The 56085-nt window shown below is 62.6% G+C and carries 53 protein-coding genes and 1 pseudogene (1 of these 54 only partly in view); 29 read left to right on the top strand and 25 right to left on the bottom strand.

Annotation, left to right across the window (positions count from 1 at the left end; genetic code table 11):
* Together V3C40_RS10475 and V3C40_RS10470 are read right to left on the bottom strand one after the other, a co-directional pair.
* Window positions 1-447, bottom strand: partial view of a S8 family serine peptidase gene (locus V3C40_RS10475; protein ID WP_331777374.1) — the start only. 2706 nt of this gene lie to the left of the window's left edge; only the first 447 of its 3153 coding nucleotides appear in the window; it begins with the start codon at window positions 445-447; its stop codon lies beyond the left edge, outside the window.
* A gap of 44 nt (window positions 448-491) precedes the next feature.
* On the bottom strand, window positions 492-1253 hold the full coding sequence (locus V3C40_RS10470; RefSeq protein WP_219329166.1) for an NF038120 family PEP-CTERM protein: 762 nt from the start codon (window positions 1251-1253) through the stop codon (window positions 492-494).
* 465 nt (window positions 1254-1718) lie between these two features.
* On the opposite strand from V3C40_RS10470, the gene gspG reads away from it, so the two are divergent.
* From gspG to V3C40_RS10410, 12 genes are all read left to right on the top strand, one after another.
* The gene (gene gspG, locus V3C40_RS10465) at window positions 1719-2162 is read left to right on the top strand and encodes a type II secretion system major pseudopilin GspG (protein ID WP_034751618.1); all 444 of its coding nucleotides are present in this window, start codon (window positions 1719-1721) and stop codon (window positions 2160-2162) included.
* A gap of 36 nt (window positions 2163-2198) precedes the next feature.
* Window positions 2199-3404, top strand: a complete 1206-nt coding sequence (locus V3C40_RS10460) for a type II secretion system F family protein (protein WP_219329165.1) — start codon at window positions 2199-2201, stop codon at window positions 3402-3404.
* Window positions 3401-5095: a GspE/PulE family protein gene (locus tag V3C40_RS10455; protein WP_331777373.1), complete on the top strand. Its 1695-nt coding sequence runs from the start codon at window positions 3401-3403 to the stop codon at window positions 5093-5095. The genes V3C40_RS10460 and V3C40_RS10455 overlap by 4 nt, the downstream gene beginning before the upstream one ends.
* A complete protein-coding gene (locus V3C40_RS10450) occupies window positions 5088-5906 on the top strand; it encodes a hypothetical protein (RefSeq protein ID WP_331777372.1) in 819 nt (272 codons plus the stop codon). Before V3C40_RS10455 ends, V3C40_RS10450 begins: the two co-directional genes overlap by 8 nt.
* Entirely contained in the window at window positions 5903-6451 is a 549-nt protein-coding gene (locus V3C40_RS10445) for a hypothetical protein (RefSeq protein WP_331777371.1), read from the top strand. The genes V3C40_RS10450 and V3C40_RS10445 overlap by 4 nt, the downstream gene beginning before the upstream one ends.
* On the top strand, window positions 6448-7020 hold the full coding sequence (locus V3C40_RS10440) for a hypothetical protein (protein WP_331777370.1): 573 nt from the start codon (window positions 6448-6450) through the stop codon (window positions 7018-7020). The genes V3C40_RS10445 and V3C40_RS10440 overlap by 4 nt, the downstream gene beginning before the upstream one ends.
* A complete protein-coding gene (locus V3C40_RS10435) occupies window positions 7017-7538 on the top strand; it encodes a hypothetical protein (protein WP_331777369.1) in 522 nt (173 codons plus the stop codon). Before V3C40_RS10440 ends, V3C40_RS10435 begins: the two co-directional genes overlap by 4 nt.
* A complete protein-coding gene (locus V3C40_RS10430) occupies window positions 7538-9568 on the top strand; it encodes a secretin N-terminal domain-containing protein (protein ID WP_331777613.1) in 2031 nt (676 codons plus the stop codon). The genes V3C40_RS10435 and V3C40_RS10430 overlap by 1 nt, the downstream gene beginning before the upstream one ends.
* Window positions 9565-10056: a type II secretion system protein gene (locus V3C40_RS10425; RefSeq protein ID WP_034751600.1), complete on the top strand. Its 492-nt coding sequence runs from the start codon at window positions 9565-9567 to the stop codon at window positions 10054-10056. Before V3C40_RS10430 ends, V3C40_RS10425 begins: the two co-directional genes overlap by 4 nt.
* A gap of 3 nt (window positions 10057-10059) precedes the next feature.
* Window positions 10060-10452 carry a type II secretion system protein gene (locus V3C40_RS10420; RefSeq protein WP_070303853.1) on the top strand — a complete coding sequence of 131 codons (393 nt, stop codon included), beginning with the start codon at window positions 10060-10062 and terminating at the stop codon, window positions 10450-10452.
* A 5-nt stretch (window positions 10453-10457) separates the two neighbouring features.
* Window positions 10458-11108, top strand: coding sequence for a type II secretion system protein (locus V3C40_RS10415; RefSeq protein WP_070303851.1), 651 nt, complete (start codon window positions 10458-10460; stop codon window positions 11106-11108).
* A gap of 240 nt (window positions 11109-11348) precedes the next feature.
* Window positions 11349-11846: an FxDxF family PEP-CTERM protein gene (locus V3C40_RS10410; RefSeq protein ID WP_051991193.1), complete on the top strand. Its 498-nt coding sequence runs from the start codon at window positions 11349-11351 to the stop codon at window positions 11844-11846.
* Between the two features lie 95 nt (window positions 11847-11941).
* Here the strand turns inward: V3C40_RS10410 and murJ are convergent, their stop codons facing one another.
* Window positions 11942-13489, bottom strand: a complete 1548-nt coding sequence (gene murJ / locus V3C40_RS10405; RefSeq protein WP_331777368.1) for a murein biosynthesis integral membrane protein MurJ — start codon at window positions 13487-13489, stop codon at window positions 11942-11944.
* A 297-nt stretch (window positions 13490-13786) separates the two neighbouring features.
* Between murJ and rpsT the strand changes: the two genes are divergently transcribed.
* Window positions 13787-14053 carry a 30S ribosomal protein S20 gene (gene rpsT, locus V3C40_RS10400; RefSeq protein WP_010395935.1) on the top strand — a complete coding sequence of 89 codons (267 nt, stop codon included), beginning with the start codon at window positions 13787-13789 and terminating at the stop codon, window positions 14051-14053.
* A 156-nt stretch (window positions 14054-14209) separates the two neighbouring features.
* On the opposite strand, the gene V3C40_RS10395 is transcribed toward rpsT, so the two are convergent.
* From V3C40_RS10395 to V3C40_RS10385, 3 genes are all read right to left on the bottom strand, one after another.
* Window positions 14210-14653 carry a DUF192 domain-containing protein gene (locus V3C40_RS10395; protein ID WP_331777367.1) on the bottom strand — a complete coding sequence of 148 codons (444 nt, stop codon included), beginning with the start codon at window positions 14651-14653 and terminating at the stop codon, window positions 14210-14212.
* 130 nt (window positions 14654-14783) lie between these two features.
* Entirely contained in the window at window positions 14784-15062 is a 279-nt protein-coding gene (locus V3C40_RS10390; protein ID WP_070303846.1) for a hypothetical protein, read from the bottom strand.
* 110 nt (window positions 15063-15172) lie between these two features.
* Entirely contained in the window at window positions 15173-15736 is a 564-nt protein-coding gene (locus V3C40_RS10385) for a pseudouridine synthase (protein ID WP_046682580.1), read from the bottom strand.
* Between the two features lie 280 nt (window positions 15737-16016).
* On the opposite strand from V3C40_RS10385, the gene icd reads away from it, so the two are divergent.
* Entirely contained in the window at window positions 16017-17270 is a 1254-nt protein-coding gene (icd, locus tag V3C40_RS10380; RefSeq protein WP_331777366.1) for an NADP-dependent isocitrate dehydrogenase, read from the top strand.
* An 86-nt stretch (window positions 17271-17356) separates the two neighbouring features.
* Here icd and cspE read toward each other — a convergent pair whose 3' ends face one another.
* The gene (cspE, locus tag V3C40_RS10375; RefSeq protein WP_010395943.1) at window positions 17357-17560 is read right to left on the bottom strand and encodes a transcription antiterminator/RNA stability regulator CspE; all 204 of its coding nucleotides are present in this window, start codon (window positions 17558-17560) and stop codon (window positions 17357-17359) included.
* Window positions 17561-17881: 321 nt separating this feature from the next.
* On the opposite strand from cspE, the gene clpS reads away from it, so the two are divergent.
* The 3 genes from clpS to V3C40_RS10360 all read left to right on the top strand — a co-directional run bounded on the left by clpS (window position 17882) and on the right by V3C40_RS10360 (window position 24001).
* Window positions 17882-18184 (top strand): ATP-dependent Clp protease adapter ClpS, encoded by a 303-nt coding sequence (gene clpS / locus V3C40_RS10370; RefSeq protein ID WP_034751577.1) that lies wholly within the window; start codon window positions 17882-17884, stop codon window positions 18182-18184.
* Window positions 18181-20481, top strand: coding sequence for an ATP-dependent Clp protease ATP-binding subunit ClpA (gene clpA, locus V3C40_RS10365; RefSeq protein WP_034751575.1), 2301 nt, complete (start codon window positions 18181-18183; stop codon window positions 20479-20481). The genes clpS and clpA overlap by 4 nt, the downstream gene beginning before the upstream one ends.
* A 178-nt stretch (window positions 20482-20659) precedes the next feature.
* Window positions 20660-24001 (top strand): S41 family peptidase, encoded by a 3342-nt coding sequence (locus tag V3C40_RS10360; RefSeq protein WP_331777365.1) that lies wholly within the window; start codon window positions 20660-20662, stop codon window positions 23999-24001.
* Between the two features lie 5 nt (window positions 24002-24006).
* Here the strand turns inward: V3C40_RS10360 and V3C40_RS10355 are convergent, their stop codons facing one another.
* The 5 genes from V3C40_RS10355 to prpR all read right to left on the bottom strand — a co-directional run bounded on the left by V3C40_RS10355 (window position 24007) and on the right by prpR (window position 29333).
* On the bottom strand, window positions 24007-24726 hold the full coding sequence (locus V3C40_RS10355; protein WP_331777364.1) for a LytR/AlgR family response regulator transcription factor: 720 nt from the start codon (window positions 24724-24726) through the stop codon (window positions 24007-24009).
* Complete coding sequence (locus V3C40_RS10350) at window positions 24723-25781, bottom strand: sensor histidine kinase (protein ID WP_331777363.1); 1059 nt, start codon at window positions 25779-25781, stop codon at window positions 24723-24725. Before V3C40_RS10350 ends, V3C40_RS10355 begins: the two co-directional genes overlap by 4 nt.
* A gap of 3 nt (window positions 25782-25784) precedes the next feature.
* On the bottom strand, window positions 25785-26657 hold the full coding sequence (locus V3C40_RS10345; RefSeq protein ID WP_331777362.1) for an alpha/beta fold hydrolase: 873 nt from the start codon (window positions 26655-26657) through the stop codon (window positions 25785-25787).
* Window positions 26658-26747: 90 nt separating this feature from the next.
* Window positions 26748-27686: a phytanoyl-CoA dioxygenase family protein gene (locus V3C40_RS10340; protein WP_331777361.1), complete on the bottom strand. Its 939-nt coding sequence runs from the start codon at window positions 27684-27686 to the stop codon at window positions 26748-26750.
* 24 nt (window positions 27687-27710) lie between these two features.
* Window positions 27711-29333, bottom strand: a complete 1623-nt coding sequence (gene prpR / locus V3C40_RS10335; RefSeq protein ID WP_331777360.1) for a propionate catabolism operon regulatory protein PrpR — start codon at window positions 29331-29333, stop codon at window positions 27711-27713.
* A 210-nt stretch (window positions 29334-29543) separates the two neighbouring features.
* Here prpR and V3C40_RS10330 point away from each other — a divergent pair, with 210 nt between their 5' ends.
* Window positions 29544-33203, top strand: coding sequence for a sensor domain-containing protein (locus V3C40_RS10330; RefSeq protein WP_331777359.1), 3660 nt, complete (start codon window positions 29544-29546; stop codon window positions 33201-33203).
* 81 nt (window positions 33204-33284) lie between these two features.
* On the opposite strand, the gene xth is transcribed toward V3C40_RS10330, so the two are convergent.
* The gene (xth, locus tag V3C40_RS10325; protein ID WP_034751561.1) at window positions 33285-34049 is read right to left on the bottom strand and encodes an exodeoxyribonuclease III; all 765 of its coding nucleotides are present in this window, start codon (window positions 34047-34049) and stop codon (window positions 33285-33287) included.
* A 570-nt stretch (window positions 34050-34619) separates the two neighbouring features.
* Between xth and V3C40_RS10320 the strand changes: the two genes are divergently transcribed.
* The 4 genes from V3C40_RS10320 to V3C40_RS10305 are packed head-to-tail and all read left to right on the top strand — an operon-like array spanning window position 34620 to window position 36230.
* Complete coding sequence (locus V3C40_RS10320) at window positions 34620-34991, top strand: hypothetical protein (protein WP_034751548.1); 372 nt, start codon at window positions 34620-34622, stop codon at window positions 34989-34991.
* A gap of 10 nt (window positions 34992-35001) precedes the next feature.
* Complete coding sequence (locus V3C40_RS10315; RefSeq protein ID WP_034751545.1) at window positions 35002-35190, top strand: DUF1653 domain-containing protein; 189 nt, start codon at window positions 35002-35004, stop codon at window positions 35188-35190.
* Between the two features lie 33 nt (window positions 35191-35223).
* On the top strand, window positions 35224-35694 hold the full coding sequence (locus tag V3C40_RS10310; RefSeq protein ID WP_034751542.1) for a CreA family protein: 471 nt from the start codon (window positions 35224-35226) through the stop codon (window positions 35692-35694).
* Between the two features lie 11 nt (window positions 35695-35705).
* Window positions 35706-36230, top strand: coding sequence for a hypothetical protein (locus tag V3C40_RS10305; protein ID WP_331777358.1), 525 nt, complete (start codon window positions 35706-35708; stop codon window positions 36228-36230).
* A 102-nt stretch (window positions 36231-36332) separates the two neighbouring features.
* Here V3C40_RS10305 and V3C40_RS10300 read toward each other — a convergent pair whose 3' ends face one another.
* The gene (locus V3C40_RS10300) at window positions 36333-37826 is read right to left on the bottom strand and encodes a leucyl aminopeptidase (RefSeq protein ID WP_331777357.1); all 1494 of its coding nucleotides are present in this window, start codon (window positions 37824-37826) and stop codon (window positions 36333-36335) included.
* Between the two features lie 67 nt (window positions 37827-37893).
* Between V3C40_RS10300 and lptF the strand changes: the two genes are divergently transcribed.
* Genes lptF through V3C40_RS10280 form a run of 4 tightly spaced genes read left to right on the top strand, consistent with a single transcriptional unit; the run spans window position 37894 to window position 41577 of the window.
* Window positions 37894-39039 carry an LPS export ABC transporter permease LptF gene (lptF, locus tag V3C40_RS10295; protein ID WP_034751537.1) on the top strand — a complete coding sequence of 382 codons (1146 nt, stop codon included), beginning with the start codon at window positions 37894-37896 and terminating at the stop codon, window positions 39037-39039.
* The gene (lptG, locus tag V3C40_RS10290; protein WP_034751534.1) at window positions 39036-40205 is read left to right on the top strand and encodes an LPS export ABC transporter permease LptG; all 1170 of its coding nucleotides are present in this window, start codon (window positions 39036-39038) and stop codon (window positions 40203-40205) included. Before lptF ends, lptG begins: the two co-directional genes overlap by 4 nt.
* The gene (locus tag V3C40_RS10285) at window positions 40205-40612 is read left to right on the top strand and encodes a sirohydrochlorin chelatase (protein WP_331777356.1); all 408 of its coding nucleotides are present in this window, start codon (window positions 40205-40207) and stop codon (window positions 40610-40612) included. Before lptG ends, V3C40_RS10285 begins: the two co-directional genes overlap by 1 nt.
* Window positions 40609-41577: a Stealth CR1 domain-containing protein gene (locus V3C40_RS10280; RefSeq protein ID WP_331777355.1), complete on the top strand. Its 969-nt coding sequence runs from the start codon at window positions 40609-40611 to the stop codon at window positions 41575-41577. Before V3C40_RS10285 ends, V3C40_RS10280 begins: the two co-directional genes overlap by 4 nt.
* On the opposite strand, the gene V3C40_RS10275 is transcribed toward V3C40_RS10280, so the two are convergent.
* The 8 genes and pseudogenes from V3C40_RS10275 to V3C40_RS10240 form a co-directional block, all read right to left on the bottom strand.
* Window positions 41574-42224, bottom strand: coding sequence for a hypothetical protein (locus V3C40_RS10275; protein WP_331777354.1), 651 nt, complete (start codon window positions 42222-42224; stop codon window positions 41574-41576). The genes V3C40_RS10280 and V3C40_RS10275 overlap by 4 nt on opposite strands.
* A 245-nt stretch (window positions 42225-42469) precedes the next feature.
* Entirely contained in the window at window positions 42470-43234 is a 765-nt protein-coding gene (cobA, locus tag V3C40_RS10270; protein ID WP_034751524.1) for a uroporphyrinogen-III C-methyltransferase, read from the bottom strand.
* Between the two features lie 28 nt (window positions 43235-43262).
* Complete coding sequence (locus V3C40_RS10265; protein ID WP_331777353.1) at window positions 43263-44579, bottom strand: sulfate adenylyltransferase subunit 1; 1317 nt, start codon at window positions 44577-44579, stop codon at window positions 43263-43265.
* Window positions 44579-45496, bottom strand: a pseudogene (cysD, locus tag V3C40_RS10260) (sulfate adenylyltransferase subunit CysD); the annotation flags it as partial. The gene V3C40_RS10265 and the pseudogene cysD, both read right to left, overlap by 1 nt.
* Before the next feature lie 33 nt (window positions 45497-45529).
* A complete protein-coding gene (locus V3C40_RS10255) occupies window positions 45530-46246 on the bottom strand; it encodes a phosphoadenylyl-sulfate reductase (protein WP_034751515.1) in 717 nt (238 codons plus the stop codon).
* 11 nt (window positions 46247-46257) lie between these two features.
* Window positions 46258-46818, bottom strand: a complete 561-nt coding sequence (locus V3C40_RS10250; protein WP_034751513.1) for a DUF934 domain-containing protein — start codon at window positions 46816-46818, stop codon at window positions 46258-46260.
* Window positions 46811-48499 (bottom strand): nitrite/sulfite reductase, encoded by a 1689-nt coding sequence (locus V3C40_RS10245; protein WP_331777352.1) that lies wholly within the window; start codon window positions 48497-48499, stop codon window positions 46811-46813. Before V3C40_RS10245 ends, V3C40_RS10250 begins: the two co-directional genes overlap by 8 nt.
* Before the next feature lie 81 nt (window positions 48500-48580).
* Window positions 48581-49354 carry a sulfite exporter TauE/SafE family protein gene (locus tag V3C40_RS10240; RefSeq protein ID WP_034751508.1) on the bottom strand — a complete coding sequence of 258 codons (774 nt, stop codon included), beginning with the start codon at window positions 49352-49354 and terminating at the stop codon, window positions 48581-48583.
* 160 nt (window positions 49355-49514) lie between these two features.
* Here V3C40_RS10240 and V3C40_RS10235 point away from each other — a divergent pair, with 160 nt between their 5' ends.
* From V3C40_RS10235 to V3C40_RS10225, 3 genes are all read left to right on the top strand, one after another.
* Window positions 49515-50456 carry a CysB family HTH-type transcriptional regulator gene (locus tag V3C40_RS10235; protein WP_034751505.1) on the top strand — a complete coding sequence of 314 codons (942 nt, stop codon included), beginning with the start codon at window positions 49515-49517 and terminating at the stop codon, window positions 50454-50456.
* Window positions 50457-50518: 62 nt separating this feature from the next.
* The gene (locus tag V3C40_RS10230) at window positions 50519-51169 is read left to right on the top strand and encodes a class I SAM-dependent methyltransferase (RefSeq protein ID WP_331777351.1); all 651 of its coding nucleotides are present in this window, start codon (window positions 50519-50521) and stop codon (window positions 51167-51169) included.
* Between the two features lie 181 nt (window positions 51170-51350).
* A complete protein-coding gene (locus V3C40_RS10225) occupies window positions 51351-52298 on the top strand; it encodes a porin (RefSeq protein ID WP_051991189.1) in 948 nt (315 codons plus the stop codon).
* Window positions 52299-52343: 45 nt separating this feature from the next.
* On the opposite strand, the gene V3C40_RS10220 is transcribed toward V3C40_RS10225, so the two are convergent.
* The 3 genes from V3C40_RS10220 to V3C40_RS10210 all read right to left on the bottom strand — a co-directional run bounded on the left by V3C40_RS10220 (window position 52344) and on the right by V3C40_RS10210 (window position 55814).
* Entirely contained in the window at window positions 52344-53534 is a 1191-nt protein-coding gene (locus V3C40_RS10220; protein ID WP_034751500.1) for a PAS domain-containing sensor histidine kinase, read from the bottom strand.
* A 160-nt stretch (window positions 53535-53694) separates the two neighbouring features.
* Window positions 53695-54453, bottom strand: coding sequence for a LytR/AlgR family response regulator transcription factor (locus tag V3C40_RS10215; protein WP_034751497.1), 759 nt, complete (start codon window positions 54451-54453; stop codon window positions 53695-53697).
* Between the two features lie 68 nt (window positions 54454-54521).
* Window positions 54522-55814, bottom strand: a complete 1293-nt coding sequence (locus V3C40_RS10210; RefSeq protein ID WP_072454519.1) for a sensor histidine kinase — start codon at window positions 55812-55814, stop codon at window positions 54522-54524.
* Window positions 55815-56085 lie beyond the last annotated feature (271 nt).

The raw sequence follows: 56085 nt of genomic DNA, 5'->3' as shown, positions 1-56085 counted from the left end.
GCCCGGCTGGTCCAGGCCCAGGAAAGTGGGCGTGTAGTTCGTTTGCAGGGCGCGCGGTTCGTCGGGGGCGATGCTGGCCACTTCGCCGCTCGCTTGCAGCTGGCGCACTTCGGCGTCGGTCAGCAGGGCGGAAAAACCGTTGAGGACGATCTTGTACTGGTATTGCACGGGCGCGGCGGCGATGAGCGCTTGTACCCGGGCCTGTTTCTGTTCAAGGTAGTCGCCGTACAGCTGCACTTGCGTGCTGGCCAGGTCGAGGCGGCCGCCGGCGGCAGGCTGGGTGGCGCCCAGGCCTTCCACCGAGCCGGTGTAGGAAGCGATCGGTTTGTCGGTCAGTTGCACGATGTAAGGGCGGCGCAGGTCGTCGGCGTGGGCCTGGAAGCTGAGGCTGGCAAACAGGCTCAGCACGGCGAGCGAAATGGGACGCAAGGCGGGACGGAATGTCATGTAGGGTTTCCTGTATCGGTATCGGAGTCAAAAAGAGGCGGCAATCAGGCTTGCTTGCTGCGGCGGCGCGCAGCGAATCCGACACCGGCCAGGCCCAGCAGCAGCATCGCGTAGGTCGATGGCTCCGGTACCGAGGCGACGATATTGTCGAGTGCAAACTGGCCCTTGTTGCTCGTGAAGGCGTTGCAACTGCCGGCCGTGTTGCAAGTGAATCCGAAGAAGGCCAGCGAGGCGAATTGCTGGCTGCCGAAGTTGGCGCTGGTGTTGTAGCGCTGGAACTGGAAGTTGCCGCCGATGGGGCCGCCTAGCTGATAGGTTTCATAGATGGAAGAACCGTTGGCGTAGAAGCCTTGCACGCGCAACAGACCCGCTACGGCCGGATAGGTGACGCCCTGGGCGTAGCCGATGAAGCTGGCGTCGAAGCCCTGCAGGCTGACGCTGCCGCCCGTCGTCAGCGGATCGAGGTAGACGATGCCGTCGTTGAGGGATGCATAGTAATTGCTCGTATTGTTGGTCGGGCACGCCATGCCGCAGGCGGCCGGATCCGTGCCGTCGAATACGGCGCCGACCAGGTCGCCATAACTGGCACCGGCGGCATTCGAGGCGCCCGTCAGCAGGAATTTGCCGAATTCCAGGGAGTCGCCATGGCCGACGAACTGGCTGTCGACGTTGTCAAAGTTGATCACGTCCGCGATGGCGGCGGGGGCCCAGGCGGCGGACAGGGCCAGGATGGCGGCGCCGGTCCACTGCTTGGCCGAGAAAGGACTTGCTGCGGCAGTTGCCTTCGAATGCACAATACGAGTCATGAATTTTCCCTTGGTGATTATGTAGGATGCAATATGTTTTGCGTCTGGGATGCTCTTTTCTGCGTGGACGGATAAGACCAATACGTAGAAAATTGACTTTTACTATAGCAAAAGAGGCAATTTGATTGTTTGATATTCTTGCAAATTTAATTTGAAAGTTACAAATAATGAATGAATAAAATTCATCACTTACTATGATTTGGTAACCAGGAGTAGATAGTTTCTGCATTGAAAATAGTTGAATCATCAAGCAGCCAGGCAAGCGCGCGCGGCGCCGTGGCGGTTTCGCGCACACTGGATGGTTTCCGCAGGAATTTGTTGTTCACAGAGCAAAGAAAAGATTGTATTAACCATAACCGGCATGGTAGGCTGATAAGCATCAGGCAAGCGCGTGTCGCCCGTGCGTGGCCATCCGCCGCGCGCAGCGACGCAATGTATTGAAGGTAGGCAATAAGGAGTTACCGGATGCATGCAGCACACAGGCAGAACCTTGCGGCAACGCGCCATGCGCGCGGCTTTACCTTGCTCGAATTGCTGGTCGTCATCGTGATCATCGGCTTGCTGGCGGCGTATGTCGGCCCCAAGTATTTCGCCCAGCTGGGCAAATCCGAAGTGACGGTGGCCAAGGCGCAGATCGAGGCGTTTGAAAAATCGCTCGACACCTACCGCCTCGACGTGGGGCGCTATCCCACCACGGAAGAGGGTTTGGCCGCGCTGCTGGTGGCACCGCCCGCCGCCGGCACGCGCTGGAATGGTCCTTACCTGAAAAAGGCTGTGCCGCTCGACCCGTGGGGCCATGCCTATCAATACCGCGCGCCGGGCAGCAAGGGCGAATATGACATCGTCTCGATGGGCAAGGATGGTCAGCCGGGCGGCAGCGGCGAGAACGCCGACATCAGCTCGCAATAGCGCCAGCGCCATTCTTTTTCCTACGGACAAGCCATCATGCAGTTCGAAGTACGCGCGCTTTCCACGGACCAGGCCGTAACTACCTTGCAGACGTGCGTGATCGACGGCCGCGACGAAGCCGACGCGCGCCGCCAGGCCGAAGCGCGCGGCCTGTTTGTCAGCGCCATCCGCCCCTTGCGGGCCACGCCGTTCAGTGCGGCCGGGCGCCAGCGCGCGCGGGCCTTGCCCCTGCTGCTGTTCAGCCAGGAATTGCTGGCGCTGCTGCAAGCGGGTCTGGGCATCGTCGAAGCGCTGGAAGCCTTGCTGGAAAAGGAAGCGTCGCCGGCCACGCGCAGCGTGCTCACGCGTCTGCTCGAAGGCTTGCGCGAAGGCAAGCGCTTTTCCGCCGTGCTGGGCGAGCAATCTGAACTGTTTCCTCCCTTGTATATCGGCATCGTCAAGGCGGCCGAGGGCACGAGCGACTTGCCGCGCGCGCTGTCGCGCTACATCGACTACCAGCAGCGCATCGATGCGGTGCGGTCCAAAATCGTCAGCGCCGCCATCTATCCCGCCATCCTGCTGGCCGTGGGCGGCGGCGTCAGCGCCTTCCTGATCAGCTATGTGGTGCCCCGTTTCGCCGAGGTCTACCAGGGCGCGGGACGCAACCTGCCATGGATGTCGCAAGTGATGCTCAGCTGGGGCCAGTTCGTCACGCAGCATGGCGTGCTGCTGTTGCTGGGGTTGGCACTCGTCGGCAGCATCGTGTTCACTGCCGTGCGGCGCGTGCTGCGCAACGGCGGCGTGGCGCGCCTGCTGGCGAAACTGCCCGGCATCGGCGAGCGCGTGCGCATCTATGAACTGTCGCGCCTGTACCTGACCCTGGGCATGCTGGCCGAGGGCGGTATCACCATCGTGCAGGCGATTGCCACCGTGCAGGCGATGGTCTCGCCGGGCATGCAGGCATCGTTGCAGGGCGCGCGCGGCGCCATCGAGGCGGGCCAGCCGCTGTCGTCGGCGTTTGAGCAGCATCAATTGACGACACCGATTTCCCTGCGCATGCTGCGCGTGGGCGAGCGCACGGGCGACATGGGCCCCATGCTGACGCAGTCGGCCGCCTTTTATGACGGTGAAATCAGCCGCTGGATCGACCGTTTTACGCGCACCTTCGAACCCTTGCTGATGGCCGCCATCGGCCTCGTCGTGGGCGCCATCGTGATCCTGCTGTACATGCCCATCTTTGACCTTGCCGGCGATATTTCATGAACCAGATTTCTTCCGTTCCCGCCGCCATCGACCCCGCGCTGCTGCAGCGCGCGCGCATCCTGAGCCGGCAATCGAAGCGTAGCCTGGTCGAGGAATTGCAGGAGCTGAGCGGCATCGAGGCGCGCGCCGTGGTGCGCGAACTGGCGCGCCCGTTCGGCCTGGACGTGCTGGAAACGGCCGACATGCTGGCCTTGTCTCCCGCCTTCGATGTGCTGCCCCTGTCGCAGGCGCTGGCGCGTCACAGCGTGCTGCTGCGCGCCGCCGGCGGCCAACTGGTGGGCGTGATCGCCGACCCGTTCGACCTCGACCTGCAAACCTGGCTGAGTGCGCGCGCCGGGCAGGGCGTCTTGAGCATCCATCTGGCGCTGCAGGCCGACATCGGCGCCTACCTGTCGAAGCAGGAAGAGTCGGCGCGCGCCGTCGACAGCCTGCTGCCCGGCGCCGCCAGTGACGCGCGGCGTGATGGCAAGACGGCCGCCGTGCTGTCGTTTGCCAGCGTGTCTGAAGCGGCCAGCCCTGCCGTCAAGCTGGTCAACTCGACCCTGTATGACGCGCTGAAGGCGGGCGCGTCGGACATCCACCTGGAAAGCACGGCCGGCGGCCTGGCCGTCAAGTACAGGGTCGACGGCGTGCTCGATCACGCCACATCCGTCAACGGCATCGAAGTGGCAGAACACATCATCTCGCGCCTGAAAGTGCTGGCCGAACTCGATATCGCCGAGCGCCGCGTGCCGCAGGACGGCAGCTTCCGCGTCGAGTCGGGCGGGCGCGAAATCGATTTGCGCGTCTCCATCATGCCCAGCATCCATGGCGAGGACGCCGTCATCCGTATCCTGGACAAGCGCGCCATGATCGAGGCGTATGGCGCGCTGACGCTCGAAGCGCTGGGCTTTGACTCGCCATCGCTGGTCGCCTTGCGCGCGCTGGCGCAGGAAGCCTACGGCATGCTGCTCGTGACGGGACCGACCGGCTCGGGCAAGACGACGACCCTGTATGCGGCGCTGACGGAAATCCATAACGGGCGCGAAAAGATCATCACCATCGAAGATCCCGTCGAATACCAGCTGCCCGGCATTTTGCAAATCCCCGTCAATGAAAAGAAGGGGCTGACCTTTGCCAAGGGCTTGCGCTCGATCCTGCGCCACGACCCCGACAAGATCATGGTGGGCGAGATCCGCGACCGCGAGACGGCGGAAATCGCCGTGCAGTCGGCGCTCACGGGCCACCTGGTGCTCACCACCGTGCACGCGAATAATGTGTTCGACGTGTTCGGCCGTTTTACCCACATGGGCATCGATCCGTATGCGTTCGTCTCGGCCCTGAACGGCATCTGGGCGCAGCGTCTGATCCGCACCAACTGCCCCCATTGCGCCACCGAGTACACGCCCGACGATGCCGAGCTGGCCAGCGTGGGCCTGGCGCGCGCCGACGCGGCCGACTATCAATTCAAGCAGGGCAAGGGCTGCGGCGATTGCCGCGGCACGGGCTACAAGGGGCGGCGTTCTATCGCCGAAATCCTCGTGCTGACCGATGAAATCCGCGAATTGATCGTCGATAAAAAACCGATCCGCCAGATCAAGGCGGCCGCGTATGCGAACGGCACGCGCAGCCTGCGCCTGGCGGCGCTGGAACTGGTCAAGCGGGGCGCCACCACCATCACGGAAATCAAGAGGGTCACCCTGCATGCGTAGAGGTCTCGGACAAGGATTGCGCCTGGGCGTGGCGGCGGGCACGGTGAGCCTGTGGCGCAGCAGCCGCTGGCGCGCGCCCGCATGGACCTCGCTCGGTGAAGTCGCATATGCGCCGGACGACGCGGCGTACGGCGGCTTTGCCGCCCTGGGCCAGGCGCTGGAACAGATACTGCCGGCTGGCGAATACGCGGGCTGGCCCCTGTCCGTGGTGCTCGACGATGCTCTGGCGCGCCTGTGGCAAGTGGACATGCCGCAGGGCGCCGCGCGCCTGGCCGATATCGAGGCGGCTGCCGCGCTGCGCTTCCAGTCGCTGTATGGCGATGCACCGGGCCTGTGGCACAGCAGCAGCGCCTGGGATGCGCGCGCGCCGTTTTTCTGCGCCGTGCCGCGCGCGCTGCTGGCGCAGCTGACGCGCGTGGCCGAAGCACGCAAGCTGGCCCTGATTTTCATTACGCCGCAATTCGCGCGCCACTGGAACCGCTGGCACGGCGCCTTGAAACCGGGCGCCTGGTTTGGCCAGTTGCAGGAGAACGCCCTGACCCTGGGCGTGCGGCACGAAGGGCGTTTGCGCGCCGTGCGCGCGCTGCCCGTGCCGCCTGGCGCTGGCAGGGACTGGCTGGCGCAGACCTTGGCGCGCGAGGCGCTGCTGCAAGGCGTGTCCGCACCGGCGCTGCTGCAGCTGTGCGGCGCGCCGCCGCCCGCATGGCTGACGCCGGCGAAAGAGTTCAGCTGCCAGGTTTTTTCCACGCCCGATGGCGAAAACGGCTTGTCGCCGACCGCCCGGCTGGCGCATAGCGGAGGCGTGGCATGACGCGCCTCGATATCGATTTCGCGCCGCCAAACTGGCGCCGCAGCCTGCACCGCGTGCCCGCGTGGGCGTGGTGCGTCGGCGCGCTGGGTATGGCGCTGGCCGTCACGGCGGCGTACAGCGGCAGCGCCGCGCTGCAGCGCCAGCAGCTGCGCGAAGGGCAATTGCAGCGCGCGCAGCAGCGCGTGCTGGCCGCCACGCAGGGGACGGCGCCGGTGGTGACCACGCCGATCGCGCCCGCGCAGGCGGCGGCCGTGAATGCGGCCATCCTGCAATTGAACCTGCCGTGGCGCGACCTGCAGGATGCGCTGGCCAGCGCCACGCCACCGGCAGTCGCGCTGCTGGCGCTGGAACCGGACGCGCGCAAGCGCGTGCTGAAGATCACGGCCGAAACGACCAGCAGCGACGCCATGGTGGCGTATGTGGCGCAATTGAAGCGGCAGGAGCTGTTCGGCACGCGCGTGCAGCTGCTGCGCCATGAAATCAACGCGCTCGATCCGAACAGACCGTTGCGCTTCCAGCTCGAAGCGCGCTGGGGCACGCCATGACGGCCATCGACCTCAATAGCTTGCGCCTGCGCGCGCAACTGCTGCTGCGCCGTTTGGGCGCGCCCGCCTGTCTGGCAGTGGCATTGCTCGCGCTGGGCGTGGCCGCCTGGGTCTGGGCCTGGCAGCAGCGCGCCGTGGCGGCGCAGCTGGAAGCGCGGCCCTTGCCGCAGCCAGCGCTGGCCGTGGTGGCCGCCGCGCCGCCGGCGACAGCCAGCGAAAACCTGGCGCGCTTTTATGCCGCGCTGGGACAACAGCGCCACGCGGAGCAGCAAGTCAAGCAGCTGTTCGACCTGGCCGCAAAAAACGGCTTGCTGCTGGCGCAGGGCGAATACAAGAGCGGCTACGACAAGGCCAGCCGTGTCGCCACCTACCAAGTGACCTTGCCGCTGAAGGGCAGTTATGCGGCCGTGTCGCAGTTCGCGCTGCAAGCGCTGCGCGCCGTCCCCTTTGCGTCGCTCGACGAACTGAGTTTTCGCCGCGAGCAGATCGCCGATACGGATCTCGAAGCGCGCTTGCGCCTGACGTTTTATCTGACCGATACGCCTGGCGATGCGGGAGAAACGCCATGACCCCGCGCCATTATCTGATGCTGGCCGGCGTGCTGGGCGCGGGCGCCTTGCTGCTGTTCGGCGAGCGCCAGCCCGTGGCCGACGTGGCTGAAGCGGTGGAGCGGGCCGTCGCGCCCGCGCGCCATGCTGCGGCCAAGGCGCCAGCTGCGCAGCCGGTCATCCTGGCCCTGCTGCCGCGCAGCGAAGTGGCGGGCGAGGATGGCGACACCTTTGGCGGCGCCGGCGCTGTCTTCCAGAGCCAGAACTGGAATCCGCCGCCGCCGAAAATCGCGGTGACGGCCGCGCCGCCGCCACCGCCCCCAATGGCGCCGCCGCTGCCCTTCGTCTACCTGGGCAAGGCGGCCGCCGACGGCGCCTGGGAAGTGTTTCTGTCGCGCGCCGACAAGACGTATATCGTGCGCGCCAATACCGTCATCGATGGCGCCTACAAGGTCGTGACGATCGCGCCGCCCGTCATGACGCTTACTTATCTGCCGTTGAACCAGGTTCAGCAGCTCAACATTGGAGTTTCCGAGTGATGTCTCGTTCCTTTTCATCGGCGCTGTTGCTCTTGTTGCTGTCCGGCTGCGCAGGGCAGCAAGCCTACCGCGACGGGCGCGAGCTGATCGCGCAAGACCAGGTGCCGGCCGGCCTGCAAAAGCTGCAGGAAGCGCTGCAGCAAGACCCCGGCAACGCGCAATACCGCAGCGCCTATCTGCAGGCGCGCGAGCGGGCGACCGGCAGCCGCTTGCAGCAGGCCGAGCGCCAGGCGCAGGCGGGGCAGGGCGATCTGGCGCGCGCTTCTTTCATGAGCGTGCTAGAAATCGATGCGCAGAACGAGCGGGCCAACAGCGGCTTGCGCGCGCTCGAGCGCGAGCAGCGCCAGGGCAAGCTGCTGGCCGAAGCGCAGAAGGATATCGACGCCAAGCGCTACGACCCCGCGCGCCAGCGCCTGAACGCCATCCTGACCGAGCAGCCGAACCATGCGGGCGCGCGCACGCTGCTGCGCGAGGTCGACGACAAAACGGCGCCGCCCGTGGTCGAGTCGGGCCTGGCCAAGTCGTACAAGCAGCCGATCACGATCGAGTTTCGCGACGCGCCGTTAAAACAGGTGTTCGAGCTGATCGCGCGCCGTTCCGGCCTCAATTTCGTCTTCGACAAGGACGTCAAGGCGGACGCGAAAACCTCGATCTTCCTGAAAAACAGCACGGTGGAATCGGCCGTCTACTTCCTGCTGGTGACGAACCAGCTGGAGCAGCAGGTGATGGATGCGAACACGATCCTGATCTATCCGAACGTGGCGGCGAAATTGAAGGAGTACCAGGAAGTGCTGGTGAAGACCTTCTTCCTGGCGAATGCGGACGCCAAGCAGGTGGCCAACACGCTCAAGACGATTTTGAAGACGCGCGACGTGGTGGCCGATGAAAAGCTCAACCTCGTGATCGTGCGCGACACGCCCGAGGCGATCCGCCTGGCCGAGCGTCTGATCGCGCTGCAGGACGTGCCCGAGGCGGAAGTGGTGCTGGAACTGGAAATCCTCGAAGTCAAGCGCAGCCGCCTGATGGAACTGGGTGTGGCCTGGCCATCGAGCCTGACCCTGACGCCGCTTTCCACCTCGGGCGGAATCGGCCTGACCATCAGTGACTTGAACAAGCTGAACCAGCGCACCATTGGCGTGAGCGACCTGTCCGTGACGGCCAACGCCAACAAGACGGACGGCGACGCGAACATCCTGGCCAACCCGCGCATCCGCGTGCGCAACAGGGAAAAGGCGAAGTTCGTCATCGGCGACAGGGTACCCGTGGTGACCACCACGATTTCGCCGGGCACGGGCGGCTTCGCTTCCGAGTCGATCAGCTACCTGGACGTGGGCCTGACGGTAAACGCCGAGCCGACCATCTATTTGAACAACGAGGTGGGCATCCGCATCTCGCTCGAGGTGAGCAACCTGGGCGCGGCCACCACCACCCGCAGCGGCTCGACCCTGTACCAGATCGGCACGCGCCAGGCGTCGACCATGCTGCAGCTGAAGGATGGCGAAAACCAGGTGCTGGCGGGCCTGATCAACAATGAAGAGCGCAGCTCGGGCAACAAGGTGCCTGGCCTGGGCGACATCCCCGTACTGGGGCGGCTGTTCGGCAGCAGCAAGGACGACAGCCAGAAGACGGAAATCGTGCTGTCGATCACGCCGCACCTGGTGCGCACCGTGCAGCGTCCGGAAGCGAAGGAATCGGAATTCTCGGCCGGCACGGAAGGCAGCTTCCGCCGCCGTCCCGACATGGCGGCCAAGGCGCCCACGCAGATGCCGGGCACGGTGATCGTGCGTTCCGGCCCGTCAGCCGTCGGCATGCAGCCGGCGCCGGCGCAGCCGATGATGACGCCAGGCCAGGTGCCATCGACTTTGCCGCAGAGCGTGCCGGCGCCGGAAGTGGCGCCGTCGCCCGAGCCGTCTCCGTCGTCTTTGCCGATATCGTCGGGTCAGCCCGTACCGCTGCAGGCGGCGCCCTTGCCGCTGTCGTCGAGCCAGCCGGTACCGGTGGCGCCGCCACCGCCACCGCCTGCCAAATGAGACTGGCGCATGCGCAGAGGGGGCAGGGAGGTTTTACCCTGATCGAACTGCTGGTGACCCTGGCCATCCTGGGCGTGCTGGCCACCCTGGTCATTCCCGTCACGCAGGTGACGGTGCAGCGGCGCCAGGAGCAGGAATTGCGGCGCGCACTGCGCGAGATCCGCCAGGGGATCGATGCGTATAAACGGGCTGGCGACGAGGGCCGAATCGTGCGCGCGACAGACGCCAGCGGTTATCCGAAAAGCCTGGAACTGCTGGTCGAGGGGGTGGCGGACCAGCGCAACCCGAAGCGCAGCAAGATGTTCTTTTTGCGCCGCGTGCCGCGCGACCCGTTCAATGGGGATGCTGGCCTCAGTGATGCGCAAACGTGGGGCAAGCGCAGCTACGCCAGCGAGGCGGCCGAGCCGCGCGAGGGCGACGATGTCTACGATGTGTACTCCACGTCCGGCAAGACCGGCTTGAACAACGTGCCTTACCGTCTATGGTGAACCATGGCCGCTGAAAACACCCAAGTCCGCACGCGCGGCTTTACCCTGATCGAATTGCTGGTGGTGCTCGGCATCGTGGCTTTGCTGCTGACCCTGGCTGTGCCCCGCTACTTTCCCAGCCTCGACAAGGCAAAGGAAACCGTGCTGGCGGACAATTTGCGCAATTTGCGCACGACCATCGACCAGTTCCACGGCGATACGGGGCGCTATCCCGATTCGCTGGAGCAACTGGTGGAAAAGAAATACCTGCGCGCCATGCCCATCGATCCCATCACGGACAGCGACAGCAGCTGGCTCATCGTACCGCCGCCCGACGATACGCCGGGCCAGGTGTATGACGTGAAAAGCGGCGCGCCCGGCAAGGACCGCAGCGGCACACCGTTTGCCGACTGGTAGCGGCCATGCACCGTTCTGCGCGCCGCCAGCGCGGTTTTACGTATCTGGGCCTGATCATTCTGGTGGCCATCCTGGGCATGGTAGGGGCGGCCGGGCTGAAGATGGGTTCCTTGCTGCAGCGCCAGGCGGCCGAGCAGGAATTGCTCGACATCGGCGCGCAGTTTTCGGATGCCCTCTACAGTTATGCGGCCGCCACGCCGCCGGGCCAGCCGCAACAGCCGCCCAGCCTTGCCGCCTTGCTGCGCGATCCCCGTACGCCCCAGTTGCGCCGGCATCTGCGCAAGCTGTTTGTCGACCCCATCACGGGCCGCGCCGAGTGGGGCTTGCTGTACCAGCCCGGCAGCAACGGCATCATTGGCGTGCACAGCCTGTCGCAGGCGGCGCCATTAAAGGTCGGCAATTTCGAGGCCCGGTTCGCCGGCTTCGAAGGCAAGGCGCATTTCTCGGAATGGCGCTTCATGGTCGATGCCCGGGTGTCTTCCGTGCCGTCCGCGGGACCGGCAGCTGTGCCGGCGAGTGATGAGGCCGGCATCGCGCCTGCCTTGCCGGTGCCACCGTTGTTTTCTCGCCCTGTTACTCCACCGCAAGAACAATCGCCATCAGCGCCAATTGAGCAGCCAGAACCGCAAAATTCAGATGAAAACACTGCCGAGTAGGCGTTTTCACCTTAAAACGTAACAAAAATAAATGTATGCGCCGGTAACTATTATTGTGTGGAAATTAATAGATAGCGGCAAATAGTTCATTTCGAAAATACTTATCTCATATGAAACTTCGATAAAATATTTATAAGTAATTTGATGTGATTATGCTACCATTCTGTTCAGTACTTCCGGTACTAAAACTATTGGTGGCCTGCGCATTGCAGCCATAAATTACTTTTTAAGGGATAAACTATGAAATTGAAATTTATCGCTGCAGGTATCATGGCAGCAGCATCGTTCAGCGCATCGGCAGCAACCTATGACCTGGGCATCCTGGATCCAACCGGTTCCGATACCCTGTCGGCTTTCACGACCAAGTTCGCCATCAATTCGGATATCAATGATTCGTGGACTTTCCAGTTGCTGGCCCCATCGTCGACCTCGTTCGGTGCATTGCAAACGTTCTCCGTTGCTAACGGCGCGATCAAGGATTTCGCTGCTACTCTGGTCGGCTATGGCGACCTGACCAAGAGCACGGCTAGCGGCATCCAGAATCTGAGCTGGGCAGGTCAATTGGCTGCAGGCACCTACACGGTGCAAGTCACGGGCCTGACCCTGGTGAAAAATGTTCAGTACGTAGGCACGGTTTCGGCCCTGCCAGTACCAGAACCAGAAACCTATGGCATGCTGCTGGGCGGCCTGGCGCTGGTTGGCGCCGTGGCCCGCCGCCGCGCCAAGAAAGCTGACTAAGCTTACGCTGCAATGAAAAAAACCCGCTTCGGCGGGTTTTTTTTCGTCTGGATCAGCTGCTTGATGCAAGACGCCGGCAACAGCATCCTGCGCAATCACGCGTGGCGCTTGAAGTCGCGGAAGCGGAAGCCAACTATAAAGAGAGTGGCAAAGTACGCCACGCCGCACAGGGCCACCACCAGGGCCAGCGCGCCTGCCCGCAGCAACGGATGGGCTTGCATGGCGATCCAGTCGATGCGCACGGCGCCCGCATACGCCACGCCACCCATCACGATGAGTGCCGGCAGCAGGCGCAGGAAGAACTTGGCCCAGCCCGGTTTCGGCTGGTAGATGCCGCGCCTGCGCAAGCCCCAGTACAGGAAGCTGGCGTTCAGGCAGGCGCCCAGGCCGATCGACAGGGCCAGGCCGGCCACGGCGATATACGGCACGAACAGCAGATTCATCAACTGCGTGGCGATCAGCACGCCGATGGCGATCTTCACGGGCGTACGGATGTCCTGGCGCGCATAGAAGGCGGGCGCCAGGGTCTTGACGAGGATGATGCCGATCAGGCCCAGGCTGTAGGCCACGAGTGGCTGCGTCGACATGGTCACGGATTCGGCCGTGAACTTGCCGTAGTGGAAGAGGGTGGCGATCAGTGGCGTGGCCAGGGTCGCCATGCCGACGGCGGCGGGCAGGGCCAGCAGGAAAGTCAGGCGCAAGCCCCAGTCCAGCAAGGCCGAGTATTCCGTCTTGTCGCCATCCACGTTCGCCTTCGACAGGCTGGGCAGCAAGATGGTACCCAGGGCCACGCCCAGCATGGCGGTGGGGAATTCCATCAGGCGGTCCGCATACGACAGCCAGGAAATGCTGCCCTCGGCCAGGCGCGACGCGATGCTCGTGTTGATCATCAGGCTGATCTGCGCCGCCGAGACGGCGAACACGGCCGGCCCCATCTTTTTCAGCACGCGGCGCACGCCGCCGTCGGACAAGCCGATGGCGGGATTGATCGACAGGCGCGGCAGCATGCCGATCTTGATCAGCGCGGGAATCTGGATCGCCACCTGCAGCAGGCCGCCAGCGAACACGGCAATGGCCATGGCGTAGATCGGCTGTTTTAGATAGGGCGCGAGGAATAGCGAGGCGGCGATGAAAGACAGGTTCAGCAGCACGGGCGTGAACGCGGGAATCTTGAATTCGCGCCAGGTATTCAAGATGCCGCCGGCCAGGGCGACGAAGGACATGCAAGTAATATAAGGGAACATCAAACGCGTCATCCACACGGCCGCGTCAAAAGCGCCCGCATCCTTGGTCAGGCCCGTGGCGATCACGTACACGAACCAGGGTGCGCCGACGATGCCGATGGCGGACACGAGCAGGGTGGCCCAGACGAGCGTGGTGGCCACATGGTCGGCCAGCTGCTTGCTCGCTTCCTGGCCATGTTGGTTCTTGTATTCAGACAAGATCGGCACGAAGGCTTGCGAGAACGCTCCCTCGGCAAACAGCCGGCGCAACAAGTTGGGGATGCGGAAGGCAACAATGAAGGCGTCCGTGTAGGCGCCGGCGCCAAAGGCGCGCGCGAACAGGCTTTCGCGCAATAATCCGGTTACACGGGACAGCATGGTCATGCTGGAAATGGCGGCGAGGGTTTTAAGCAAGTTCATGGGGGCAGATTATAGCCGGGAGCGGTACCGGAAAACGGTTAAAATATGGTAACAATTGCCGCCGATTCGCCCTTGCCCGCCCCATTTCCACGTGTTTTTGGCGTGACACACGGTTTTTTGATTTGCCCCCGCTTGAAAATATCGCTATAATCGAAGGCTGTACAGAATTCTGTTACGCAGACACTAATGTTTGACAGGCACTGGTTTGGCACACATGGTTCGGCAGACGCACAGAACGCACCGGTTGGCAAACACTAATGTTTGCAAACGCACTTTGACCCTGTTTTAGGAAATTCCATGGCAAATACCGCACAAGCGCGCAAACGCGCTCGTCAAGCAGTTAAGCAAAACGCACACAATTCGTCCCAACGTTCGACCTTGCGCACGGCTATCAAAGCTGCTCGCAAAGCGATCCAGGGCGGCGACAAGGCAGCTGCTGCTGCAATCTTCCAAGCATCCGTGTCGACCATCGACCGTATCGCTGACAAGAAGATCATCCACAAAAACAAGGCAGCTCGCCATAAGAGCCGTCTGGCAGCTGCTTTGAAAGCACTGTCCGCTTAATATTCGCCAGCAGGCAAGCCACCACGGTGGCCTTGCCTGTGCCGGTACGCTGGCACTGGTTGAAAAGCAAAAACCCGCAGATTCGTTCTGGCGGGTTTTTTCGCGTTTTTATTCTGATTTTTAAGGCCGCGTCCGCTAGCGGCCCGCCGCCATGGTCTAGCGCGCCGCCGGCAAGTTGCCGATGCTCATGCCTGGTTTGATGTTCTTTTGCTTGAACCAGCCCAGATGCATTTCCAGCGCATAGCGCACGGGCACGGTCTTCGTGGAGCAATGGCTGTCGAGCGTGTGCGGCTGCATGTCTTCGATGTTGACGATCTTGCCGCTGGCGTCGATAAAGGCCACCGACAGGGGCAGTGGCGTGTTTTTCATCCACATGCATTGCGTCGATGGGTTGCCAAAGACAAACAGCATGCCTGCATTGGCCGCCATCTTTTCGCGGTACATCAAGCCCTGTTCGCGCTGCTCTTCCGTGGCGGCCACTTCCGCCTGGATCAAATGCATGCCGGCCGACAGTTGCAAGCTCTTTGTTTGCGCCTGGGCCATGCTGGCGCAAGACAGCAGGGCGATGGACAGGCTGAGACGGCAAAGGGAATTTTTCATGGGGCGGGACGGTGGCTGCGAAGCGGCGATTAAGCCACGCTGGCGGCCGGCTGGTCAAGCATGCTGCCCGGCCGCATCGAAAGCGTGGGGTTACAGCAACATGCTCGCCATCGTCAGCCCGGGACTGCGCTTATTTCACGGGCTTGCCCGCTTCAGCGGCCGGCTGCTTCGTCTTGCGCGCCTGGGGAATCAGGCGCGGCGCATCGGTTGCGGCCGATGCGTTGACGGAGGCGGACGCCGGCGGCACGGGCTTGCTGGCGTCGGTGGCGGCCGAGGCGTGGCTGGCTGCCGATGCGGGTGGCGGCTTGACGGCATCGGTCGCGGCGGATGCGTGCACCTGGGCGCCCGACTGGGCCAGTGCGGCGCCGGCAAGCAGGGATGCGGCCAGGGTCGAAATTATTTTTTTCATCATCTTTCCTTTTCCGTCATGTTGAGGTTAGATGATTTTAATGCATTATCTAAAAATAAATAGTGCTTATTGGAAAAATTCGCTACCGTCGCCGCTCTTTCTTGTGCTGCTTAGGCCTTGCCAATGTTTTCGGCTGGCACTTCGCACCATTCGCCGGGCATCAATGGATGGCTGGCCAGCGAGAACGGGCCGATGGCGCTGCGCACCAGGCGCAGGGTGGGCAGGCCGACGGCCGCCGTCATGCGCCGCACTTGGCGGTTTTTTCCTTCTTTCAAGGTGATCGCCAGCCACGAGGTCGGCTTGTCGGCGCGCGCGCGGATCGGCGGATTGCGGGGCCACAGCCAGTCCGGCTCGGCGATGCGCACGGCCTTGCACGGCTTGGTGATGAAGTCGCCCAGGTCCAGCGGCGCCTGCAGGCGCGCCAGGCTGGCCGCATCGGGCACGCCGTCGACCTGCACCAGGTAGGTTTTCGCTTCCTTGCGGTCCGGGTGGCTGATTTCATGCTGCAGGCGGCCGTCGTCCGTCAGCAGCAGCAAGCCTTCGCTGTCGGCGTCGAGCCGGCCGGCCGGATAGATGCCGGGGATGGTGAGATGGTCGGCCAGGGTGGTGCGGCCGTCCTGCGGCGAAAACTGGCACAGGACCTGGAATGGTTTATTGAAGAGAATAAGTGGCATGCTGGATAAATGGATGCAAACGATGGTGGCTGCTGGTCGGCGCCGCAAAAGCGTGGCGCCCTGTAAGATACTGGTGCATAATGTGAAACGTTAGTCTTATGTCTTATAGAAGACTATGGCGATGCGCTTCTTTGGCGATGCGGATGGCCCGGGTGTTCTTTCCCTGCTAAAGTGCGTTGTTGCCGCCCTGTTCGGACTTGTTTTTGTAAACTCTGCAACCGCAGAGCGCGTCGCCGGCCTGTGTTGCCCGCCAGCGGTGTGTCCCACTTCGGAGATCACGATGTATCAACATATCACTGTACCTGCTGACGGCCAAAAAATCACCGTCAACGCCGATTTTTCGCTGAATGTACCAGATAATCCCATCGTTCCCTTCATTGAAGGCGATGGCACGGGCATCGATATCAGCCCGGTCATGATCAAGGTGATCGACGCTGCCGTGGCCAAGGCCTACGGCGGCGCGCGCAAGATCATCTGGATGGAAATCTACGCAGGCGAAAAATCGACGAATGTGTACGGCCCCGATGTGTGGCTGCCGGAAGAAACACTGGAAGTACTCAAAGATTACGTGGTGTCCATCAAGGGCCCGCTGACGACGCCTGTCGGCGGCGGCATCCGTTCGCTGAACGTGGCCCTGCGCCAGCAGCTCGATCTGTACGTCTGCCTGCGCCCCGTGCGCTACTTCACGGGCGTGCCGTCGCCCGTGAAAGAGCCGGAAAAGACGGACATGGTGATTTTCCGCGAAAACTCGGAAGATATCTATGCCGGCATCGAATACCAGCAAGGCTCGCCCGAAGCCAAGAAATTGATGGATTTCCTCGTCAATGAAATGGGCGTGACGAAGATCCGCTTCCCGGCCACGTCGGGCCTGGGCATCAAGCCCGTGTCCATCGAAGGCACGGAGCGCCTCGTGCGCAAGGCCATCCAGTACGCGATCGACAATGACAAGCCATCCGTGACGATCGTGCACAAAGGTAATATCATGAAGTATACGGAAGGCGGCTTCCGCGACTGGGCATATGCGCTGGCGCAAAAGGAATTTGGCGCCGAACTGATCGATGGCGGTCCATGGTGCAAGTTCAAGAATCCGAAGACGGGCCGCGACGTCATCGTCAAGGATTCCATCGCTGACGCGTTCCTGCAACAGATTCTGCTGCGTCCGGCCGAATACAGCGTCATCGCCACCCTGAATCTGAACGGCGATTACATTTCCGATGCGCTGGCGGCGCAAGTGGGCGGCATCGGCATCGCGCCAGGCGCCAACCTGTCCGATTCCGTCGCCATGTTCGAAGCGACGCACGGCACGGCGCCGAAGTACGCGGGCAAGGATTACGTCAATCCCGGTTCCTTGATCCTGTCGGCGGAAATGATGCTGCGCCACATGGGCTGGCTGGAAGCGGCCGACCTGGTCATTTCCTCGATGCAGAAATCGATCGCCTCGAAGCGCGTCACCTATGATTTCGCCCGCCTGATGGAAGGCGCGACGCAAGTGTCGTGCTCCGGTTTCGGCGAGGTGATGATCGAGCACATGTAATAGAGGGGCAGGGCGCCGTGTGCCCTGCGGACGAAAAAAAACCCCGTTCGAAAACGGGGTTTTTCACATCTGAGGGCCGGCGATGCTTAGGCTGCTTGGATGTTGGAAGCTTGCTTGCCTTTAGGGCCTTGCGTGACTTCGAATTGAACTTTTTGACCTTCTTTGAGGGTCTTGAAACCGTTCATGTTGATTGCGGAGAAATGAGCAAACAAATCTTCGCCGCCATCATCTGGAGTGATGAAGCCAAAACCTTTGGAATCATTGAACCACTTAACTGTACCTGTTGCCATAAAAAGAACTTTCAAAATTAAAACAAATCACACGAGCCATAAAAGCAAGAAGCTTCTTGCCCCCTCCTCGACGTCTCACTTCTTATCAAGCTGTACATTACTGCAACAGTCGATACAGCATTGTTGGCGGAATAAATAATGAAGTCAAGCGCTTTTCCATCGATATTGCCAAATTCTTCACGACAACCAAAAAAGCAACTCTTGATTTTGACGGCAAGGTCGCCATCTGCGCACTATTAAGAAAACGCGTAAGATTGAAAACAATTGGAAAGGCGTAGATATTGCGCATGACAACCACTGTGAAAGCATTAGAATAAGCGTATGGCAACCAAGCACGACACAGAAACCCTGCTGGAGCGGCAAGTGCTGAAGCCGCCACCGCTCTACCAGGTGGCCTTGCTCAATGACGACTACACCCCGATGGAATTCGTGGTGGCCATCATTCAGGAGTATTTCAACAAGGACCGTGAAACGGCGACGCAAATCATGCTCAGTGTTCATCGCTACGGCAAAGGAGTGTGCGGCGTGTTCTCTAAAGATATAGCGTGTACCAAAGTGGAGTTCGTTTTAACGCATGCGCGCAAGGCGGGGCATCCCCTGCAGTGCGTGATGGAGGAAGTATGATTGCGCAGGAATTAGAAGTAAGTTTGCACATGGCGTTTGTCGAAGCTCGGCAGGCACGGCACGAATTCATCACGGTTGAGCATCTACTGCTGGCACTGCTGGACAATCCCTCCGCTGCCGAGGTGTTGCGTGCCTGCGCGGTCAATATTGAAGACCTGCGCAAGACCCTCACCAATTTCATCGGCGATAACACGCCGACCGTGCCTGGCACGGGCGAAGTCGACACCCAGCCGACGCTTGGTTTCCAGCGCGTGATCCAGCGCGCCATCATGCACGTCCAGTCCGCCTCGAACGGCAAGAAGGAAGTCACGGGCGCCAATGTGCTCGTGGCCATCTTCGGCGAAAAGGATTCGCATGCTGTTTACTACCTGCACCAGCAGGGCGTGACGCGCCTGGACGTGGTCAATTTCATCTCGCACGGCGTGCGCAAGGACCAGTCGACGGAAAGCGCGAAAGCCTCCGAAGGCGTGGAAGAAGCGCCCGTCGATGGCCAGCCGAAGGAAAGCCCGCTCGACCAGTTCACGCAAAACCTGAACAAGGCCGCTGCCGAAGGCAAGATCGATCCGCTGATCGGCCGCGAGGAAGAAGTCGACCGCGTGATCCAGATCCTGTGCCGCCGCCGCAAGAACAATCCGCTGCTCGTCGGCGAGGCGGGCGTGGGCAAGACGGCCATCGCCGAAGGGCTCGCTTACCGCATCACGCAAAGCGACGTGCCGGAAATCCTGCAGAATGCCGTCGTGTATTCGCTGGACATGGGTGCCTTGCTGGCCGGTACCAAATACCGCGGCGACTTCGAACAGCGCCTGAAAGCCGTGCTGAAACAGTTGAAGGACAATCCGAACGGCATCCTGTTCATCGACGAGATCCACACCATCATCGGTGCGGGCTCGGCGTCGGGCGGCACCCTCGATGCGTCCAACCTGCTGAAACCGGCACTGGCGAATGGCCAGCTGAAATGCATCGGCGCGACCACGTACACGGAATTCCGCGGCGTGTTCGAGAAAGACCATGCGCTCTCCCGCCGCTTCCAGAAAGTGGACGTCAACGAGCCGACCGTCGAGCAAACCGTGCAAATCTTGCGCGGCCTCAAATCGCGCTTCGAAGAGCACCATGGCGTGAAATACTCGGCCTCGGCCCTGTCGACGGCGGCTGAACTGGCGGCGCGGTTCATCAACGACCGCCATCTGCCCGACAAGGCGATCGACGTCATCGATGAAGCGGGCGCGGCGCAGCGCATCTTGCCGAAGTCGAAGCAAAAGAAAACCATCGGCAAGGCCGAGATCGAGGACATCATTGCCAAGATCGCGCGCATTCCGCCGCAAACGGTCAACCAAGACGACCGCAGCAAGCTGCAGACGATCGACCGCGACTTGCGCAATGTCGTGTTCGGGCAAGATCCCGCCATCGACGCGCTGGCTTCGGCCATCAAGATGGCCCGTGCCGGCCTGGGCAAGACGGACAAGCCGATCGGCTCCTTCCTGTTCTCCGGTCCGACCGGCGTCGGCAAGACCGAGGTGGCCAAGCAACTGGCCTTCATCCTCGGTATCGAGCTGATCCGTTTCGACATGTCGGAATACATGGAACGCCACGCCGTCAGCCGACTGATCGGCGCGCCGCCGGGTTACGTCGGTTTCGACCAGGGCGGCTTGCTGACGGAAGCGATCACCAAGAAGCCGCATGCGGTCTTGCTGCTCGATGAAATTGAAAAAGCCCATCCGGATATTTTCAATATCCTGCTGCAAGTGATGGATCACGGTACCTTGACGGACAACAATGGCCGCAAAGCCGATTTCCGCAACGTGATCATCATCATGACGACCAATGCGGGCGCGGAAAGCTTGCAAAAGACGTCGATCGGCTTCACGAATTCGAAGCAGGCGGGCGACGAGATGGCCGACATCAAGCGCATGTTTACGCCGGAGTTCCGCAACCGTATCGACGCGACCATCAGTTTCCGCGCGCTGGACCAGGAAATCATCCTGCGCGTGGTCGACAAGTTCCTCATGCAGCTGGAAGAGCAGTTGCACGAGAAAAAGGTCGAAGCCGTGTTTACCGAGAAGCTGCGTGCTTTCCTCGGCAAGAAAGGCTTCGATCCGCTGATGGGCGCGCGGCCGATGGCGCGCTTGATCCAGGACATGATCCGCAAGGCCCTGGCCGACGAGCTGCTGTTCGGCCGCCTGGTCACCGGTGGACGTGTCACCGTCGACCTCGACGACAAGGACCAGGTCTTGCTGGAATTCCCGGAACCGCCAGATGCGGCACCGACGGCTGCGCCGGAAACGGTGGAAGTAGAGTAATCGGCTCCTTCGCAAAATGCGATCCAGAAACCCGCCCACGCAAGTGGCGCGGGTTTTTTTACGTCTTTGTGGGCAATAAAGAAGGTTTTCTTTGGCCTCAGTTATGCCAGAATTGCTGTCCGGTATCGACATGATGTCCATGCCGTCTCATCGCCCTGACCGCTATCTGGATGCCCACATGAAAATTTCCCGCACTCTTGCCTTGCTCCTGTTGTCCGCCGGCCTGCTGGCTGACGCTGCTGCCGCGCCTGCCGGCAGCTATTTCCGTTTTCCCGCCGTGCGCGGCGACACCGTCGTCTTCACGGCCGAAGGCGATTTGTGGAAAAGCAATCTGCGCGGCGGCGCGGCGCAGCGCCTGACCACGCATCCCGGCTATGAAACGAACGCGGCGATTTCGCGCGACGGCCAGTGGCTGGCGTTTTCCGCCGCCTACGAAGGGGCGCAGGAAGCGTATGTGATGCCGTTGGCGGGCGGCTTGCCGCGCCGCATTTCGTATGACAATGGCGGCGTGCTGGTGCTGGGCTGGACGGCGCAGGGCGAAGTACTGGTCAGCACGCAAAACACGGATGGCCCCGCATCGCGCCGCATCGTCGCCGCCATCGACCCCGTAAAACAGATGCGGCGCGTGTTTCCCGTAGCCGACGCCAACGACGCCGTGCTCGACGACTCTGGCAAGACGCTGTTCTTCACACGCTTCGGCCTGGCCATGACCAACGACAATGTGCGCAATTACCGGGGCGGCGCGCATGCCACCCTGTGGCGCTATGAGCTCGATGGCAAGGGCGAGGCCGTGCGCATGCATACGGAGCCTGCCGTGTCGGCGGGCAACAACAAGCGCCCCATGTGGTGGCAGGGCAGAGTCTATTACATCAGTGACGAGGGCGGCAGCGACAATCTGTGGAGCATGCTGCCCGACGGCTCCGACCGCCGCGCCTTGACGACCCACACGCAGTGGGATGTGCGCAATGCGCAGCTGGGCGATGGCAAGATCGTGTATCAATTGGGCGCTGATTTGCACGTGCTGGACCTGGCTGCAGGCACGGACTCGCCGCCATTGCCGATCAGCCTCGTGTCCGACTTCGACCAGCAGCGCGCGCGCCAGATCCGTTCGCCGCTCGACACCCTCTCCAACGTGCAGCTATCGGGCAAGGATGAGCGTATCATCCTGACGGCGCGCGGCAAGGTCAGCATCGCCGGCACGGGCAGCCTGCGCCGTGTCGACATCGCCATTCCGGACGGGGCAAGGGCGCGCGACGCCGTCTTTTCCAGTGACGAAAAATCCGTGTTCGCCATCGTCGACACGAGCGGAGAGAATGAAATCTGGAAATACGCCGCCGATGGCTCGGGCAAGGGCGAGCAGCTGACGACGCAGGGCGATAACCACCGCTGGAAACTGTACCCGTCGCCGGACGGGCGCTGGCTGGCCCACACGGACAAGAAGGGCCGTTTCTGGCTGCTGGACCTGACGACCAGGGGCAATCAGCTGATCGACGATGCGGGCAAGGCGGGCGTGGACAAGCACGACGAAGTGCAATGGTCGCCCGACAGCCGCAACCTGGCCATCGTGCGCGTGGCCAGCAACGAGCAGCGCGAGCAGATCGGCCTGTATAACCTCGCATCGAAACAGCTGCAGTTCGTCACCAGCGACCGCTACACGTCCGGTTCGCCCGTGTTTTCGCCCGACGGCAAGTGGTTGTACTTCCTGTCGGCGCGCAATTTCCAGTTGGCCAACGGCTCGCCATGGGGCGACCGCAACATGGGTCCCGTGTTCGACAAGCGCGTCGGCGTGTATGCGCTGGCGCTGCAGCCGGGCAACCGTTTCCCGTTCCAGCCCGACGATGAGCTGAGCCGTCCTGGCGTCAAGCCGGCCGAGACGGACGATGAAAAGGCGGCCGAACAGGCGGCGGAAAAGGCATTGGAAAAGGCCGGGGGCAAGTCGGCCGTGAAGAAAGCGCCGGCCGCCTTGCCGGCCATCGTCAGCCAGGGCCTGGCCGAGCGTTTGTATGAAGTGCCGCTGGCGGCGGGCAACTACAGCGCGCTGGCCGCCGACGACAAACGCCTGTATTTCATCGAGCGCGACAGCGGCGAGAACAAGTCCAGCCTGAAGACCTTAGCGATTGGCAATACCGGCTCCAAGCCGGAACTGCTTGTGGCCAATGTGCGCGAATTCGACCTGGCGCAAGATAAAAAGCATTTGTACTACAGGACGGCGGCAGCCACCGGCCCGGGCGAGATGCTGGTGATCGAGGCGGGCGCCAAGCTGCCGACCGACCTGTCGAAATCCAAGGTCAAGGTCGACGACTGGACGTTTGTGTCGAATCCGCGCCTGGAATGGAAGCAGATGTTCAACGATGCCTGGCGCTTGCACCGCGACTTCCTGTACGACGCGAAGATGCGGGGCGTGAACTGGAAGGCGGCGCGCGACAAATATGCGCCGCTGGTCGAGCGGGTCACGGACCGCGCCGAACTCAATGACGTGCTGGGCATGATGGTGGCCGAAGTGGGCGCCCTGCATTCGCAGATCCGTCCCGGCGAATTGCGCCGCACGGAGCAGGAAGGCACGCCGGCGGGCCTGGGCGCCGTGCTGGCGCGCACCAGCGAGGGCTACCGGGTCGAGCATGTCTACCGCAGCGAAGCGGAATTGCCGTCGGCGCGCGCACCGCTGTCGCGCCCCGAAGTCGATGTGAAGGCGGGCGACGTGATCACGGCCGTCAACGGCAAGGACGTGCTGGCCGCGCGCCACATCAGCGATCTGCTGTTGAACCAGGCCGACAAGCAGGTGCTGCTGCAAGTCAAACGGAGCAAGGGCGCGCCGCGCGCCGTCATCGTCACGCCCGTCAACATGGCGAAACAGACGGCGCTGCGCTATGGCGACTGGGAATTGAGCCGCGCCGAGCAGGTGGCTGCCGCCTCGCAGGGACGCATCGGCTACCTGCACCTGCGCGCCATGGGCGCCAATGACATCGCCTCGTTCGCGCGCGATTTTTACGCGAATATCAACCGCGAAGGCTTGATCATCGACGTGCGGCGCAATAACGGCGGCAATATCGACAGCTGGATCATCGAAAAACTGCTGCGCAAGGCCTGGGCTTACTGGGCGCCGCCAGGCGTGCAGCCGTCGTCGAACATGCAGAACACCTTCCGCGGCCATTTGGTGGTGCTGGTCGATGAACTCACGTATTCGGATGGCGAGACTTTCGCGGCCGGCATCAAGGCATTGAAACTGGCGCCGCTGGTGGGCAAGCGCACGGCCGGCGCCGGCGTCTGGCTCAGCGACAATATGCGCCTGGCCGACAACGGCATGGCGCGCGTGGCGGAAAACGGCCAGTTCGGCATCGACGGCCAGTGGCTGATCGAAGGCGTGGGCGTGGTGCCGGACGTGGAGGTGGAAAACCCGCCGCACGCCACCTTCAATGGCGCCGACCGCCAGCTGGAAGTGGCGCTCGACATGCTGGCGAAAAAGCTCAAGGAGCAGCCGCGCCCCGCCTTCCAGGCGCAGCCGATCCCCGCGCTCAGGTAGTCCCGCTACAGGCCGCAGGCGGCCTTGAACTGCTGCGCGCGGCGGCGCGACACCTCGACCACGCTGCCGTCCAGCAGGTGCAGGGCTAGGCCATCGGCGGCGTTCGGCGCCAGCTGCGCCACCTGCGCCAGGTTGACGATCTGGCGCCGGTTGGCGCGCAGGAACAGGGCCGGATCGAGCTTTTCTTCCAGCTGGTTCAGGGTGCGCAGCATCAGCGGCCGCTGTGCGCCGAAATGCACGCGCGTGTAATTGCCTTCCGATTCCAGCAGGCGGATATCGCCAAACGCGACGAACCAGCAGCGTTCCCCATCCTTGATGAATACCTTGCGCGGCGCAGGCGGCGGCACGGCTTGCGCCCGCGCGCCTGCGCGCGCCAGCGCCGTGGCCAGGCGCGCCGCCTGCACGGGTTTTTGCAGGTAGTCGAGGGCGCTCACCTCGAACGCCTGCAGCGCGTACTGGTCGAAGGCCGTGCAAAAGATGACGTCGGGCGCCTCATCGAGTGCGGCCAGCAGGTCGAAGCCGGAGCCGCCCGGCATCTGCACGTCGAGCAGCAGCAGGTCGGGGCGCAGCTTGCCGATCTGCGCGACGGCATCGGCTGCGCTGGCCGCCTCGCCCACGATCTCGACGGCGCCGCACTGCACATGCGGTGCCAGCAGCCGACGCAGCTCGGCGCGCGCCAGGCGCTCGTCATCGACCAGCATGACCTTGAGCGGCGATCCGTTCATGGCCGCTCCGGCAGGTCGATGGTGGCGTAGACCCAGCCCGCCTCTTGGCGCAAGGCCAGGCTGGCGCGCTCGCCGCAGGCCAGCTGCAAGCGCTGGCGCGCATTGCGCAAGCCTATGCCGGTGGAGCCGGACGCGCCGCGCAGCTGGCCCGTGTTGGCCACCTCGATCCGCAGCATGTCCACGCCGGTGCTGCGCTGCGCGGCAATGCGGATGTCGCCGCCATCGGCGCTCGCTTCGACGCCATATTTGACGGCGTTTTCCACCAGCGTTTGAACGGCCATGGGCGGCACGCGCACATGTTCCAGAGTGGGCGCGCTGATCTCGATCGCGAAGCTGACGCGCAGGCGTTCCTCGAAGCGTATCTGTTCGATGGCCAGGTAAGCGCGCACGGCGTCCAGTTCGGCCGCCAGCGGCACGGTGGCGTGCTGGCCCGACTGCAGCGCGTGGCGCATCAGCTTGGCCAGCTGGTCGATCATGTGCGCGGCCGCGTCGCGGTCTTCGAAGATCAGCGCGCGCACGCTATTGAGGCTGTTGAAGAAGAAATGCGGATTGACTTGCGCCTGCAGGGCGCGCAGTTCCGCTTCCCGCCCATGCAGCTGCAGGCGCAGGGTTTCCGCTTCCAGGTGGGCGGCGCGGCGCAGCGACAGCGCGGTAAAGTAAAACACCGTCCAGGTCAAAAATACCCCGAACCAGAACAGCAGCGCGCCGGGCAGCCAGGCCAGGCCGCGCAGCACATCGGGTGGATACATGACGTGGAAGGCGGCCGTCACGCTGGCCGTCTGGATGGCGGCCAACAGCAATAATGATGGCAGCACGCGTGTCCAGCGCATGCCGCTCGCCACCCAGCCGCGCCGGAGCAGGACGCCATGCCACAGGTGCGACAGCAGCAGCCCGCCCAGCGAACCCCAGCAGGCAATCGCCACGACGATGCGCAGCTGCGAGGAGCCGCCATACACGCTGTTGAACAGGGCGAGTGCACCCCAGCCGGCCAGCTGGAAGGTCCAGTACCAGTTGATCCTGGCCAGCAGCGGCGGCCCGTGCAAGGGTGCGTTCACCGCCTAGTCCAGGAACTGTTCGATGCGCGCAACCATCCAGTCCGGCTGGTCGTACATGATGAAGTGGCGCGCCGTGTCGGCCAGCGCGATCTGCACGCCGGGCAGTTGTGCATACTGCCGCTGGAAGGTCGCTTCGATGGCGGCGCGCGGCGCGTAATCCTTGTAGGCGATCCAGGTGCCCAGCACCAGGGTCGGCGATTTTATTTTCGCCACATCCTGGCGCAGGTCGCTGGCAATCAGGGTGCCCATGGCGTTGATCACCGTTTCACGGTCCGAGCGCTGGCCCCAGCCGATGATGCGTTCCACATCGGCCGGCGCGCTGGCCATGCCGCTTACCGTGCGGCGCTGGCTGGCGATGGTGGTCGCCGCATCCTGGGCCCGCATGGCCGATTGCATCTGCGTCGCCATGGCTTGCAGCTGCGGTGGTGTGATGGAGGGCAGCTGCGTCGCGCCCAGCGCCGGCAGCGAGTCGACGATCACCAGCTTGCCCGTTTGCGCCGGATGGTCGATGGCCATTTTCAGGGCCAGGAAGCCGCCCAGGCTATGTCCGATGATGGCCGGCTGGCCCAGTTTTTGGGTGCCGATGTAGTCGGCCAGTTGCTGCTCGGCCTGCGCCAGCAGGTCGCCTTCGATGGGCGCCGCGCCGGCAAAGCCGGCCAGTGTCAGCACGTGGCATTGGCGCGCGGCTTGCGGGCCGCACAGGCGCGCCACCGTGCCTTGCCAGACTTCGCCCGATGACGCCAGGCCGGGAATCAGGATCAGCGGGCGGCCCTGGCCCGTGACCTCGGCCGTGAAGGCTGTGGGCGCGGCGGCCTGGCCGGCCCCCGCCAGCAGCACGCTGGCGAGCAGGATACAAGTTTGCAGTGTTCGTTTCATTGGGTACTCCTCCTTGACGACCATGCTAGCGGCGCCGGCGTGCGGCCGCCAGCGCCGCGGGATGAGCGGCGGCAGGGCGGGATGAGCGGTTCATATCCACACATCCTGGTCCTGGCAATGGTCGGGAAGGTAGGTCAGGTACTGCACCATGCGCGGCGCCGGGCCGCGGTTGGGCGTGGCGCAATGGGGCAGGGCCTGGTGCCAGATGATGAAATCGCCGGCCATGCCGTCGACGGGCACGGGCCGCAAGTTGTCGACCGCCCATTCGCGCGGCTGGCGGCCCGGCGGCACTTGCCGCAGCCAGTCGGCCATGCGGTGCTGGAAGCCGGGCACGCAGTGAAAGGCGCCGTGCTGCGCGGGACAGTCGCTCAGGTACAGCATGCCTTGCAGCTTGAAGGGAACCGGCTGTTGCAGGCTGACGTCCCAGTGCAGGGCGCTGCCCAGGAAACGGTGCTGCGGCGTTTCGGGCGGATTGAAACTGACCTTGTCGATGCTGGCGTAGATGCCGGTGCTGGTACCGGCGCTGGTGTCATATAGCTGCTGGCAGGCGTGGCGGATGTGCGCGCTGTGGCGGTTTTCCTCGAGGGCCCGATGGTCGGAAAACTGCAGCATCAGGCCCCGCTTGCCCGGGTGCGTCTGGTACCACGATGCCGGATCATCGGGGCTGGCGCCCAGGTAGTCCCAGATGGCCGCCCGGGCAGCTGCGCACTGCGCGCGCGGCACGGCGCCGCGCAGCACCAGATAGCCGTGCTCCTCGAAATGGCGCAGCTCTGCGGCGGACAGCACGTCCTGGTGAGGGCTGGCGGCGTGCGCCGGACGCACGCGCGTGCGGCCAGCCAGCCACGCCTGAAAGGCTGCCAGGGTAGGGCGTTGCTGGAACAGGAACTGCATGGCGTCTTCCATGGAAATGCCGCGCGCGTACAGCGCCTTGATGTCGCGGTGGTCGCGCGCCAGCCCCTGGTTGCCGCTCGCGCCAGCGTGTCCCGTGCAGCGTTGCCATAACTCGTGCAGGTGGGGCCAGTCGTCCATGGTGAGTAGGGAATGGTTGAAAAATCAGCCGGCGCGCAGGCGGCGCCACAGCGTGGTGCGGCTGATGCCGAGGTAATGGGCGGCGGCGTCGCGGCGCCCGCCGAAGCGCGCCAGCACGGCGCTGGCGCTTTCGACTTCCAGGCGTGGCGCGCTGGCGGCAGGCGCCGGCGGCACCGCCGGCGTGCCGGCAGCGTTGGCCAGTTCCGGCGCCACGCCCAGCACGAAGGCGGGCGTCAGCGCCTGCAGCGGTTCGGCGGCCAGGAACAGGGCCAGGCGCTCGGCCAGGTTGCGCAGTTCGCGCACGTTGCCGGGCCAGCCGTAGCGGCTCAGCAGCGGCGCGCAAGCCTGGATTTCCGCGTGCAGGTTGGGGTGCGGACGGGCGCCCAGCGCGGCCAGCGCGTTTTTCAGCGACCATTCGGCCAGGCCGGGAATATCGCTGGCGCGTTCGCGCAAGGCGGGCAAATGCAGGCGCAGCACGGCCAGGCGGTAGAACAGGTCGGCGCGGAAGCGTCCTTCGCGGATGCGCTGTTCCAGGTCGCAGTGCGTGGCGCTGATGATGCGCACATTGATGGCGATGGGCCGCGTGCCGCCCACGCGCACCACTTCGCGCTCTTCCAGCACGCGCAGCAGGCGCGTTTGCAGGGCCAGCGGCATTTCGCCGATTTCGTCGAGGAACAGGGTGCCGTGGTTGGCCGCTTCGAACAGGCCCGCATGGCCGCCCCGGCGCGCGCCCGTGAAGGCCCCGTCCTCGTGGCCGAACAGTTCCGATTCCAGCAATGACTCGGCGATGGCGCCGCAGTTGATGGCGATGAAGGGCCGGTTGGCGCCCAGGCTGCGCGGGCTTTCGCGGTGGATCGCCTGCGCCACCAGTTCCTTGCCGCTGCCCGTCTCGCCCTGGATCAGCACCGTCGCCGGCGAGCGCGCATACAGCACCACCGACTGGCGCAGCGCTTCCATCGCTTCTGATTCGCCGCGCAGATCGTGCAGGCCGTGCCGTGCGCGCAGGGTGTCGGCCACCACCGCGCGGCGGCCCCGCGTCGATTCGATCTGCGTCAGGCGCGCCAGCTCCAGCGCATCGTCGAAGGCGCGCCGGATGGCCGTGGCCGAATACACGAAGACGGCGGCCAGCCCGGCCTCTTCGGCCAGGTCGGTGACGAGGCCCGCGCCGACGACGGCTTTCACGCCGGCCGCCTTCAGTTCATTGATCTGCGCGCGCGCGTCTTCCTCGGTGGCGTAGGTGCGCTGCGCGATCTGGAAGCCGAAGGTGGCGGCGAATTCGGCCAGTTCCGGCATCGGGTCCTGGTAGGTGACGACGCCGATGTGCGGCGAGATGCGCCGCGCGCGCGCCAGCGCCTGCATCACGTCGTAGCCGCTGGCCTTGGCGATGATGACGGGTACCGACAGCCGGCCTTTCAGGTAGGCGCCGTTCGAGCCGGCCGCGATGACGGCGTCGCAGCGCTCCGTGGCCATGCGTTCGCGGATATGGCGCACGGCGTCGTCGAAGCCCAGGTTGATCGGTTCGATCGTCGCCAGGTCGTCGTACTCGAGCGTGATGTCGCGGAACAGGTCGAACAGCCGCGAGACGGAGACGGTCCAGATGACGGGTTTGTCGCGGTGGTCGAGCGGAGGTTGGGGAGGGCGGCGCATGCTTTATTCTAAACGATTTGTTTCAATTTCTTGCCATGCAACGCGGTTGCAACGGACGTGTTGCAAGTGGTCTGTGGCGTTTCAGATATTGCCAATGAGGAATATGAAAAAACCCCGGGAAACTGGTTTATGATCTGACAGCACCATGATGCTTGTGAGAATTTTTGCCCAGGCACATGTTTATCTCGTCCTTAACCGTCCATGGTGTCCATGAACCGCGTACCGACCAGTCCCGATTTCATCGCCGATGCCTTGCAGTTGATCGCCTTGCCGGCCTGCGCCTGCGATGCCTGCGGCATGGTGGTGGCGGCGAATGGCGCGTTGCAATCCTTGCTGGGCACGGATATAGCGGGCCGGCTGCTGGCCGACTGTTTTACGGACGCCTACCGCGCGTCGAGCACGAGCATGCTGCGCGGCGCGCTCGGTGCGGCCGGGCGCGAGCGGCAGTGGGACAGCAGTCTGCAAGGGGTATCTGGCGCTATCGCCGTGCAGGTCTGGTCGAGGCCGCTGCTGGTGGACGACGGCTTGCCGGGCGCGACCCTCGTGTTTGCCGACATCCGCGTGCAGCAGCGCGACCAGCAAGCCTTGCGCAAGTCCATGCTCGAGCAGCAGGCCATCCTGGAAAGCGCGGCCGTCGGCATCATCTTTTCCAAGGGCGGCTTTATCGAGGAGTGCAATATCCGCGCCGCCGAGATGCTCGGCTATGCGCGCCACCAGCTGACGGGCATGCCGGGCGCGGTGCTGTACCGCTCCGCCGAGCATTGCCGCCCCCTGGGACTGGAAGCGGCGCCGCTGCTCTCGAAGGGCAAGCCATACCGCACGGAGCTGGAATTGCGGCGCCAGGATGGCAGCTTGTTCTGGAGCCGTTTGCACGGGCGCGCCGTCGATCCCCTCAATACGCATGACGGCACGGTCTGGATCATCGAAGATATCAGCGACCACCGGCGCGATGAAGACCAGTTGCGCCGCGCCATGCTGGAAATGCAGGCCGTGATGGACAACGCGCCGCTGGCCATCGGCTTCCAGCGCGACAAGGGCGTGCTGCGCTACAACCGGCGCTTCGCCGAATGCTTCGGCTTCGATGGCGACAGCGGCGTGGGCCTGGCCGTCGCCGACCTGTATCCGTCGCGCGCGGCGTACGAGAGCGTCGTGCGGCAAGCCGCTCCCCTGCTGCGGCGCGGCCTGCCGTTCCAGGGCGAGATGGAAATGCGCCGCCGCGATGGCTCCACGTTCTGGGCGCTGGCCTACGGCTATGTGCTGAACCCGGAAAACCAGTCCGACCGCGCGCTGCGCGACACGATCTGGCTGTTCGACGACCGCAGCGCGCAGAAGGCGGCCGAGGAGGCGACGCGCCAGCTGATGCTCGAGCAGCAGGCAATCCTCGACAATGCCTCCGTCGGCATCCTGTTTTCGCGTTCGCGCCTGATCCTGCGCTGTAATCCCCGCTTCGCCGAAATGTTCGGCTATACGCAGGACGAGATGATCGGCCTGCCCGCCGCCGAGCTGTTTCCCTCGCCCGCCGCCTACGAGCAGTTTGGCGTGCAAACCACGCCGCTGCTGGGACAGGGTTTGCCTTACGAGCAGGACGAATCGCTGTTCCGCCGCCGCGACGGCAGCCTGTTCTGGTGCCGCATCCGCGCCAAGGCCGTCGATCAGACGCACAGCGAGCAGGGCGCCATCTGGATCCTCGAAGACATCACGGCCAGCCGCCAGGCGCAGATGGAAGTGGCGGCCATCATGACGAATGCCTCGGTCAGCATCCTGTACACGAAGAACCGCCAGATCACGCGCTATAACCTGGGCTTTGCCGCGATGTTCGGCTACAGCGGCGACGAGGCGCTGGGCTTGCCCGGGCGCGCGCTGTACGTGTCGCAGCAGTCCTACGATTTGCTGGGCGCGGCCGCGTTTCCCTTCCTGTCCGTCGGCAAGCCGTTCCAGACGGAAGTGGAGATGATGCGCCGCGACGGCAGCACGCTGTGGGCGCAACTGATCGCCTATGTCGTCAATCCGGACGACCCGGCCGCCGGTACCATCTGGATCATCGAGGACCGCACGGAAGCCAAGCGCGCCGAAGAATCCCTGCGCAACGCGCTGCTGGAAAACCAGGCCATCCTCGACAGCGCCGTGCTGGGCATCTCGGTGATAGAGGGCGGCTACAATTTGCGCGCCAACAGCAAGATGGAAGAGCTGTTCGGCTATGGCCCGGGCGAGATCAACGGCCTGTCGGTGCAGGCCCTGTATCCGGACGTGGCCGCGTGGAAGGTGGCGCGCGGCGAGACGGCGCGCGATTTCGAGGCGGGCAGGGTCCACATGTCGGAATACCAGCTGGTGCGCAAGGATGGCAGCCGCTTCTGGGCGCGCCTGTCCGGCCGGCCGTTCGACCTGGCGCATGCGCATGGCCGTTCCGTGTGGCTGGTCGACGACGTGACGGCGCGCCGCGAGGCGGCCGAGGCGGTGCGCCGCGCGCGCGACGAACTGGAATTGCGCGTGCAGGAACGCACGGCCGAACTGGCCGGCGCCAACCTGCTGCTGCAGGGCGAGATCGCCGAGCGGCGCCAGGCCGAGGCGCGCGTGCACCACATGGCTTACCACGACAACCTGACGGGCTTGCCGAACCGCGCGCTGCTGTCGGACCGGCTGGAACGGGCCATGCTGGCCTCGCAGCGCTCGGGGCGCAAGCTGGCCGTGATGTTCATCGACCTCGACCGCTTCAAGACGATCAACGATTCGCTCGGCCACATGACGGGCGACTTGCTGCTCAAGGAAGTGGCCGCCCGGCTGTGCGGCGCCGTGCGCGCCAGCGACACGGTGGCGCGCCTCGGCGGCGACGAATTCGTCGTGCTGGTGCCGGGCATCCGCGGCGGCGACGAAGCGGCGCGCGTGGCCGAAAAGATCATCGAAGCGCTCACGCCAGCCTTTCCGCTCGACGGCCATGTGCTGCACGTGACGCCATCGATCGGCATCTGCGTGTATCCGGACGATGGCGGCGACGTCGACGCCCTGATGCGCCATGCCGATGCGGCCATGTATCACGCCAAGGGCAATGGCCGCAACAACTACCAGTTCTTCACGCAGACGATGAACCAGGCGGCGGCCCTGCATTTTGATCTGGAAAGCAGCTTGCGCACGGCGCTGGCGCTGCAGCAGTTCGAGCTGGTTTACCAGCCGATCATCGATATCGCCACGCGCCGCCTGCACGGCATGGAAGTGCTGCTGCGCTGGCGCCGTCCGGGCCACGGCCTGGTGCTGCCGGACCGCTTCATTCCCATCATGGAGGAAAACGGCTTGATCGTGCCCGTGGGCGAGTGGGTGATGCGCCAGGCGTGCGAGCAAAGCATGGCCTGGCAGCGCATGGGCTTGCAGCCCGTTCCGCTGGCGGTGAACCTGTCGCCGCGCCAGTTCATGCACAAGGGCCTGGTGGCGGCGATTGGCGCCGTGGTGCGGGAAACGGGCATCGATCCGGCGCTGCTGGAATTCGAGATCACCGAGACGGCGCTGATGCAGCACGGCGAGCATACGCTGGAGATTCTGCGGCAGATCAATGGCATGGGCCTGCGCCTGTCGATCGACGATTTCGGCACCGGCTATTCCAGCCTCGCTTACCTGAAGCGCTTCCCCGTGAAGAAGGTCAAGATCGACCGCGCCTTCATCAAGGACCTCGAGCACAGCGCGGAAGACCGCGCCATCGTGGCGGCCATCATCGCGCTGGCCGACAGCCTGCAATTGTCGGCCGTGGCCGAAGGGGTGGAAACGGAAGAACAGTTCGCGCTGCTGCAGGCGAACGGCTGCCGCTATGCGCAGGGCTATCTGTTTTCCGCGCCGGTTCCAGCGGCCAATGCGCAATCGCTGCTGGAACGTCTTCCTGCTTAGTCGATCGTCGCGATGACGGGTGCATGATCGGACGGCTGTTGCCAGTTGCAAGTGGTCCCCTGTCGATGATGCCCGTATCGGTCAGTCGATAGTGGCAACGACTGGCGCATGGTCGGACGGCTGTTCCCACTTGCGGGGCACGCGGTCGATCACGCAAGCCTTGCAGCGGCCAGCCAGGGCGGGCGAGAGCAAAATATGGTCGATGCGCAGGCCCTTGTTCAGGCGGAAGCCCAGCTGGCGGTAATCCCACCAGCTGAACGATTTGTCCGCCTGTTCGAACAGGCGGAAAGCGTCCGTCAGGCCGATGTCGAACAGGCGCTGCAGGGCGGCGCGTTCCTTGTCCGAGACCAGTACCTGGCCAGCCCAGGCGACAGGGTCGTGCACGTCGCGGTCGTCGGGCGCGATATTGTAGTCGCCGACGACGGCCAGCTGCGGGTGCTGCAGCGCTTCTTCGGCCAGCCAGTCGTGCAGGGCGGACAGCCAGCCCAGCTTGTATTCGTATTTGTCCGAGTCGACGCTCTGGCCGTTCGGCACGTAGGCGCAAACGACGCGCACCCCGCCGATGGTGGCGGCCAGGATGCGCTGCTGCGCATCTTCATAGCGGGGGTTGTTCTTGACCACGTCGGTGATCGGCAGCTTCGACAGGATGGCCACGCCGTTGTAGGTTTTCTGGCCGCTGAAGACCACCTGGTAGCCGGCCGCCTCGATCTCGGCGACGGGGAACTTGTCATCCGTGAGCTTGGTTTCTTGCAAGCACAGTATGTCGACCGGGTTGTCGGTCAGCCATTGCAGCACTTGCGGCAGGCGCACTTTGAGCGAGTTGACGTTCCAGGTGGCGAGTTTCATGGGAAAAATCCTTGCTTGAATAGGTGGCGATAGGCGCGAATCTTACCGCATGCGTGTCGATGGCGTCCTGCCCGGCTTACCGGGCATGGGCTTTATTTACTAGCAGGAAAAAAGGAGTGCCAATAAAGTATTTGTATTTAACCAATCGTGGCGCATGAATATTATGTTTTTGTGTATCATTGATCAACCCCTATGTTTGATTTGGCATAAGTGGCTGGCGTGGCAGGCTGCGTCTCGCTGTTTAGCGCGACAAAGGTGTAAAGTTTCTCGCTAAAACGCAATAAAAACTACTAAAATGGCACAATGTAACAACTGTGTCATACGGCTTTGTTACAGCCCAGTTAAGAACCGAACAGGAAGCAGTTGTAATTAGTTGTAATTGCTATTCCGATTACATGACCACTGTGCCGGGGACGGAGTGTCAATTCCATCCCTGGCGCCGCCAGACTTGTTATATAAATTGCAGTACTGTATCTATGAGACTGTTTTGCGACATCAATAGATGGTACTATTTTGAAATGTTGCAGTTTTAATAGTGAGACTTGCGCGTAGCATTTGCAAAGGAAGAAAATGCGAACTGCATTTGAAGCGTGGGCGCAGCGTGACGGCCACATTGTGCGGCGAAGAGAAGACAAACCGGATGAGTACCTGATTTTCGAGACCCAGCGCCGCTGGGTTATCTGGCAGGCAGCTCTGACGCATGGCAAGACGGCTGCCAAGCCGCGCGTGAGCGCGGCCGAAAAGGCGGCGAAAGCCCAGCGCGCGCTGGAAATGTCCTCCGATGAGGCGACCGTGCGCAACAAGGTGCTCAATGAGGTGCTCGACGCCTTCAGCGGCGCCGATGGCGCGGCCGGCATGGAAGGCATACTGAAAGTGATCCAGGGCCTGAAGCAGAAGCAGAAGGCGCTGGCCGACGACAAGAGCGAAGATTCAACGGCTTGAGGGGACGGCGATGCGTTATCGGCACTACAAGGGCGGCATTTACGAACTGGTGTGCGAAGCCACGCTGGAAGCGGATCTGACGCCGATGATCGTCTATCGCGCCGAGGATGGTTCCATCTGGACTCGGCCGAAAGACGTGTTCTTTCAACTGATCGAAGTCGAAGGCGTCATGGTTCAGCGTTTCGCTCCCATCAACTGATGGCCGCCCGCGTGCGTGCCCGGGATTTTCTTCATGCGTAAATTGCTGCCTGCCGCTTTGGTGCTGGGCTTTGCCTGCGCCGCGGCACATGCCGAAACCATCGGTTCGGTCGACACGGTGTTCAAGCTGATCGGCCCTGACCACAAGATCGTCGTCGAAGCGTATGACGATCCGCGTGTTGCCGGCGTCAGCTGCTATCTGTCGCGCGCCAAGACCGGGGGGCTGAAGGGTGCCGTCGGCCTGGCCGAAGACAAGGCCGATGCGTCCGTGGCTTGCCGCCAGGTGGGGCCGCTGCAATTCAAGGGCAAGCTGCCGCGCCAGGAAGAAGTGTTTACCGAGCGTGCCTCGATCTTCTTCAAGCACGTGCGCGTCGTGCGCATGGTCGACAGCAAGCGCAATGCGCTCGTCTACCTCGTGTATTCCGACCGCCTGATCGAGGGCAGTCCGAAGAACAGCGTCACCGCCGTCGCCGTGCCCGGCGACCAGCCGATTCCCGTCCGTTAAGCGAGCTACCCATGCGCATGCCATCGTCTGCAGCCCTTGCCGCCAGGACGCTGCTGCTGTTTGGCCTGGGCGGCTGCGCCACGTTGACGGGCAACACCGAGCAGATGGTGCTGGTGCAAACCATCCAGGACAACCGCGAGCTGACGGGCGCCGGCTGCATCCTCAGCAACGACGTGGGCAAGTGGTTCGTCACCACGCCCGGACGCATCACCATCCGCAAGAGCCAGGAACCATTGAAGGTCGATTGCCGCAAGCATGGCTCTCCCGCCATCGCGACGGACGACCATATCGATCCCAAGCTCAATGGCAGCGTCTGGGGCAATGTCATCCTGACCCTGGGCGTCGGCTATTTCGTCGACCGCAACACGGGCGCCGGCTTCGACTACCCGTCGATTCTGACCATCGTCATGCAAGACCCGGCGCGCCTGGCGCCTCCGCCTCCGCCCGCTGCCGTGAAACCGCCGCCCGCCGTGCCGGAAACGGTGGTGCAGCCCAAGGTGGCGCCATCGCCGTTGCCCAATCCCGTCGTCTACTGATTAATGCGCCACACATGAAAAAGCCGCCAGGGTCAGTTCAGACCGTGGCGGCTTTTTTGCCTCGTATTGCCAGCATCTGGGCGCTGCCGGCAAGGCGTCAACTTACACGCGGTTGATCAGGAACGTCGTCAAGAGTGGAACTGGACGACCGGTCGCGCCTTTTGCACCGCCCGATTTCCATGCCGTGCCGGCGATGTCCAGATGCGCCCAGGTGTACTTCTTGGTGAAGTTTTCCAGGAAGGCCGCTGCCGTCACCGAACCGCCGCCTGGCGTGCCGATGTTGGCCAAGTCGGCGAAGTTCGACTTCAGCTGCTCGTTGTACGCCTCTTCGATCGGCATGCGCCATGCCGTGTCGCTCGACTGCTTGCCCGCTGCCAGCAATTCATTGGCCAGCTGGTCATGCGCCGCATCGCTGCGCGTAAACAGGCCGCTGTTGTGGTGGCCCAGGGCCACGACGCAAGCGCCCGTCAGGGTGGCGATATCGACGACGGCTGCCGGCTTGAAGCGTTCGGCGTAGGTCAGCGCGTCGCACAGCACCAGACGGCCTTCGGCATCCGTGTTCAGCACTTCGATGGTCAGGCCGTTCATGGAGGTGACGATGTCGCCCGGCTTGGTGGCGCGGCCCGACGGCATGTTTTCGCACGCGGCGATGACGCCGATGACGTTCAGCTTCAGGTTCATTTCGCCGATGGCGCGGAAGGTGCCCAGCACCGAAGCGGCGCCGCACATGTCGTACTTCATTTCATCCATGCCAGGACCGGCCTTGATCGAAATGCCGCCCGTGTCGAAGGTGATGCCTTTGCCGACGAGGACCACTGGCGCATCCTTGGCCTTGCCGCCCATGTGCTTCAGGACGATGAATTTCGGCGGCTGTTCGCTGCCGTTGGTGACGGACAGGAAGCTGCCCATCTTCAGCGCTTCGAGCTGTTTGCGGTCCAGCACTTCGACTTCGAACTTGTAATCCTTGGCCAGCTGCTTGGCCGTGTTGGCCAGGTAGGTCGGGTTGGCGATGTTCGCAGGCAGGTCGCCCAGGTTACGCGTCAGGTCGGAACCGTTGGCGATGGCGATGGCTTGCGTCAGCGCGCCGCGCGTGGCGCTTGTCGCTGGCGCTGCCAGGACGATCTTGCGCACGCCTGCAGGCGCCGGATCTTTTTTGCTTTTTTGCGAGTCGCAGCGGTATTCGCTGTCGTGGGCGGCTTGCACCACGCAACGGATTGCCCAATTTACGTCGCGCTCTTTCACTTCAGCCAGTGGTAATGCGATAATGGCGTCCGCAGCGCCCAGCGAGCCGAAGGCCTTCAGTGCGGCTTGTACGCCGGTTGTGAAGCTTTTTTCGCTGACAGTATCATCGCTGCCCATGCCTACCAGCAGAACACGTTCGGCGGCGACGCCATCGACTGCGCGCAGCAGCAAGGTGCTGCCAGGCTTGCCGCTGATGTCGCCGGACTTCAGCGCAGCCGAAATCGCACCCTTGCTGTCCAGCGATTTTGCCGCTGGCGACAGTTTTTTGTTTTCGAATACCGCAACCGCGATGCATCCGCTTTTGGCCGTGCCGAGGGTGCTCTTGGTATCGAATGCTTTTATGCTAAAGTCCATTTGGTTCTCCGTTTTCATTTACTAGTAACGTGTTACTCAACTAACTGACCCGAATTATAAACTCCGAATGATCTTTCAACGCGCCCTTCGACGTGAATTGGCTAGTGCCGCCGGGGCCACCTTCACAGTTTTGTTCAGCATCCTGCTCACCTGGATGCTGATCGGTATTCTCGGCAAGGCGGCGGGCGGCAAGATCGCGTCGTCCGACGTCATGTCGCTGATGGTTTTTTCCGCCCTGATGCAGCTGCCCACCATCATCATCCTCACCGGATTCATTTCGGTGCTGATGGTCGTCACCCGCAGCTACAAGGAGTCGGAGATGGTGGTGTGGTTCGCCTCCGGTCTGAGCCTGTCGCGCTGGATATGGCCCGTGCTCAGCTTCGGCTTGCCGCTGGTGCTGGCCACCGGCGTCTTGAGCCTGTACGCCACGCCATGGGCGCAAAAGAAAAGCGATGAATATGTGGCGCGCTTTGAAAAGCGCGAGGACCTGCAGAAAGTCACGCCGGGCCAGTTCCGCGAATCGGCCGGCAGCAACCGTATCTTCTTTGTCGAGGGCGTCAGCGGCGAGAAGAACGTGGTGCAGAACGTCTTCGTCAATACCGTCGATGAAAAAGGCAGCGCCGTCGTCGTCGTCGCCAGGGAAGGCGTGATCAATACCGACGCCAAGGGCGAACGCTTCCTCGTGCTCAAGAGCGGCCGCCGCTACCAGGGCGTGCCGACGCAGGCGGACTTCCAGACCATGGAATTCGAACAGTACATCATGCGCATCGAGAGCAAGCAGCAGGAGATGGGCGCGGACCTGGGCGTGCGCGCCATGAGCACCATGGCGCTGGTCGAGGCGAACAACCAGTTCACCATGGCCGAATTGCTGTGGCGGGTCAGCGCGCCCCTGATCGGCCTGATGCTGATCCTGCTGGCCATTCCGCTGGGCTTTGTCAATCCGCGCGCCGGCAGCTCGACCAATCTGATCATCGCGCTGCTGATTTTCTTTACGTACAGCAACCTGATCAAGGTCATCGAAGCGAGCGTGAAACAAGGTCGCATGACCTTCGGCCTGGCCTGGTGGCCGCTGCACCTGCTGGCGGCGCTGGCCGTGGTGGTGCTGTTTGCGTGGCGCCTGAATGTGAACCACCGCTATCATCCGCTGGTCCTGCTGGCGGCTTTCAAGCGCGCACGCCGCGCCGGAAATACAAGTAAAGCGGCACCGAAATGAAGATTTTACAGCGCTATTTTGCGGTCTCGATATTCCAGGCGGTGCTGTTCGTGCTGCTGGCCTTTTTGGCACTGCAAGCCTTCATCGACCTGACGGGCGAGCTGCCCAAGGTGGGCCGCAACGGCTACACCATCCAGTATGCCTTCCTGTATGTGCTGGTGCTGGTGCCGGGGCACGTGTACGAGGTGATGCCCATCGCGGCGCTGATCGGCACCATCTACACGATGGCGCAGTTTGCCGCCAGTTCCGAATTCACCATCATGCGCGCTTCGAGCATGTCGACGGCGATGGCGGCCGGTTTCCTGTTCCGCATCGGTATCGTCTTCGTCGTCATCACCTTCATCTTCGGCGAGTTGATCACGCCGCGCACGGAGCCGCTGGCCGAGCGCCTCAAGCTGACCTCGCGCGGTGCGGCCGTGTCGAGCGAGTTTCGCTCGGGCCTGTGGACCAAGGACATGGTCAAGAGCGATGGCTTGACGGGCACCGTCACCGGTTCGCGCTTTTTCAATGTGGGCGAAGCGCGTCCGGATGGCCAGCTGAAAAACGTCAAGCTGTATGAATTCGACACCGATATGCGCTTGCGCACCCTGACCGTGGCCAAGGGCGCGACGTATCAGGGCAATAATATCTGGCGCCTGACCGATGTGACGGAAACCTCGTTCTCGAACAGCGCGGCCACCGCGCCAGGCTTCGAGCCGAAGCTGGCGAACTACTATGGGCAGGAAACGAGCCTGGTGCGCACGGTGCAAAGCGCCAGCAAGGACATGACGTCGGAAGTGACGCCGAAGATCCTGACGGTGTCGGCCTCCGATCCCGAGCGCATGTCGGCCAGCGAACTGGCCGTGTATACGCGCCACCTGGCCGAGAACAAGCAGGAAACGGAGCGTTTCCGCATCGCCTTCTGGAAAAAGCTGATCGATCCGCTGGCCATTTTCGTGCTGATGGCGCTGGCGCTGCCGTTCGCCTACATGCATACGCGCAGCGGCGGCATCAGCCTGAAGATCTTCATCGGCATCATGATCGGCGTGAGCTTCATGCTGGTCAACACCCTGTTCTCGCATCTTGGGCTGCTCAGCACCTGGCCTGCCTTCCTGACGGCGGTGGCGCCGAGCGCCCTGTATCTGCTGCTGGCGCTGGGCGCCCTGTGGTGGGTGGAGCGGCACTGATGGAGACGAACGTGAAACAGGCACTGATCTTGTTTGCCCATGGCGCGCGCGCCGCATCGTGGGCCGCGCCCTTCGAGCGCCTGCGCGACCTGACACAGGCGCGCATGCCCGGTACCGGCGTGCACCTGGCTTTCCTGGAACTGATGACGCCACGCCTGCCCGAACTGGTGGCGACCCTGCTGGCCGAGCTGCCCGCCGGCGCCATCCTGGACGTCACCGTGGTGCCCGTGTTCCTGGGGCAGGGCGGGCATGTGCTGCGCGACCTGCCGCTGCTGCTGGAGGAACTGCGCCAGCAGCATCCGGCACTGCGCCTGAAGGTGGTCGAGGCGGTCGGCGAGAACGCCAGTGTGCTGGCCGCCATCGCCGATTACTGCGTGGCGGCGCCAGGCTCCAGCTCTATCCCTTGAGCGGTATCGACATCGTCTACCTGTGGGTAGACGGCGCCGATCCCGCCTGGCGCGCGCGCCGGCAGCACGCCTATGCCGCCTGGGCGCGGGCGCATCCGGGCCAGCTGGCCCTGCACGGCAACGTGGCGGGGCGCTACCGCGACAACGGCGAACTGCGCTACAACCTGCGCGCGCTCGAGCGTTTCTTCCCAGGCCACGGCCATATCTACCTGCTGACGGACCGGCAAGTGCCCCACTGGCTGCGCGCCTCACCGCGCCTGACGGTGATCGACCATGCGAGCCTGATGCCCGGCGCATCGCTGCCCGTGTTCGACTCTGGCCATATCGAATCGTATCTGCACCATATTCCGGGCCTGTCCGAACGCTTCCTGTATCTGAACGACGACGTATTTTTTGGCGCGCCGTTCGAGCCCGCGTTCTGGTTCGGGGAGGAAGGGGAGGGGCGTTTGAGTGTGTTCACGGAGAGTGCGCCGCACGATGACGTGCAGGACTTGCGCGCCGATGTGGCCGCGCCCGTCAATTGCGCTGCCTTGTCGCGGCAATGGCTGTCGGCGCAGTACCCCGAATACCTGCATGAACCGCGCCTGTATGCGCATGCGCCGCGGCCCATGCTGAAAAGCGCGCTGCATGCACTGGAAGGGCTGGCGCCGGCCATGTTTGCCGGCGTGCGCGCGACGGTGTTCCGCTCGTGGCAGGTGCCGGCATTGCTGCCCGATCTGGTGCCGCGCTGGATGGTGCATCAGGGATTCGCGCGCTCGCGCATGCTCGACCCGCTGCATATCGCCAGCGGCGATGTGGCGGCGCCGCGCCAGCTCGAGGAGCTGGCCGCGCGATTCGGCAGCTTGCCGTTTTTCTGCATCAACGATACCTGCGACGAGGCCGAGGACGACGACCCGCGCCTGCTGCGCGTGGCCGCTGCCTTGCAGCGGCTGCTGCCGCTGCCATCCTCATTTGAAGGCGGTTAAGCCGATTTCTTCTTCGGCGCCAGGCTGATGCGGGCGGCGGCCGTGCTGTCGGACAGCGAAGCGAGGAACAGCAGCAGATAGGCGCCCAGTTCGAAGACTTCCTCGCCCAGCAGCGCGTAGGCGTCGGGCATGCCATGGAAGACCTTCTTGTCGAAGGGCCAGCCGGCGGCCATCAGCAAGCCGCCGATGGCCGTCAGGATGGTGATGCGCATGCTGAAAATCAGGCCCGCATGGGCAAACACCTTGCGCGCGCGCGGCGCGAAGAAGATCAGCAAGCGTATCAGGATCAGCAACTCCACCACGCGCAGGGCTTTTTCCAGCTGCGCCCAGAAGGGCGCCGTGCCGAACTGGTCGATATCGAGTTCGCGCAGCAGGAAGCCGAACAGCAGCGCGCACAGGCCTGCATGCATGAGAAAGCGCAAGGACTGGCGGTCAGTCTCTTGCCAGGCGCGCACGCCGTGCACGGTGCAAGCGAGAGCCAGGAACAGCGCCTGCAGCCATTCCAGCAAATGGTTTTCGTCGTCGATATTCGGGAACACCGTCCACAGGGCGATGGAGGCGAGCATGCTTAACAGCACAGCGCTGGCGACGCCGACATTGCTGCGGCTGAGCGAAGTCAGGGCTTCGCGCATGGAGTTGAAATTCATCTGTGATCGTAAGGCTAAAGTTGCGCGGCGCGGTATTGCAGCCTGCGGGCGCAGCTTTTTTCGGGGAGATTGCCAGGGCTCCCGTCAGCCGGGAGGCCGCATGGCAAGCGCTATGGCGGGGTGAAGCGTGAGTTTATTGCTATCACACAACAACTTCTCGAGAAAAGATGCGTGAGCATCGTATCATGTTTCCCCGGAAGACGTCGGTTACTGACTTTAAAGTCGGTAAAATACGCTGTGTTTATTCAAGCATGGCGCGCCAGAATGGCGGCCGTTTCTTCGATGGCCTGGTGCGTACGTGCGGCCATGGCGTCGCCCAGCATCACCAGCACGGGGCCGTGGTTGTCGCCCAGACCATGCGCCAGGGCGCTCAGCGTCAGGCGCACGATGCGCTGGTCCGGGCGGCTGCAGTTTTCAATCACCACCACCGGGGTGTCGGCACGGCGGCCCTGAGCCAGCAGGCGCTGGGCCGTGGCGATGGCTTCGCGGCCGCCCATGTATTGCACCAGGGTGTCACAGTCGGGGATGCGCGTCTGGTCCGGTTCGCCCGGCGCTGTGCTGGAAGTAAAGAAGGCCACGCTGCGCGACACGCCCCGTTTGGTCAGCGGCTGCTGTGTGGCGGCAGCGGCCGCCAGGGCCGTGGTAATGCCGGGCACCACTTCGACGGCGATGCCCGCTTCTTCCAGCGCCCGCAATTCCTCGTCGGCGCGGCCGAACAGCATGGGGTCGCCCCCTTTCAGGCGCACGACGACGGCGTGCTTGCGCGCGTTGTCGACCAGTTGCTTGTTGATGAAGGCCTGCGCCGTCGACAACTGGCCGCAGCGCTTGCCGACCAGAATCTTTTGCGCCTGCGGGCACAGCTCCAGCATCTCTTCGGTGACCAGTGCGTCGTGCAGCACGACGTCCGCCTGTGCCAGCAGGCGCGCGCCGCGCAAGGTCATCAGGTCTTGCGCGCCGGGCCCGGCGCCGATCAGGTAGACCTTGCCGGGGAGAGATGGGGAGCTGTTCATGTGGCTGCCTTTCCTGGACGATACGGGATTAGAGCCGAACCATGCCGGCCGCGACGGTCTGGTGGGTGACTTCATCGATCAGGATGAAGGCGCCGGTGGCGCGGATATCGGCATACGCGTCGGCCGCCAGCGCTTGCTGCACGTTCAGGCTGATGCGGGCGATGTCGTTGAGCTTCAAGCCTTCGGCCGGATAGCGCTGCTGCGTATTGATGTCGAGGATCGATTCGATCGCCGTCACCTTGGCCGCCGTCTGCTTGGTGCCGTGCTTGATCCAGTACTTGCGGCGCAAGTCGAGCGCGTCTTCCGACAGCCAGCACACGTCGGCCACCACTTGTTTCAGCAGGGTGGCAGGGCGCTCGCTGCTCGCCAGCAAGTCGCCGCGCGAGATATCGAGGTATTCATTGAGCAGCAGGGTCACGGACTGGCCCACCACGGCGTTGCTCAGCGAGCCGTCCAGGGTGACGATATCCTTGACGGTTGCCGTCTGGCCCGATGGCTGCACCACGAGGGTGTCGCCGATGCTGACCTTGCCCGCTTCGATGCGGCCCATGTAGCCGCGGAAGTCGTTTGCTTCGTGGCCGTTGTGGCGCGCCACCAGCTGCACCGGGAAGCGGAAGGGCGTGTCGTGCGATTCGTCGTAGACGGACAGCGATTCGAGCAGCTCGATCAAGGTCGGGCCAGTGTACCAGCCCAGCTTGTCGCCGCGCTCGACGACGTTGTCGCCGGTGAGTGCCGACAGCGGGATCGGCGTGATGTCCTTCAAGCCCAGCGACTGGGCGAATTCGCGGTAGGCGGCCACGATGCGGTTGTACACCGTTTCATCGTAGTCGACGAGGTCCATCTTGTTGACGGCCACGACCACGTGTTCGATCTGCAGCAAATGGGCAATCGTCGAGTGGCGCTTGGTCTGGATCAGCAATTCCACGCTGCCGTCGTCGCCCAGTTTCACTTTCGACACGTCGATCAGGATGATGACGGCATCGGCGGTGGAGGCGCCCGTTACCATGTTGCGCGTGTATTGCTCGTGGCCCGGCGTGTCGGCGATGATGAATTTGCGTTTCGGCGTGGCAAAGTAACGGTATGCCACGTCGATCGTGATGCCTTGCTCGCGTTCCGCTTCCAGGCCGTCCGTCAGCAGCGACAGGTCGACCGTGTCGCCCACCGTGCGCTTGTGCTTGGAGCGCGACATGGCGTCGAGCTGGTCGGCGAAGATGCCCTTGCTGTCGAACAGCAAACGGCCGATCAGGGTGCTCTTGCCGTCATCGACGGAACCGGCCGTGATGAAGCGCAGCATGCCGCGCTCCAGGCTGTCGGTGAGGTTGGTGTTCTGGATTGCTGCGTTCATTAGAAATACCCTGCTTTCTTGCGTTTTTCCATCGAGGCTTCGGAAGTCTGGTCATCCATGCGGGTGGCGCCCCGCTCCGTGATTTGCGTGATTGCCGTTTCGGCGATGATGGCATCGACCGTCGCCGCATCGGACGAGACAGGGCAGGTGCACGAGATATCGCCCACCGTGCGGAAGCGCACGACTTGCGTTTCGACCGTTTCGCCTTCGCGCGGCGGCGTCAGATCCGTCAGCGGCACGAGCAAGCCGTTGCGCGGGATCACCTGGCGCTCGTGCGCGAAGTAGATCGGCGGCAATTCCAGTTGCTCGCGGGCGATGTATTGCCACACGTCCAGCTCGGTCCAATTGGAGATCGGGAAGACGCGCATGTTTTCACCGGGATGGACGCGGGTGTTATACAGATCCCACAGTTCCGGACGCTGGGCTTTCGGGTCCCAGGCGCCGAATTCGTCGCGGAACGAAAAGATGCGTTCCTTGGCGCGGGCCTTTTCTTCATCGCGGCGGGCGCCGCCGATGCAGGCGTCAAATTTGTATTCGGCGATGGTTTCCAGCAAGGTGACGGCCTGGGCCGCGTTGCGCGAATCCGTTGCCGGGTTGCGCAGACGCACGGTGCCGCGCTTGATCGAGTCTTCCACGGAGCCGACGATCAGGCGCTCGCCCAGTTCCGCCACTTTTTTGTCACGGAAAGTGATGACTTCCGGGAAGTTGTGGCCCGTGTCGATGTGCACGAGGGGGAATGGAAACTTGCCTGGGCGGAAGGCTTTCTCGGCCAGGCGCAGCAGGACGACGGAATCCTTGCCGCCGGAAAACAGCAGCGCAGGGTTGGCCGATTCGGCCGCCACTTCGCGCATGATGTGGATGGCTTCCGATTCAAGGCTGTCGAGGTGACGCTGGTTCAAAATATTGCTCATATGGGTGCTTTCTTGTTCTGCTGAGTCTGTTGTGTCTGTTCAGGCTGCCACGGATTTGATACGTATCAATTTGCCGTCCACCATGTGCAGGCCGCATTCCTTCGAATCCGGGTTTTCCCACCACCAGCGTCCGGCGCGTACATCTTCGCCCGGCTGCACGGCGCGCGTGCACGGTTCGCAGCCGATCGACGGGTAGCCCTGGTCGTGCAACGCGTTGTACGGCACGTCGTTGGCGCGGATGTAGGCCCACACGTCTTCTTCCGACCAGTCTGCCAGCGGATTGAATTTCGTCATCGCGTGGGCCGCGTCGTCTTCCTGCACGTGCAATTCGGCGCGCGTGGTGGACTGCGCGCGGCGCTGTCCCGTGACCCAGGCCTTGTTGCCGGCCAGGGCGCGGCCCAGCGGCTCGACCTTGCGGATGCGGCAGCATTCGCGGCGCATCTCGACACTGTTATAGAAGGCGTTCAGGCCATTTTGTTCCACGTAGGCAGCCACGGCTTCCGGTTGAGGGCGGTACAAGGTGATGTCGTGGTCGTAACGGGTCTTGACCTTGTCGAGCACGGCCAGGGTTTCCTGGTGCAGCCGGCCTGTTTCCAGGGAGAAGATGCCGATGGGCAGCTTCGCCTTGAGTATCATGTCGGTCAGCACCATGTCTTCGGCTGCCAGGCTAGAGGCGAACACGGCCGGCGAAAAGTCCGCGGCGATACGTGTCAGCGTTTGCTCGGTGGCGTCAATTAAAGTAGAGAGGTCGCTCATGGCTCGCTTTCTCAGATGCCGGCCGCGTTGTCGAGGTCAGGATTCTGGCCTTCGCGCTGGTGGCGGCGGAACAGCGGCGACTTTTGATCCCACGACGCCTGGTAGGTTTCCGAGAACACAGACAAACCTTTCAGGGCGTCATGGATGCTGCGGTCGGGGCGTGTCGCATACGCGTCAAAGCCGACCCGGTGCATCGAGAACAACTGGTCGCGCAGCACGTCGCCAATCGCGCGCAATTCACCCTGGAAACCGAGGCGGGCACGCAGGTTGAACGCGATGGAATAGCCGCGGCCATCCGTGAATTTCGGGAAGTCCACGCCGATGACGGGCAGTTGCGACACGTCGGCGGCCAGTTCTTCCGGGCGCTCGTCGCTGGCCAGCCACACGCCGATGTCGGGCAGGCGGGCCGCCAGGGTTTCGCGCTGGGCTTGCCATACGAGCAGCGGCACGATGACCTTGCCGGCTGGCACGACGACCGTTTCCGGCGTGTCGTTTTCATCGAGGCGCAGCAAGCCCCAGGTATTCGGCACCACGGCGGCGTTCTTGATGATTTCTTCGCGTACTTCAAACATATTCGTCTTCTCCCACCAGGTTGCCGACGGTGATCGGCGTTGCATATACGTGTTCCTTGAACGGCGCCAGGCCCAGGCGCCGGGCCGTGTCGACGAAGCGCTCGCCTTCGTGGCGGTCGCGCACGTAGACGTGCAGCAGGCGGCCGATGACTTCAGGCATCTGCAGGGAAGAGAACGATGGTCCGATGATCTTGCCGATGGCCGCGTTGTTGCCTTGCGCGCCGCCTATCGACACTTGATACCATTCGCTGCCATCCTTGTCGACGCCGAGGATGCCGATGCTGCCCACGTGATGGTGGCCACAGGCATTGATGCAGCCGGAAATATTCAGTTCGATCTCGCCGATGTCATGCTGGAAGTCGATGCTGTCGAAACGTTCCGCGATGGCCGCCGCGATCGGCAGGGACTTGGCGTTGGCCAGCGAGCAGAAGTCGCCACCAGGGCAGCAGATCATGTCGGTCAGCAAGCCGATGTTCGGCGTGGCCAGACCATGCGCCTTGGCTTCCTGCCACAGCGTGAACAGTTTCGACTGTTCCACGTCGGCCAGCACGAGGTTTTGCTCGTGCGTCACGCGCAGTTCGCCAAAGCTGTAGCGGTCGGCCAGATCGGCCACGAAATCGATCTGCTCGGCCGTCGCGTCGCCCGGCGGCACGCCCGTTTTCTTCAGGGACAGCACCACGGCCACGTAGCCGGGGCGCTGGTGCGGCTTGACGTTGCGCGCCAGCCAGTTCACATAGGCCTTGTTGTCCGCGTGTTCCGCTTTGTAGTCGAGTTCCGGCAGGGCCTGGTAGGCGGGCGGATTGAAGAAGTCCGCCACGCGCTGCATTTCCTCGGCCGTCAGGGTTTCCGGACCATCCTTCAAGTCGACCCACTCGGCTTCCACCTGGCGCGTGAATTCTTCGACGCCGATGGCTTTCAGCAAAATCTTGATGCGCGCCTTGTATTTGTTGTCGCGGCGGCCGTGCAAGTTGTACACGCGCATGATCGCCTGGATATACGTCAGCAAATGCTGCCACGGCAGGAAGTCGCGCACGACACTGCCCAAAATCGGCGTGCGGCCCATGCCGCCGCCGGCCATGACCTTGAAGCCCACTTCGCCGGCCGCGTTGCGCACGGCCGTCAAGCCGATGTCATGCACGGCGATGGCGGCGCGGTCTTCCTCGGCGCCATTGATGGCGACCTTGAATTTACGCGGCAGGGCGATGAACTCGGGGTGGAAGGTGCTCCACTGGCGCAATACTTCCGCGTACGGGCGCGGATCGATGATTTCATCGGCGGCGACGCCGGCGAACGGGTCCGATGTTGTATTACGGATACAGTTGCCGGACGTTTGGATCGCGTGCATTTCCACGGAAGCGAGGTCCGTCAGGATATCGGGAGTTTGCTCCAGCTCGATCCAGTTGAACTGGATGTTCTGGCGCGTCGTGAAGTGGCCGTAGCCGCGGTCGTACTTGCGCGCGATGTGGGCGAACATGCGCATCTGCTTGGCCGACAGCAAGCCGTACGGGACGGCAATGCGCAGCATGTAGGCGTGGCGTTGCATGTACAGGCCGTTTTGCAGGCGCAGCGGAATGAATTCCTCTTCCGTCAGTTCATTGGCGATACGGCGCGCAACCTGGTCTCGGTACTGGGCGATGCGTTCTTTGATGATGAGGTGGTCGTACTGATCGTAATGGTACATATCAATTCCTAAAAAAGCCGGGGTGCTGGAAGATTGCCTGGGATTATGTTCTTGATACTGCTCTTGTCACTTGTTCGGTAATTAATAGATTAGCTTCACTGCCACGCCGGTCAAGGTCATCGCCAGCAGCACTCTTAAAAACTTTTCCGGCACGGAGCGGGCGACCCAGGAACCGAGCGTGATGCCGGGCAGGGAGCCGACCAGCAAGGAGGCCAGCAATTCCCAGTGGATGGAGCCGAGCCACCAGTGGCCCAGGGCGGCGATGGCCGTCAGGGGCACGGCATAGGCGATATCGGTGCCCGCCACTTCGGCCGAGCTCATGCGTGGATACAGCATCACCAGCAGTGTGGCGCCGATGGCGCCGGCGCCGATGGACGAGACCGTCACCAGCACGCCCAGCACGGCGCCGGCAATAATGGTTGCAGCGGCAAGCTTGTTGCCTTGTAATTGTTTCTCGGGGTGCGCATTGATCCAGGCCAGCATGCGGCCCTTGAAAATCAGTGCCACGACGGTCAGCAGCACGGAGCCGGCGATCGAGTAGCGGATGATCTGGCCGATTTCCGGCGACAGGGTACCGAACGATTTGAGCGCCAGGGTCGCGATGACGGCGGCGGGCAGGGCGCCGATGCACAGGCGCTTGACGATATCCCAGCGGATGGTGCCGCGCAGGCGGTGCGTCAGGGTGCCGGCGCTCTTGGTGATCGAGGCGAACGCGAGGTCCGTGCCCACGGCCACGGAAGGCGGCACGCCAAACAGCAGGGTTAACAGCGGCGTCATCAGCGAGCCACCGCCCACGCCGGTCATTCCTACGAGTAATCCTACGGCAAATCCTGAGACTATATAAGACAAAGTCATGCTTGCACCCCCAAAGTACCCGCAATAGTAATAAACTTAGTGTTTATTCCAAACTACTAAGTACGCATTTGCTTATATGCGATATGCGTATATGCATGAACGCAAAATCATGGGTGGGGCGGAAACTCGGCAAATCACGGCAATCTAGGGCAAACCAGCAATGAATCTCCATCAACTGCGCTTCGTGCGCGAAGCGGTCCGGCAGAATTACAACCTGACGGACGCCGCCAAGGCCTTGTTTACGTCGCAACCGGGTGTATCGAAAGCCATCATCGAGCTGGAGGAAGAGCTGGGCGTGGATATTTTCACCCGCCATGGCAAGCGCATCCGCGGCTTGACGGAGCCGGGCCGCCTGGTGCTGGAGTCGGTCGAGCTGATCATGCAGGAAATCGACAGCATGAAGCGCATCGGCAAGGAATTCGCGGCGCAGGACAGCGGCAGCTTTACGATTGCCACCACGCACACGCAGGCGCGCTACACCTTGCCCAAGGTCGTGCAAGCCTTCATGCTGAAGTTCCCGAAGGTAAGATTGTCTTTGCTGCAAGGCAATCCTCGCCAGATCGCCGAGATGGTGCAGCGCGACCAGGCGGACCTCGCCATCGCCACGGAATCGATCGCCGCCATCGATGGCTTGATTACCTTGCCATGCTATCAATGGGAGCACGTGGTGGTGGTGCCCGTCGACCATCCGCTGCTCAAATCGAAGTCCGTGACCCTGGAAGAAATCGCCGCTTTCCCCCTGATTACCTATGACAGCGCGTTCGCCGGACGCAACAAGATCGACCACGCTTTCGTGCTGCGCGGCCTGAAGCCGGACATCTTGCTCGAAGCCATCGATGCGGATGTGATCAAGACTTATGTCGAGTTGGGCATGGGGATTGGTATCATAGCGGGTATGGCCTTCGATGCCGAGCGCGACAAAGGCTTGCGCGCCATCCCTGTCGGCCACCTGTTCGGCATGAATGTGTCGCGCGTGGCCGTCAAGCAAGGCGCGTATTTGCGCAGCTATATCTATACCTTTATCGAGTTGCTGACACCGACCCTGAACCGCAAGCTCATCGAGCAGGCGATGAGCGGTGATAAAGAGCACTACGAACTATAAACAATGCATGAAGCCGGCCGGGCGAGTTGCCTGGCCAAGATTATTTAAGAAGAGAAGAAACAATGATTACCGATCAGCTTGCCAAATATTACGCCACCATCGCGCAGCAGTACGAGCGCGTCTATGACAAGCCCGAACGCCAGGAAGACCTGGAAGTGTTGCGCGACAAGGTCGCCGACGTGCTGGAAGGCCACACCGTGCTGGAACTGGCTTGCGGCACCGGCTACTGGACGGAAGTGGTCGCCGAGTCGGCCGACTCCGTGCTGGCCACCGATGTCAACGATGAAATGCTGGCGCTGGCCCAATCGCGCGGCTTGCCCGGTAACGTCAGTTTCGCCAAGCTCGACGCCTTCAATTTGCCCGACGATATGCTGGGCAAGTTCACGGCCGTGTTCGCCGGTTTCTGGTGGTCGCACGTCAAGCGCGAAGACCAGGATAAATACCTGAAGCAATTGCGCAGCAAGCTGGGCAAGGACATCATGCTGGTGCTGATCGACAATTCCTATGTCGACGGCAGCAGCACCGTGATCGCGCGCACCGACCTGGAAGGCAACACCCACCAGTTCCGCACGACGGACGCGGGCGAGCGCTATGAAGTACTGAAGAATTTCCCATCGGATAGCCACCTGCGCAAGAAGTTTGCCCACTCGGCCCGCGAAATCCGCATGAAGCGCCTGGAATACTACTGGCTGCTGAGCTGCCGCCTGAAGTAAGCTGTTGCCGCATGAACCGCCCTCGGGCGGTTTTTTTTCGTCTGTTGTTTTTATCTGACATGACGTTGTGCCAAAAAGCAACATCTTGTCGATGTCATATTGTTGAAGTATTTGGTGGGCATGATTCGGTTCAGCAGCTAAGCAGCACCACTCTTGTCCAACCTAATGTAGAGAATCTCAAGTGAAAAAAATTACTCTGGCAGCATTGATCATCGGCACCTTCGCAGCAGCTACGGCACAAGCACAATCGAACGTCACCGTGTACGGCCTGGTTGACCTCGGTATTGCCAAGACCACTGGCCAGCCGACGGTACAACGCGAAAACAATGCTTCGCGCCTCGGTTTCAAGGGTACGGAAGATCTGGGTGGCGGCCTGTCCGCAATTTTCAACCTGGAAAGTGAATTCCTGGCTGACACCGGCGCGCAAAAAGGCGTGTTGTTCGACCGTCAAGCCTACGTGGGCTTGAAAGGCGCTTTCGGTACCGCCATCCTGGGCCGCACCAAGAACCTGGTCGATGGCACCATCGCCCGCGTCGACCCATTCAACACCTACGGCGTGGTTGGCAAGAACAATGAAACCCTGCTGCGTTCGGGCGTCGGCACGTCGCGCGTCAACAATGCCGTGACCTACAACAGCCCAAGCTTTGACGGTTTCGTGGGCAGCCTGCAATACGTGCTGAGCGAAGTCAACAGCGCTGACGCAGGCGTGATCGGCCTGGCAACCTACGACAATGGCCCGATCAGCTTGCACGCCGGCTACGAAAAAGCCGTGCAAGCGACGGCAACGGCTGCCAAGCCTGACCTGTGGTCCATCGGTGGCGGCTATAAATTCGGCCCAGCGAAGATCACGGCGGCCTATTCGAAAGGCGACACCAAGGTTGCCACGACTGGCGAATTCAAGTCCTACCTGATCGGCCTGAACTACACGGTTGGCGGTGGCGATGCCAAAGTGTCGTACGGCAAGCAAGAGCAAAGCAACAACAAGTTCAAGGATCAGGACACCATCAAGGAATTCGGCGTTGGTTACGACTACCACCTGTCGAAGCGCACCGATGTGTACGCTTACGCTGGCCGCGAGCGCGTCAAGTCGCTGACTTCGTACCAGATCGGTCTGGCACACAAATTCTAAGCATCATTCGATGTGACGAAGCAAAGGCGCCTGCGGGCGCCTTTTTTATTGCATCGCCGCGGCGGCCGCCTCGGCATGCATGGGCAGCGAGATTTCGATGCGCGTGCCGCCCAGTTCGCTATCGGTACCGATATGGATATTGCCATTCAAGCCCCATACCCGTTCACGCATGCCCAGCAAGCCAAGTGCCGTGGCTTTTTCCAGGTCGTGTTCGGCAATGCCGCGGCCATCATCCTGGATGGTGATCGCCAGCGAGGAATCGATGCGGTGCAGGGCGATGGTGATGTGGCTGGCCTCGGCATGGCGCGCGATATTCGTCAACGCTTCCTGCACGATGCGGTAGATGGCCGTGCTGCGCGCGTCGTCGAGCACGAGGTCGGCTTCGTCGGCCAGCAAGTCGAAATGGATGGCGCGGCGCAACAGGAAGTCGTGGCGCAGTTTTTGTAGCGCAAAATACAATCCCCCTTCATCGAGCGCGCGCGGACGCAGGTTGCTAGCGATGCGCCGCAGCGAGGTGATGGCTGTCACCAGCAAGCCGTCCATGCTGTGCAGCAACGCTTGCAGGGAGGCGGTGGTGTCCGTGTGCTGGCGCACGAGGGTCAGGTCGACGCGCAAGGTGGCGAGTAATTGCCCCAAGTCATCATGCAGTTCGCGCGCGATATGCTTGCGTTCTTCTTCTCGGATGGTTTGCAGCGCGCTCGACAATTCACGCAATTGCGAAAAGGAGCGGGCCAGCTGTTCATGCATCTGCTGGCGCGCGCTGATGTCGCGCACGATGATGGTAAACACGCTCTGGCCATCTTCCTGCATGGACGAGAGCGAGCCTTCGAGGGGAAACATGGCGCCATCGCTGCGCCTTCCCGTCAAGGTGTAGTCGGTGGCGCGCCGGCCCGTCAGGCGCAGCTCCAGGCTGATGTCGTCAAACGGCGGATCGCCATCGTGCGTGCCCAGGCTGCCCAAGGTACGCAAGTCGCGCAGGATGTAGTGGCCCAGGGGCATGCCGCACATGGCGGCCGGCGTGTCGTCGAACAATCTGGCCGCCGCCGCGTTCGCATGCAGGATGATTTGCCGGCTGTCGATACTGATGATGGCGTCGCTGGCGTTGTCGATAATGGCCTGGCCGCGCGCCTGCTGTTGCCGGCGGGCTTTCAGTGGAGGAAACAGGCACAGCAAAAGCGCCGCCGCCATACCCAGCGGCAAGATGCGCAGCAGCGCGGGACTGCCTCGGTCGGGCATTGGGGTCTCCTTGCGAACGTGGGCGAAGGCAGGCAGTGCAGGAATGACGGGCGGGACTTGATATAGCCTATGCCTGCTGGCGCGGCGTGGTTTGATGTGGCGCAGAAAGGTGGCAGAAGAGAGGCATGCGCCGCGCCGGCCTGGACCGGGCGGCGGAGACTTACATTTGCTTGAACAGGTGAAGGAAGCTGCGGCTCACTTCGAGCTTGTCGGATTTGCCTTTGATGAGGACCAGGTGGCGGCCGCGGATGTCGCGCGTCACGCCTTCGATGGCATTCACGTTGACGAGGGTGGCGCGGTGGATTTGCCAGAACAGCGAAGGATCGAGCTCTTCGGCTAGATCGCGCACGGGCTTGCGGATCAGCGCCTCGTACTTGGCTGTCTGCACACACGTGTATTTCTCGTCAGAACGGAAGAACAGGATCTCTTCCACGGGAATCATGCGCAAGTCCTGGCCGATGCTGGCCTGTATCCATTGCAAATACGTGGGCTTGGCCGTGATTTTTTCCGCCAGCTGCGACAGCATGGCCGTGACGCTGCTGTTGACGTCCAGGGCCGGCTTGTTCAAGTGCGTTTTCAGGCGCTCCACCGTCACCAGCAAGCGCTCGTGCTCGGGCGGCTTGAGCACGTAATCGACGGCGCCCCGTTCGAAGGCTTCGACGGCGTGGCTGTCATAGGCCGTGACGAAGACGATATGCGTCTTGCTACCGATCACTTGCGCCGCTTCCATGCCCGTCTTGCCCGGCATGCGGATATCGAGGAAGGCAAAGTCGGGCTTGAGTTGCTCCACCAGTTCGATCGCTTCGTCGCCATTCTTGGCTTCGCCGATGATTTCCAGTTCAGGCCAGGCCTGGCCCAGGCGCAGGCGCAGCTGGTCGCGCATCAGTCTTTCGTCGTCGGCAATAATAGCGGTAGGCATAAGTCTCAAGTGTGAACGGGCGAAGATTGATTATTCAATGATTTAGCGTTTTTATCAACTACTCTGTCTTATTTGGACAATTGATAGGGCACTTCGATCACGGCGCACACGCCGGACGGTTGATTTGGCGTAATGGTCAAGCTGCCCTGGTCGCCATGCAGCAGTTTCAAACGCTCGCGGATGGTCGGTAAACCGAGGCCCGTGCCATCGCTGGGCACCACGCCAAAGCCCAGGCCGTCGTCGGTGACCGTCACGCGCAATTTGCTGTGCGCCACTTCGGCCACGATGCGCAGGGTACCGCCTTCCGGTTTGACTTCCAGGCCGTGCTTGATGGCATTTTCCACCATCGATTGCAGCATCATGGGCGGGAAGGCGGCGCTGCGCAGGCCATCGGGAATCTGGAAATCGACGGTCAGGCGTTCTTCCATGCGCATTTTCAGCAGGTTCAAATACGCTTGCACCATGTCCGCTTCACGGCCCAGGTTGGTAATAAGGGCGTTGTCGCGCATTTGCGGCAGCACGGCGCGCAGATATTGAATCAGGCTGCGCTGCATCTTGGCCGCGCGCGGCGGATCAACCTGGATCAGGTGTTCGACGGAGGCAAGCGTGTTGAACAGGAAGTGCGGCTCGACTTGCGCCTGCATCATCTGCATCTTCGCTTCGCTGAGCTGGCGCTGCATGGATTCGCGCTCGGCCGCTTCGTTTGCCGTGACGGTTTCCGCTTCCGCGCGTTTCTTGCCGCCGACCAGGGCTTTCATGGCGAACAGGGCCAACACCAGCAAGGAGACAAAGCTCTTGAACCAGGTCGAGGCTTGCTGGTGATAACGCGACACTTTTTGTTCCGCCGCATCATCGACGGCTTCTTCGATGGCATTTGACAGCTCTTCGCCGATTTGCGGCGGCAATTCAATATGGACTTCTTCGCCCGATGCATTGGTGGTCACCGGATAGCTGGGTTTGGCGGGGGCGGCCGGCGGTTCAGGCGGTGCCGGCGGCACGGCACTGGCTTGCGCGTCCGCCTCGGCGGCGTCGGCCGGATCGCTGGCTGCATCGGCCGCGCTGCTGCGCCGGTTCTTGCTGTTGCGGGGATTGAAATGAATGCCTGTATCGTCGATCAGGATATTGGTTTCACCCGAGCCCTTGCTGCTGCGTTTATGCGACTTGATGACAACTTCTTCGTCTGGGCCGGACGAGAACAGTTCATCTTGCAAAATGGAACCGGCGATCAGGGCCAGTGCCGCGAATAGGAAGAATTTCCACCAGGACAGTTGGGTGACCCAGGTCGTCGTCGCGTCGAATGCCCGTTGCAGCCAAGCGAGGATGGTTTTCAACAATTCGGGCAGGCTGGAAATCGGAAGCATGGGAGCACTTTCAAGTACAAGAGTTAATCGACGCAGCGGGCAAGTTTAACCGCTTGTTGCGTAGCGTCAGAGTCTGATGTTGCCACTGTGCCTAAAGACCACGAACTACGCCAGCCGATTGCGACAGGCTGCACAAAAAGGCGCTTGAAGTGAAGGCAAGGCTTGCTGGGCGGTGAGGGGCGGTAAATAGCGCTTGCGGGGAATGTGAGGCAGGGCTATAATTCGCCCCCTCGCTGAACGACGCATGCAAATGCCGAGTAAAGCAGAGTGA

This window comes from Janthinobacterium sp. LS2A (assembly GCF_036543145.1).
Classification (GTDB): domain Bacteria; phylum Pseudomonadota; class Gammaproteobacteria; order Burkholderiales; family Burkholderiaceae_D; genus Janthinobacterium; species Janthinobacterium aestuarii.
Note: the sequence above shows the minus strand (reverse complement) of the source record. Positions and strands in the feature narration are given on the sequence as shown.

Excerpts from the sequence above, each read along its gene's own strand:
- V3C40_RS10460 (WP_219329165.1), top strand. The coding sequence starts at position 2,199 with ATGCAGTTCGAAGTACGCGCGCTTTCCACGGACCAGGCCGTAACTACC.
- V3C40_RS10445 (WP_331777371.1), top strand. The coding sequence starts at position 5,903 with ATGACGCGCCTCGATATCGATTTCGCGCCGCCAAACTGGCGCCGCAGC.
- clpS (WP_034751577.1), top strand. The coding sequence starts at position 17,882 with ATGGCAACCAAGCACGACACAGAAACCCTGCTGGAGCGGCAAGTGCTG.
- V3C40_RS10300 (WP_331777357.1), bottom strand. The coding sequence starts at position 37,826 with ATGGACTTTAGCATAAAAGCATTCGATACCAAGAGCACCCTCGGCACG.
- xth (WP_034751561.1), bottom strand. The coding sequence starts at position 34,049 with ATGAAACTCGCCACCTGGAACGTCAACTCGCTCAAAGTGCGCCTGCCG.
- V3C40_RS10385 (WP_046682580.1), bottom strand. The coding sequence starts at position 15,736 with ATGCCACTTATTCTCTTCAATAAACCATTCCAGGTCCTGTGCCAGTTT.
- V3C40_RS10235 (WP_034751505.1), top strand. The coding sequence starts at position 49,515 with ATGAATCTCCATCAACTGCGCTTCGTGCGCGAAGCGGTCCGGCAGAAT.
- gspG (WP_034751618.1), top strand. The coding sequence starts at position 1,719 with ATGCATGCAGCACACAGGCAGAACCTTGCGGCAACGCGCCATGCGCGC.
- V3C40_RS10315 (WP_034751545.1), top strand. The coding sequence starts at position 35,002 with ATGCGTTATCGGCACTACAAGGGCGGCATTTACGAACTGGTGTGCGAA.
- V3C40_RS10310 (WP_034751542.1), top strand. The coding sequence starts at position 35,224 with ATGCGTAAATTGCTGCCTGCCGCTTTGGTGCTGGGCTTTGCCTGCGCC.
- murJ (WP_331777368.1), bottom strand. The coding sequence starts at position 13,489 with ATGAACTTGCTTAAAACCCTCGCCGCCATTTCCAGCATGACCATGCTG.
- V3C40_RS10230 (WP_331777351.1), top strand. The coding sequence starts at position 50,519 with ATGATTACCGATCAGCTTGCCAAATATTACGCCACCATCGCGCAGCAG.
- V3C40_RS10360 (WP_331777365.1), top strand. The coding sequence starts at position 20,660 with ATGAAAATTTCCCGCACTCTTGCCTTGCTCCTGTTGTCCGCCGGCCTG.
- V3C40_RS10240 (WP_034751508.1), bottom strand. The coding sequence starts at position 49,354 with ATGACTTTGTCTTATATAGTCTCAGGATTTGCCGTAGGATTACTCGTA.
- V3C40_RS10275 (WP_331777354.1), bottom strand. The coding sequence starts at position 42,224 with ATGAATTTCAACTCCATGCGCGAAGCCCTGACTTCGCTCAGCCGCAGC.
- V3C40_RS10255 (WP_034751515.1), bottom strand. The coding sequence starts at position 46,246 with ATGAGCGACCTCTCTACTTTAATTGACGCCACCGAGCAAACGCTGACA.
- V3C40_RS10415 (WP_070303851.1), top strand. The coding sequence starts at position 10,458 with ATGCACCGTTCTGCGCGCCGCCAGCGCGGTTTTACGTATCTGGGCCTG.
- V3C40_RS10305 (WP_331777358.1), top strand. The coding sequence starts at position 35,706 with ATGCGCATGCCATCGTCTGCAGCCCTTGCCGCCAGGACGCTGCTGCTG.
- V3C40_RS10210 (WP_072454519.1), bottom strand. The coding sequence starts at position 55,814 with ATGCTTCCGATTTCCAGCCTGCCCGAATTGTTGAAAACCATCCTCGCT.
- cobA (WP_034751524.1), bottom strand. The coding sequence starts at position 43,234 with ATGAACAGCTCCCCATCTCTCCCCGGCAAGGTCTACCTGATCGGCGCC.
- lptG (WP_034751534.1), top strand. The coding sequence starts at position 39,036 with ATGAAGATTTTACAGCGCTATTTTGCGGTCTCGATATTCCAGGCGGTG.
- V3C40_RS10470 (WP_219329166.1), bottom strand. The coding sequence starts at position 1,253 with ATGACTCGTATTGTGCATTCGAAGGCAACTGCCGCAGCAAGTCCTTTC.
- prpR (WP_331777360.1), bottom strand. The coding sequence starts at position 29,333 with ATGCGCCGCCCTCCCCAACCTCCGCTCGACCACCGCGACAAACCCGTC.
- V3C40_RS10410 (WP_051991193.1), top strand. The coding sequence starts at position 11,349 with ATGAAATTGAAATTTATCGCTGCAGGTATCATGGCAGCAGCATCGTTC.
- V3C40_RS10420 (WP_070303853.1), top strand. The coding sequence starts at position 10,060 with ATGGCCGCTGAAAACACCCAAGTCCGCACGCGCGGCTTTACCCTGATC.
- V3C40_RS10450 (WP_331777372.1), top strand. The coding sequence starts at position 5,088 with ATGCGTAGAGGTCTCGGACAAGGATTGCGCCTGGGCGTGGCGGCGGGC.
- V3C40_RS10440 (WP_331777370.1), top strand. The coding sequence starts at position 6,448 with ATGACGGCCATCGACCTCAATAGCTTGCGCCTGCGCGCGCAACTGCTG.
- V3C40_RS10285 (WP_331777356.1), top strand. The coding sequence starts at position 40,205 with ATGGAGACGAACGTGAAACAGGCACTGATCTTGTTTGCCCATGGCGCG.
- V3C40_RS10320 (WP_034751548.1), top strand. The coding sequence starts at position 34,620 with ATGCGAACTGCATTTGAAGCGTGGGCGCAGCGTGACGGCCACATTGTG.
- clpA (WP_034751575.1), top strand. The coding sequence starts at position 18,181 with ATGATTGCGCAGGAATTAGAAGTAAGTTTGCACATGGCGTTTGTCGAA.
- V3C40_RS10340 (WP_331777361.1), bottom strand. The coding sequence starts at position 27,686 with ATGGACGACTGGCCCCACCTGCACGAGTTATGGCAACGCTGCACGGGA.
- V3C40_RS10245 (WP_331777352.1), bottom strand. The coding sequence starts at position 48,499 with ATGTACCATTACGATCAGTACGACCACCTCATCATCAAAGAACGCATC.
- cspE (WP_010395943.1), bottom strand. The coding sequence starts at position 17,560 with ATGGCAACAGGTACAGTTAAGTGGTTCAATGATTCCAAAGGTTTTGGC.
- icd (WP_331777366.1), top strand. The coding sequence starts at position 16,017 with ATGTATCAACATATCACTGTACCTGCTGACGGCCAAAAAATCACCGTC.
- V3C40_RS10455 (WP_331777373.1), top strand. The coding sequence starts at position 3,401 with ATGAACCAGATTTCTTCCGTTCCCGCCGCCATCGACCCCGCGCTGCTG.
- V3C40_RS10425 (WP_034751600.1), top strand. The coding sequence starts at position 9,565 with ATGAGACTGGCGCATGCGCAGAGGGGGCAGGGAGGTTTTACCCTGATC.
- lptF (WP_034751537.1), top strand. The coding sequence starts at position 37,894 with ATGATCTTTCAACGCGCCCTTCGACGTGAATTGGCTAGTGCCGCCGGG.
- V3C40_RS10390 (WP_070303846.1), bottom strand. The coding sequence starts at position 15,062 with ATGAAAAAAATAATTTCGACCCTGGCCGCATCCCTGCTTGCCGGCGCC.
- V3C40_RS10345 (WP_331777362.1), bottom strand. The coding sequence starts at position 26,657 with ATGAAACGAACACTGCAAACTTGTATCCTGCTCGCCAGCGTGCTGCTG.
- V3C40_RS10330 (WP_331777359.1), top strand. The coding sequence starts at position 29,544 with ATGAACCGCGTACCGACCAGTCCCGATTTCATCGCCGATGCCTTGCAG.
- V3C40_RS10250 (WP_034751513.1), bottom strand. The coding sequence starts at position 46,818 with ATGTTTGAAGTACGCGAAGAAATCATCAAGAACGCCGCCGTGGTGCCG.
- V3C40_RS10265 (WP_331777353.1), bottom strand. The coding sequence starts at position 44,579 with ATGAACGCAGCAATCCAGAACACCAACCTCACCGACAGCCTGGAGCGC.
- V3C40_RS10395 (WP_331777367.1), bottom strand. The coding sequence starts at position 14,653 with ATGAAAAATTCCCTTTGCCGTCTCAGCCTGTCCATCGCCCTGCTGTCT.
- rpsT (WP_010395935.1), top strand. The coding sequence starts at position 13,787 with ATGGCAAATACCGCACAAGCGCGCAAACGCGCTCGTCAAGCAGTTAAG.
- V3C40_RS10435 (WP_331777369.1), top strand. The coding sequence starts at position 7,017 with ATGACCCCGCGCCATTATCTGATGCTGGCCGGCGTGCTGGGCGCGGGC.
- V3C40_RS10430 (WP_331777613.1), top strand. The coding sequence starts at position 7,538 with ATGTCTCGTTCCTTTTCATCGGCGCTGTTGCTCTTGTTGCTGTCCGGC.
- V3C40_RS10220 (WP_034751500.1), bottom strand. The coding sequence starts at position 53,534 with ATGCCCGACCGAGGCAGTCCCGCGCTGCTGCGCATCTTGCCGCTGGGT.
- V3C40_RS10215 (WP_034751497.1), bottom strand. The coding sequence starts at position 54,453 with ATGCCTACCGCTATTATTGCCGACGACGAAAGACTGATGCGCGACCAG.
- V3C40_RS10355 (WP_331777364.1), bottom strand. The coding sequence starts at position 24,726 with ATGAACGGATCGCCGCTCAAGGTCATGCTGGTCGATGACGAGCGCCTG.